Raw genomic sequence first — 43,931 nt, forward strand, 5'->3', positions numbered from 1 at the left:
GCGTCCAGGTCCGCGCCGGCCGACGCGGTGACCACGGCGGCCACCGCGCCCTCCACGAACGGCGCGTCCACCAGGCGGGAGCCCTCGGGTAGTTCGTCGCCCTCCGCGAGCAGGGCCTTGACCGTCAGGACGGCGCTGCCCAGGTCCACCAGTACCGCCACGCCCGCGCCGCGGTCGACCGTACGGGCCGCCTTGGTGATCAGCTCGGCGCTGGTCCCGAGGCCGCCGTCGGGCGTGCCGCCCGCCGCCACGACCGGTGCCTTCGCGCCGCCGCCCGCCAGGCCCACGGCCAGCTCGGCGACCGACTCGGCCACGGGCCCGCTGTGCGAGACCAGCACGATGCCGACCAGCGCGTCCGGCCCGTCGCAGGCCGCCGCCTCCGCGCTCACGCCGTCACCTCCGCGAGTGCCGCGAACAACAACGCCGAGGACGTCGCCCCCGGGTCCTGGTGGCCGATGCTGCGCTCGCCCAGGTAGCTGGCCCGGCCCTTGCGCGCCTGCAGCGGCGTGGTGTCCACCGCGCCCTTCTCGGCGGCCTCGGCAGCGGCGGCGAACGACGTGCCCAGCGCCTCGACCGCCGGGTCCAGCGCGTCCAGCATCGTCTTGTCGCCCACTGCCGAGCCGCCCAGCTGGGCCACCGCGTCGACGCCGCCGCGCAGCGCGGCGCGCAGTTCCTCGGCGGTCACGCCGGGCGCGTCGCCCAGCGCCTTGCCCGTACGGCGCAGCAGCGTTCCGTACAGCGGCCCCGAGGCGCCGCCCACGGTCGAGATCAACTGCCGCGCCGCAGTGGTCAGTACGGCACCGGGCGTCACCGGCGGCTCCGCTTCCAGGGCCTTGGCGACGGCGGTGAAGCCGCGCTGCAGATTGCTGCCGTGGTCGGCGTCGCCGATGGGGGAGTCCAGCTCGGTGAGGCGCTCGGCCTCCCGGTCCACCAGGGCGGCGGCAGCCTGCATCCAGCGGACGAAGAGCGCGGCATCAAGGGCCGTTTCGGTCACGTGCTGCTCCTGAGATCGCGGTACGAGTACGAGTGAGAGTACGAGTACGGGTGCGGGGATACGGGAAGTCGGCCGTCCGGGAAGTCGTCGGACGTTCCGGGCGTCATCGATACGGGCAGGTCAGCGCCCCCACCGTAGCCCGGGCGTCTGCACCGGCGCGTCCCACAGGCGCAGCGTCTCTTCGTTCGCCTGGCACAGCGTCACCGAGGCGCCCGCCATGTCCAGCGAGGTGACGTAGTTGCCGACGAGCGTACGGGCCACCGGCACGCCGCGCTCGTCGAGCACGCGCTGCACCTCCGCGTTGAACCCGTACAGCTCCAGCAGCGGCGTCGCGCCCATCCCGTTGACCAGCGCCAGCACCGGGCCCGCCGGCCGCCAGTCGTCCAGGATCGCGCCGACAGCCGCGTCCGCGATCTCGCCCGAGGTCATCATCGGCCGCCGCTCGCGCCCCGGCTCGCCGTGGATCCCGATCCCCAACTCAAGCTCACCGGCGGGCAGATCGAAGGTCGGGCTGCCCTTCGACGGCGTCGTACAGGCGCTCAGTGCGACCCCGAAACTCCGCGAGGACTCCACGACCTGACGGGCGATCGCCTCGACCCGCTCCAGCGGCTGTCCCTCCTCGGCCGCCGCACCGGCCACCTTCTCCACGAACAGCGTCGCCCCCGTCCCGCGCCGCCCCGCCGTGAACGTCGAGTCCGTCACCGCCACATCGTCATTGACGAGCACGCTGGCGACCTGTACTCCCTCGTCCTCCGCCAGCTCTGCCGCCATCTGGAAGTTCAGTACGTCACCGGTGTAGTTCTTCACGATGAACAGCACGCCCTGGCCACTGTCCACGGCCGCCGCGGCGCGCGCCATCTGATCCGGTACGGGGGAGGTGAACACCTCGCCCGGACATGCCGCGTCCAGCATCCCGGGTCCGACGAACCCCCCGTGCAGCGGCTCGTGCCCGCTCCCACCGCCGGACACCAGCGCGACCTTCCCCGCCACCGGCGCGTCCCGCCGTACGACCACCCGCCCCTCGACATCCACCACCAGCTCCGGATGCGCAGCCCCCATCCCCCGCAAAGCGTCCGCAACCACACTCTCCGGCACGTTCATCAGCATCTTCACGGGTACCTCCTGGTGAGACTAAAAGGCCTCTGAGTAGTGTTTCCGCAGGTCGCGGTAGGTATGCCCAGCTCTCGATCTTGGCGGTCCAGGTCGCTCCGAAGCGGCTTCTGGCGGGGCTGGTGCCGACCCGATGCTGACTTTCCTGACGTGGCGTCAGTCACCATCGAAGCCCTGCGCCGCCCCCTTCCGGAGCCGTTCAGCCTCAGTATCGACCCCACAGCGATCGAGGTCACGGATCATGTGGGAAAGCTTCAGGCGTGACGTAGTCGCCACCGGCGAGTACGGCGTCCAGGGCCGGGACGTTTTCTTCACCTACTTCGCCGGGGAGACGAGCGCGGCGCCGACGACGCCCGCTACATCCGTACGCGCACGTCGCGGACTGGCCGGAGCTGCCCGAAGGGCAGCAGGAAACCGAGGCGGACATCTTCGAGGCCATCGAGCGCTGCGCTCTTACCGTATGGACCACCGTGCACACCTGAACCAGTTCTTCACGCCGGGCCGGTGTTCAGGCTGGAGGTGCGGTTCCGGGCGGCGTGACATCGGGGTCGCGGTCGAGGTGCAGGCGTACGCGGGAGCCGCGGTGGTCGGTGCGGATGTCGACGCTGTCGCAGAGCTGGCGGATGATCCACATGCCGCGGCCGTTGAGCTGGCTGACGCTGGGCGGCAGGTAGCCCACAATCGCCGCGTTCAACGTGCCTTTCGGATCACTGATCTCACACAGTACTTCGGTGCGGGTGGTCCAGATCCAGCAGGTGCCGTGCCCGGCGCCGTGCCGGACCGTGTTGGCGGCCGCCTCATCCACGCAGATCAGCAGGTTGTCGATGCGGGTGGGAGGCAGGCCGGCGGCACGGGCCCGGCGGTTGGTGAAATCCCGCAGCCCGGCCAGGTCCTCGTTCCCGTGGAAGGCGCGGGCCTGGGCCCTGCGGGGGCGGGCGGGCAGCGGTGCGGTGTCGCAGGCAGCGCTGAACTGTTCGGGGTCGACGTAGGCCGGGTTGGACCAGTAGTCCGCTCCGGCTGCCAGACCCGGGTGGGTCAGCCGCGCGGCCCGCAACACCATCTCCGGCAGGACGCGGGTGTCGTAAGGGCACAGATGCTTGGCGCCGGTTGCCAACAGGGCCAGGTTCAGCAGCGCCTCGTAGCGGGTCCACTCGCGGGCCTGATCCTCGTTGCGCCCCGACCACACCGCCTCTCCCACCACCCGGGAGCCACCCGGCGCGGCGCAGGCCTTGTCGTGGTAGGCCAGCAAGGTCTTGGCAGGACTGTGATACCAGGTGCGGGCGTCGGCGAAGTCGACCTGCCCGGCGTCCTGCCCCAGGTGCCGGCGGAGCAGGCTGGCGTTGCCCGGGCCGGTCGCAATGAACACAGGTTCCCGGGCGGCCAGGCCGGCGCGGGCGAACGGGAGGGCGGCGGCCAGGAACTGGGCGTCGCTGTCGTAGAGCACGACATGGTGGGCGCCCGGCGGTTCGGGCAGCCCGGATACATCAGGCATCGGAGTCTTCTTCCATCACCGTCATGTGGAGGCCCGGCAGTTCGTCCCAGCCGCAGGCCGTCAGCATCCGGCCGACCATCGGAGCGCCGGTGCGCAGGACCAGCCGCCGCCCGGGCTCCAGGGCATGGGCGAAGGCGACCAGCACGTGCAGTGCGGGGAAGCTGATGAACCGCACCTCGTGCAGGTCGACTGTGAGGTCCGCGCCGGTTCCGTTGAGGCTGAGCAGGCAGCGTGCCAGCGCTGCCTGGTTGCTCGCGTCCACATCTCCCGACAGCGCCAGTCCGTACGGGGCGACGGTAGGACGGATTTCCAGCAGTTCGTCTGCATACAGCAGGTCCACGGCGGGCTTCTTCCGGCAGCGCACCTCCCGCAGCCCAGCCGCCCCCAGCCGACGGCGGGAACGACAGACATCCAGTGTGCTGGCGATCGAGTGGAGATCGCGCGGTCAAACGGGACCGCAGACAGGCCCGCTGGCGGCATACACGATCGCCTCCTCGGCGAGGCCGCCGGAAGCCGACACGTTCATCGCGAGAAAGGCTTCACGGTACGCCTTCAAGCTACCGCGCAACGCCCCCCGCTGCGTGGGCCCCGTCGCTCCCCATTCCGCCCCACTACCGACCGCACATCCGCACGGCACACAACATCCTCCGTAATCGCCTGCCGATATCTCAGCCCGGCGGAAGGCCCCGCCCACGGTGTCAGCCGATCAACGGTTATGGGATCTCAGTGACATCAGCCGGTGACGCCGCCTGGGTGGCGTCATTCTCCGGTCGGCTCTGCGTTGTTCGGCGGCCGTAGTAGCGACGGCCGGCCTCCGGCCAGGTGGATGGGCGTCACGTAGAGGTCGCCGTCGGGGATGTCGGTGGTGGGGAGGGTGGAGCTCCGGAACGAAGAGGCGGTGCTGCTCAGCGCTGCCGGCGCGGGGCGGCGGTGGGCTGGATGGAAGTGAGGGCCGCGGTGGTCCGCTGGGGAAGGCCGGGTGCTTGCCTGGTTGGGGTGCTACGGGCCAGGGCGCGGTCGTACGCCAGGCACGGGCCCGTCCTGCTGTCCGTGGATGTGGACGAGCGAGTGGTGGCGAGTCGGGATGGCTGCCCGGTGGCCCTCCGCGGGAGAACCCGCCGGAGGGCCACCGGGCGCCGGCCGGCTCAGAGCCGGTCGAGGATCTTCTTCAGCTGCTCGACCTCGGTGGACTGGCCCTTGACCACGGCGTCCGCGAGCTTCTTGGCCGTGGCGTTCTTGCCGTTCTTCTGCTCGTCCTTGGCCATCTCGATCGCACCGTCGTGGTGACCGATCATCATCTGCGCGAACTTCTTGTCGAACTCCGTGCCGCTGGCGGCCTTGAGCTCCTTCATGTCCTTACCGGTCATCATCCCGGCCATCTCATGCGTCCCGCCGGAGCCGTGCTCCATCCCGCCGGAACCGTGGTCCATGCCGGGCGTGCTGCTGGGGGACTCGGGCTTGTCCCAGGCCGTGAGCCAGGAGTGCATCTTCTTGATCTCCGGGCCCTGGGCCTTCGCGATCTCCGTGGCCAGTTCCTTGATCTCCGCGTCCTTGGCGCGCCCGTCGGCCAGCTCGGACATCTCCATTGCCTGCTGGTGGTGGGGGATCATCATCTGCGCGAACATCACGTCCGCGTCGTTGAACTGCCCGGGGGCGGGGTTCTCCTTGCCGGGGGTGGCCGTCGCCGAGGCCTTGCCGCCGTGGTGCTGCGAGTTGCCCGTGTCGTTGCTGCTGCCGCAGGCGGTGAGTACCAGCCCGGCAGTGACGGCGGTGGTCACCAGAGCGATACGGCGGATCTGGGCACGGCGGCGCACACTGCGCTTGATGGTGGTCATGCGAAAACCTCGTCTGTCTGTTCTGCGGAAAGGTCGAAAACGATGCGTGCGGGCAGCAAAAAGCGCGCCCGCGGCGGCGGTTCGGCCTATATCCGCAGGATCGACAGCTGAGTGAGGTCCGGCCGGGGCGGCGGGGCGTTCGGGCGCAGGGCGGCCATGAGGCCGGCGCGCAGTCGCACCAGCCAGTCGGCCCGGCTGCCGAGCGTGGCCCGGAGGAGCCCGATGAGTACGCCAGCGCCGAGGATCGCCACGCACAGGGAGGTCATGTCCATCCCCATGCCGGGCTTGTGCGACGACGTCTTCGTACCGTCGTGAGAGGAGGGCTCGTGAGAGGAGGGCTCGTGGGAGGAGGGCGACGCATGGACCGCCTGTACCGATGCCGATACCGATACCGGGGCCATCTCGTCGTGCCCATGCGAGGACCCCTCGGGATGCCCCAGCGTGTGCATGACGAAGATGCCGAGCGCTAGCACCACGACGAGCAGCAGGTGCGCCCAGGCGCCTGCTGCCCGGGCCCGTCGCCGCGCAGTCACAGTGAAAACCTCCGCGGTCGACCTTACCGAAGCCGGTCCGCTGCCCGGCATCCGCATGGCCACCTGGGCCCGGCGGGCCCGCGGGCCCAGGTGTCATCCGTTCTTGACCGGCCGGACGCCGTCCTTACGCGGTCTTCGCGCCGACGGTCCCGGTCTTCACGAGATGCTGCCGGATGGCGATGGCATGCAGTGCCGTGGCCACTTCCGAGCGCTTCGGCAGCGTCGTGGTCACTTCCGAGCGCCTCCGGGCGCCGCCGCGCCGGATGGTGAGAGGGAGCCGCGGGGCCGCGGCAAGTGCGCTCGGTGTCGCGGTGGAGGCCGCGAGCGCGGGGTTCAGCAGGAGACGTGTGATGCCCAGCGGGGTGGTCAGGGCCCGCAGGGCCGGCTCCGAGAGCTTGATCCACGCCTGGCCGGGGCCGAGCGTGCTGACCAGTTGGTGCAGGGTGGTGAAGCCGACGGCGGTACGTTCGCCGAGCGGCGTACGGAACAGACGGGCCGCGTATCCGGCGGGCCCGGGCCGGACGGGTACGTACAGTGCTCCCGCCCGGCCCTGGCCACGAGCTTCCGGCTCTTCGGCCGATGAGACGTCCGACATGGCATTTCCTCCTTGAGGATCTGGGGTCCTCTGGGGCGCGCCAGAAACCATGTGCCCGCTGGAGCGGAAAAACGTACGCATCCTGATGCATTGCTGACGGAATTCCGGTGTTCGGTGACGGATTGCAGAGGAACCGCAGCGGTGCGTGAATCCATGGGGATGGCTTGCGGTCTCTTCTGACTCTTCTGAGCGGCCTCGGGCACGTTCGCGTACGGTGGGAGAGCGGCCCTCCGTCCCCGGTCCGGCACTGTCAACCCCCGGTGGTCGGCCAGAATTCGGGCGGAATGAGCCCTGCCGTTATTGCCCCGTTCATGACAACACGCGTGCGTGATCTCCTCGCGGCATGAGACCAGCCGGAAGCATCAGGATCACCGTCGCTGCCATGGCCGCCTCAGCCTTACTGGGTGCCCTCGGCAGCACCGCGCAGGCCGCCGGGCCCGGTACGGGAGAGGGCACCCGCCTCCCCGGAGTACAGGTCGACCGCGACACCGCGAAGCCCAGTACCGTACGCGCCTACTGGACCCCCGAGCGCAGAGCCGAGGCCATGGCCCACCCGGCCGACGGGGGAGCCGCCCACGCGCCCTCCGCACAGCATCAGAGAACCGCGACCGACGGCGCCGACCTGCCCGATGTGTCGATGTCCGCCGGCCCGACGCTCCCGAAGGGCGCCACCAGGAGCGCCGACCAGAACGCGCGGGCGGCCGCCGACCCCGAGCTGTCCCGGTCGCTGCGTACCCCGTTCCCGAAGCGGTGGCCGTGGCGGCAGACCGGACTCCTCCTGTTCCAGCAGGCCAACGGCAAGCCCGCACAGTGCACGGCGTCCGTCATCACGCACGAGAACCGCTCCACGCTGTGGACCGCCGCGCACTGCCTCTACGACAAGAAGAGCGGCGGCTGGACCAAGAACAGCCTCTTCCTGCCCGGTTCGAAGGGCGGTGACGCCTCGTACGGCGGGTGGGTGAAGGACTACTCCGTCGTGCCCCAGCAGTGGATCGACGAGCCGGACTTCCGCTACGCGGACATGGGCGCCATGGTCGTCAAGAAGGACGCGCAGCGCGGCTACGTGCAGGACGAGGTCGGCGCCTACGGGTACGAGTTCCGCTCCAACTCCCCGGAGAACGACCTCGTCTTCTCCCTCGGCTACCCCGGCAGCGGCTACAACCGGCCGAACAGCGACTTCAGCGGCGAGGACCAGATGTACTGCGCCGGTGACACCGTGGACGCCTCCGAGTGGAACCCGCTGGACGACCGCCTGCAGATGGACTGCGACATGGGCGGCGGCGCGTCCGGCGGCCCGATGGTCAAGAACCTGGTCAGCGCGCCGCAGATCGTCGGCGCCAACAGTCACCGTTACGAGGACTCGAACGGCAACTACACGGACAACCGCCTGTTCTCCTCCGAACACGGCGCACAGGCCGTCGCCGTGTACCAGGCCGTCGAGTAACCGCCCGCGCCCTACTTGAACTCCCTGGGCCCGTCGCTGCGCAGAACCTCCCGCAGCTCCTGCTCCGACATCCACGACTCCCGTTCGGCCCGCGTCGGCCGCTTCACGACGGCCCCGTCACCGTCTCCGGAAGAACGGTGAAAACCGGCGAGGACGGCGACCCCGGCGGACGCGGCCAAGGCCCCTGCGAGGAGCCGCCGCGTGCCCGGTTTCCAGTGGCGCATCGCATCTCCTGCGGGTCGAGTGCCGACCGGGGTCATGACACAGGCTCTCGGCTCGGCGGTGTGATGACGAGGTCGCTCAGGCGCGGCGGCTGGACCTCCGGATCGTCGCCCTCCGCCAGTACTTCCATACCTGCGTTTGCCTGCCGGTCTTCCTCAACTCACCGCCCTGGAGCACCACATTGGGTCGGGCCGCGGCGGCGCGTCAGCGGTCCTCGCGCCGCTCCCTGTCGCGGTCCTCGTCCTCGCCCTCCGCCTGCGAGGGCGTGGGCGTCTGGTCCTGCGGCTCTCTGTCCCGCATGTACGGCCTCCCGGTCGGTCCCGATGTGCTTCGGTTCAGGAGCGGACGGCGAGTACCCGGGCGGGAATGCGTGCAAATCGCAGCAAATCTACCGGCGCGAGTCAGCCCTCCGCGAGTGCCTTGATGCCCTTCAGGGTCGCCTCCATACCGGTACGCAGCTCGGTGAGGCGGGCCTCGATCAGCTGCTCCTCCCGGTCGGGCATACGGGCGATGACGACGCTGAGCCCGGAGGCGCCGGGGCCGATGCGTACCGAGTGCCGTACGAGGACGTGGCCGGGGGCGGGCTCCAGGACGAAGCGCCAGGTCGCGAGGGGCTGCGCGGGGTCCGCCACCGGCGCGCCGAACCGGCCGCCGGTGTCCAGGACGGCCCAGCCGAACTCGCGCTCGGCGGCGACCATCACGATCTCCGAGACGGTCCGCCACTCGCCGATCTTCGGGTGGCGGTTGTGTCCAGTGAAGCGTGCGCCCGGCGCGGGCGCCGTGGCGCCGCCGAGCCATTCCACGCGGTGCAGTTCGGGGCTCAGCCGGGCGGGCAGCCCGATGTCGCTGACCAGCTCCCAGACCCGCGGCGCGGCCGCCGCGATCCGTATCGCGCACTCGGCCGCCGGGCCGTCGGTATACCGCATCGTGTCCTCGTCTCCCTCGGTCGAGGAGAAGGTACTGGCCGCTGGATCCGGGGGCAGCGGCGGGGCGGCCTCCGGGGAACCGCCGCAATCAGGGCACAGCGGGCGCGTCGCGAGCGTTGCGGGACGCCTCCGGGCGCGTGATGATGGCTGCCTGGGAGCGGCTGCGCCGGGCGCGGCGCGCCGGCCACAAGGGAGCGAGCCATGGCCGAACCGGGTGACCTGCGGCAGACGTACGCATTCAGCTGCACCGGATGCGGACACGCCTGGAAGCAGACCTACGAGATCATGATCGTCACCGACGCCGCGGGCCAGCGCTCCCAGGCGTACCGCATCGAAGGGCGCCGGGTGCGTTCCCCGCTGACCTCACCGGTCTGCCCGCACTGCGAGAGCCGGCGGGTGCACGCGGTGCCGGTCGGGCTGGCGGAGCGGGCCCTCCAGGCGGAGACCGCGCCGCAGTCCCGCCCCGAGCGCCATGAGCACACCCCGCACATGCCGCACGGCCCCCATTTCCACCTGCGGCGCCACTCCGGCCGGACGCGCACGGAGGACCCCGCGCAGAGCCGTACGCAGGACCGCGCGGACATGAAGGACGAGCCGCCCGCTCCGTGAGGCGCGGCGGACGCGCTGCTCCGTAAGGCGCGGGCGGGCGCCAGGCCCGTCCCGGCCCGCCCGCCCGAGAGCGGCTAGGGGCTGACCGCCAACACCAGATACGCCGCCAGCAGGGCCAGGTGGACGCCGCCCTGGAGGGGTGTCGCGCGTCCCGGGATGACCGTCAGGGTGCCGACGACCACGGTGAGGGCGAGCAGCACCATGTGGGACGCGCCGAGCCCGAGGACGAGCGGGCCGCTCAGCCAGATGGAGGCCAGGGCGACCGCGGGAATGGTCAGACCGATGCTCGCCATGGCCGAGCCGAGCCCGAGGTTCAGGCTCGTCTGCACGCGGTCGCGGGTGGCCGCCCGTACCGCCGCGATCGTCTCCGGCAGCAGGACGAGCAGCGCGATCACCACGCCGACCACGGAGGACGGCAGACCCGCCGCGGCCACCCCGGCCTCGATCGTCGGCGACACCGCTTTGGCCAGCCCGACCACGCCGACCAGCGCCAGGGCCAGCAGGCCCAGGCTGGTCAGGGCCGTCCGCCGGGTGGGCGGATCGGCGTGGTCGTCCTCGTCGATCACCGTGCCGGCGGAGGTCACCGGGAGGAAGTAGTCCCGGTGTCGCACGGTCTGGGTGGCGACGAAGAGCCCGTAGAGCACCACGGCCGCGAGCGCGGCGAAGATCAACTGTGCGGGTGAGAACTGCGGACCGGGCTTGCTCGTGGTGAACGTCGGCAGGACCAGGCTGAGCCCGGCCAGCGTGGCCACGGTCCCGAACGCCGCGCCCGTGCCCTCCGGATTGAACACCGCGACCCGCCGCCGCAGAGCCCCCACCAGCAGGCACAGCCCGACGATGCCGTTACAGGTGATCATCACGGCGGCGAAGACGGTGTCCCGGGCGAGCGAGGCGGACTTGTCGCCGCCGTCGGTCATGAGGGTGAGGATGAGCGCGACCTCGATGATGGTCACCGCGACGGCGAGCACGAGAGACCCGAACGGCTCGCCCACCCGGTGCGCCACCACCTCGGCGTGGTGCACCGCCGCCAGCACCGCGCCGGCCAGGAAGCACGCCACGAGGGCCACGGCCGGGCCGGGCAGCGAACGGCCCCAGGAGAGCGCGAGCAGGACGACGGCGAGTACGGGAAGGGCGGCGGTCCAGTGGCCGGCGACCGCCCGGACGGTACGCAGCATGGATCGACCCTCTCAGATCGCCCGGCGGGCTGCGCGCGGAAGACGTGCGCGCCTGCCCCTTCCGAATTACTGGAACACGTTCTACCGTGCGGGCGACCCTACGGGCCGTCAGACCACGGCAGCGACGGGCCGTCAGACCGGGACAGGAGGGGCCGTGCACCTCGAATACACGCCCGAACAGCAGCGGCTGCGCGCCGAGCTGCGGACCTACTTCGCCCAACTGGTGCCGGACAACGCGTACGCCCGGTACGCGGCGCCCGCCGAACGGAAACGCTTCTACCGCGAGACGGTCCGCCGTCTCGGCGCCGACAGCTGGCTCGGCGTCGGCTGGCCCAGAGAGTACGGCGGCCGCGGCCTCACGCCGATGGAGCAGTTCGTCTTCTTCGACGAGGCGGCCCAGGCAGGCGTGCCGCTGCCCCTGATGGCACTGAACACCGTCGGCCCGACGATCATGAAGTACGGCACCGAGGAGCAGAAGGCGTACTTCCTGCCGAAGATCCTCTCCGGCGAGATCGACTTCGCGATCGGATACAGCGAACCCGACGCGGGCACCGACCTGGCAGCGCTGAAGACCCGCGCGGTGCGGGACGGGGACTCCTACCTCGTCAACGGGCAGAAGATCTGGACCACGAACGGGGACACCGCCGACTGGGTGTGGCTGGCCGTCCGTACGGAGCCCGAAGCGCCGCCCCACAAGGGGATCAGCATGCTCCTCGTCCCCACGAGCGATCCCGGCTACTCCTGCACCCTCATCAACACCCTCGCCGGCCACGACACCACCGCGAGCCACTACGAGAACATCCGCGTCCCCGTGAGCCGCCGGGTCGGCGCGGAGAACGAGGGCTGGCGCATCATCACCAACCAGCTCAACCACGAACGCGTCACCCTTGCCGCGCACGGCACGATGGCCATCCGCGCGCTCCACGATGTGCAGCGCTGGGCCATGGAGACCAAGCTCGCCGACGGCCGGCGCGTCATCGACCTCGGTTGGGTTCGCGCCCGGCTGGCCCGCACGCACACCAGGCTGGACGCCCTGAAGCTGCTCAACTGGCGCATGGTCGACGCCCTCCAACGGGCCGCCCTCACCCCGCAGGACGCCTCCGCGGTCAAGGTGTACGGCTCCGAGGCGCGCCGCGACGCCTACGCCTGGCTGCTGGAGGTGGTCGGCGCTGCCGGGCCGTTGAAGGAGGGCTCGGCGGGCGCGGTGCTCCACGGCGAGCTCGAGCGCGGTTACCGCTCGGCCGTCATCTTCACCTTCGGCGGCGGGAACAATGAGATCCAGCGGGAGATCATCTCCTGGATCGGCCTGGGGATGCCCCGCGTACGAAGGTGATCCCCTACGGGCTGAAGGGGTGGGTACCGCGGTGACGGACAAGGACCCCGGCCTCTATGGGCCGGACTCCGTGACCTGGCAGCTGCACGGCGATCCCATGATGTGGATCGCCGGTGTCCGGGCGCTGTATCTGCAAGCGCTGCACCCGAGGGCGGTGCGCGGCGTCATGCAGAACAGCGACTTCCGGCGCGACGCCTGGGGGCGGCTGATGCGTACCGCCGGGTTCGTCGGCACCACCACCTTCGGGACCGCCGAGGCCGCCGAGCGGGCCGGTGCCGCGGTCCGCCGCATCCATAGGAGGCTGACCGCCACCGACCCCGCCACGGGGGAGCGTTACCCCGTGGACGAGCCGGCGCTGCTCCTGTGGGTGCACTGCGCCGAGATCGACTCCTACCTGGAGGTCGTGCGCCGTTCCGGTCATCCCGCGGCCGCCGCGCTTCAGGGGGCCGTGGGCGACGCGTACATACGGGAGAACCGCACGGCCGCCCGTCTGGTGGGGCTCGACCCCGCCACCGTGCCCGCCGACCGGGACGGGCTCGCCGCGTACTTCGAGGAGGTGCGGCCCGAGCTGGCCGCCACCCCGGAGGCGGCGGCCGTCGACGACTTCCTGAGGCGGCCACCCGCGCCCCTCCCGCTGGTCCCCGTACGCGCGCTGCTGTGGCGGCGGGTGGCCACGCTGGCGTACGAGGCGCTCCCTCCGTACGCGCACGAGCTGTACGGCAGGCCGGCGCCGTCCCCTGCGGCCGTCGACCGGCGGCTGCGCGCCGCGGGACGCGTACTGCGGGCGGTCCCGCCGACCGTGCGCTGGCAGCTGCCGCCGAAACACATCCTGCGTGCGGTGGCCAGACTCGGACCCGGCACCCGCCCATCGGCCTACAAGCTGTGCCGCCCGGCCGCCATACTGAGGGCTCACGGTGCTCAGGGGGAGCCACAGGAGTGACGACGGCGACGGGGGGCGGCAGCAGGCGATGGGGGAGAGCAGGCTGATCCACGGCCGCTACCGGCTGATCGATCTGATCGGGCGCGGGGGCATGGGCGAGGTGTGGCGGGCCCGGGACGAGTCCCTGGGCCGCCAGGTCGCGGTGAAGTGCCTCAAGCCGCTGGGGCAGCAGCAGGACCCGTCGTTCATGCGGGTGCTGCGCGAGCGGTTCCGGCGCGAGGCGCGGGTGGCCGCGGGGCTGCAGCACCGCGGCATCACCGTCGTGCACGACTTCGGCGAGGACGACGGCATTCTGTACATCGTCATGGAGCTGCTGGACGGGCGCAATCTCAGCCAGCTTCTGGAGGACAACCGCCAGGACCCGCTGCCCGTACCGGACTTCGTCGACATCGCCGACCAGGTGTCGGCGGCGCTCGCGTATACGCACGAGCAAGCGGTCGTGCACCGGGACCTGAAGCCGGCAAACATCGTCCGGATAGCGGACGGCACGGTGAAGATCTGCGACTTCGGCATCGCCCGGCTCGGCCACGACATCGGCTTCACCGCCCGCCTCACCGGCACCGGCATCGCCATGGGCACCCCGCACTACATGTCACCCGAGCAGATCGCGGGCGGCACCATCGACCACCGCAGCGACCTGTACTCGCTGGGCTGCGTGCTGTACGAACTGGCCACGGGCGTCCCGCCGTTCGAATTCGACGACGCCTGGGCCGTGCTCGTCGGCCACCGAGACACCGCGCCCGAACCGCTCCGCAAGCGCCGCCCCGACCTCCCCGAGCCGTACGAGCGCATCGTCCTCGACCTGCTCGCCAAGGACCCCGACGACCGCCCGCGCGACGCCGCCGAGCTGGGCAAGCGCATCGCCACAGCGCGCGCCCCGCAGTCGGCCGGCGCCGGGCTGCCCACGTGGGCAGCCGGTATGCGGGTCGGCGCCGGCGCGCGGCCGGTCCGCACGCCCGGCACGCCGTCCCGAGGCGCCGTCGGCGAGCTCACCGGCACCTGGACCGCGGGCTTCGAGCCGCACCGCCCCGAGAGCACTCCGCCCGCCCAGGAACGCCCCACGCCCTCGCCCGCGACGCTCGCCGCGCTCGCCGGGCGGCACAACGCCGGGCTGAGCCTGGGTCGGCTCGGGCGCTGGGAGGAGGCGGGCGAGGTGCATCGCGCGGTCGCCGCCGAACGGGAGCACGTGCTCGGGCCCGACCACCGCGACACCCTCGCCAGCCGCTTCGAGGTGGCCTTCACGCTCTCGCGCTCGGGCCGCTTCGCCGACGCGCTGCGCGAGTACGAGGCGGTCGCCGCGGGCCGCGAGCGGACGCTCGGCGCCGAGCACGCCGACACGCTCGCGGCGCGCCAGGAGACCGCGTACGTGCTGGGCCGGCTGGGCCGCCACTTCGAGGCGCATCAGGTCTACACGGCGGTACTGGCGGCCCGTGACCGCACCATGGGCGCCGACCACCCCGACACCCTGCGCTGCCGCCACAACCTCGCCTTCAACCTCAGCCGCCTGGGCCGTCTGGAGGACTCCTACGAGATGGCGCGGGAGGTCGCGGCGGCGCGCGCCCGGGTGCTCGGCGAGCGCCACCCCGACACCCTCGTGACGCGCTGCGAGGTGGCCTACACGCTCGGCCGGCTGGGCCGCTGGCCCGAAGCGCTGCACACCTATCAGGACGTGGCCGCGGCGCGCACTGAGGCGCTCGGCCCGCAGCACCCCGATACGCTCGCCGCGACCTACGAGGTCGGGATAAGCCTCGGCCGGCTCGGCCGCAGTGCGGAGGCCCTGGCGCTCTACCGGGACCTGGTGGCGGCCCGTACGGAGGCGCAGGGCGCGGAGGACCCGGAGACGCTGCGCGCCCGGCACGGCCTCGGCGTGAACCTCGGGCGGCTCGGGCGCTGGGAGGAGGCGCTGGCCGAGGCCCGTGAGGTGTGCGCGCTGCGCGAGGAGGTGCTCGGCCCGGACCACCCGGACACGCTCGTCAGCCGCCGCGAGGTCGCGGTGGCGCTGGGCTGGCTGACCCGTTGGGCCGAGGCGCTGTCGGTGTACCGGGGGGTCGCCGAGGCCCGCGAGCGGGTCTTCGGGCCCGATCACCCCGACGCGCTGGCCAGTCGCACCGACGAGGCGCACTGCCTGGAACAGCTCGGCCGCTCCGCCGAGGCGGTCGGCCTGTACCGCCGGGTGGCGGCGCTGCGGCAGCAGCGGGGGACGCAGGGGCACTGAGGCGTACGGGTGGCGCCCGAGTTGCTGCTGGGGCTGATCGAACGGGCCCGGAAGTGAACGTTCCCGGTCGCCATCGACCGGAGGAGTGTCGACCTCTGGCCGGTACTGATCGCTCCGTGCTACCAAGAGACATGCCGGAACGGACGTCCTACGACGTGATCATTGTCGGCGGCGGGCACAACGGCCTCGTCGCCGCCGCCTATCTCGCCCGCGCCGGGCGCAGCGTGCTCGTACTCGAACGGCTCGGCCACACCGGTGGCGCCGCCGTCTCCACCAGGGCCTTCGCCGGAATCGACGCCAGGCTCTCCCGCTACTCCTACCTCGTCAGCCTGCTGCCCCCGAAGATCGTGCAGGACCTGGGGCTGCGCTTCGCCGTCCGTAAGCGCACCGTCTCCTCCTACACGCCCGCCGACCGCGACGGCCGCCCCGGCGGGCTCCTCGTGGGCGGCGGCCCGGCCCGCACCCGTGCCGCGTTCGAAGCACTGACCGGCTCCGACCGCGAGTACGAGGCGTGGGAACGCTTCTACGGGACCACCGCCCGGCTCGCCGAGCGCGTCTTCCCCACCCTCACCGAACCGCTCCCCACCCGCGCCGAGCTGCGCGCCCGGATCGACGACGAGGACGCCTGGCAGGCCCTGTTCGAGCGGCCCGTCGGCGAGACGATCGAGAAGACCTTCGCCGACGACCTCGTACGCGGCGTCGTCCTGACCGACGGCCTGATCGGCACGTTCGCCTCCGCACACGATCCGTCCCTGCGGCAGAACCGCTGCTTCCTGTACCACGTCATCGGCGGCGGCACCGGCGACTGGGACGTGCCGCTCGGTGGCATGGGCGCGCTCACCGACGCGCTGGCCCGCGCCGCCCGCCACGCGGGCGCCGAGATCGCCACCGGACACGAGGTGACCGGCCTGGCCACCGATGGCAGGACGGCCGAAGTGACGTGCCCGCAGGGCACGTTCGCCGCCCGCCACGTCCTGGTGAACGCCGCCCCGCAGGCGCTGGCCGCGCTCCTAGGAGAGCAGCCGCCCGAGCCCCCCGAAGGTGCCCAGCTCAAGGTCAACATGCTGCTGACGCGGCTGCCGCGCCTCCGGGACGAGAGCGTCGACCCCCGAGAGGCGTTCTCCGGCACCTTCCACATCGCCGAGGGTTACGAACAGCTGGAGACCGCCTACCAGGAGGCCGCGGCCGGCCAACTGCCCACCGCACCCCCCAGCGAGATCTACTGCCACTCCCTCACCGACCCCTCGATCCTCGCCCCCGAACTGGTGCGCCAGGGCTACCAGACCCTCACCCTGTTCGGCCTGCACACCCCGGCGCGGCTCTTCGCGGCCGACAACGAAGCGGCCCGGGAACGCCTCCTGCGGGCCACCGTCGAACAGCTCGACGCGCACCTCGCCGAGCCGCTGGCCGACTGCCTGGCCCACGACGCCGACGGCCGCCCCTGCATCGAGGCGAAGTCCCCACTGGACCTGGAGCGCGACCTGCGCCTCCCGGGCGGCAACATCTTCCACGGCGACCTGTCCTTCCCGTATGCGGAGGACGCCACGGACGACACCCCCGCCGCCCGTTGGGGCGTCGCCACCGCGCACCCGAATGTCCTGCTGTGCGGCGCGGGCGCCCTCAGGGGCGGCGGCGTCAGCGGCATCCCGGGGCACAACGCGGCGATGGCGGTACTGGAGAGCTGAGCACGCGGCCTCTACGGGTTGAACACTCGGCCTCTATGGGCTGGACGCGAGCGCCAGGTTCAGTACCGCGTCCAGCCCGCGCACCGCTCCGGGGGCTGCGCCGGCGGGCAGTACATAGCACCGCAGGCCGCTGCCCGCCGCGCCGCCGTCCTTGGCCGGGTGGTCACCCACCATCAGCGTCTCGGCGGGCGCGACGCCCAACTCCCGGCAGGCGTGCGCGAACAGCGCCGGGTCGGGCTTCTCCGTGTCGTGCTCGAAGGAGTGCACCCACGCGGAGAAGTACCGGTCGAGCCCGTGGTGCGCGAAGGTCGGCCGCAGGTCCCAGCCGACGTCGCTGACCACACCGAGCGCGATGCCGTGCCCCGTGAGGGCCTCCAGCGTCTCCGCCGCGTCCGCGTACGGGCGCCAGTGCTCCGGCGACCGCAGCTGCTCGTACAGCGCCTCCGCGACCGGCGCGAGACCCGGCACGGACGCGTACCACGTCGTGAACGCATGCCTGTGGGCCGCAGCGGAGACATCACGACCCCGCTGCGCCGCGACGACCGCGGGCTGCGCCAGACCGGCATACGTGCCGCCCTCGGCTCCCCCGTGTCGTCGGGGGTGCGCAGCGGGCCCTCGGGGCCGCTGACGGGGAGAGGTCTCATGGCGGGGATCTTCCTGGGCCGGCCATAAAACTGACGTGGTGTCAGAAAATCTCTTCCCTCGTGCGGCGGGCTGCGGCATCCTGCGCGCATGCAGACGGAGCTGAGCAGCACACTGGGTGTCGAGCACGCCGTCTTCGGGTTCACGCCGTTCCCCGCCGTGGCCGCGGCGATCTCCCGGGCCGGCGGGTTCGGCGTGCTCGGCGCGGTACGGTACGCCGCCGCCGACGACCTCGCGCGCGACCTGGACTGGATGCAGGAGCACACCGGCGGCCTGCCGTACGGCCTGGACGTCGTGATGCCCGCGAAGAAGGTCGAGGGCGTCACCGAGGCGGACATCGAGGCGATGATCCCGGAAGAGCATCGCGCCTTCGTGGAGCGGACGCTCGACAAACACGGGGTGCCGCCGCTCCCCGAAGGCGCGGCGCCCGGCTGGCGGATCACCGGATGGATGGAGCAGGTCGCCCGCTCCCAGCTGGACGTCGCCTTCGACTACCCGATCAAACTGCTGGCCAACGCACTGGGTTCGCCGCCCGGCGACATCGTTCAACGAGCCCACGAGCACGGCATCCTCGTCGCCGCGCTGGCCGGCAGCCCCCGGCACGCCCGGCACCACCAGGAAGCCGGCATCGACATCATCGTCGCCCAGGGGTACGAGGCGGGCGGGCACACCGGCGAGATCGCCACGATGGTGCTCACCCCCGAAGTCGTGCGCGCCGTCGACCCGCTCCCTGTACTGGCCGCAGGCGGCATCGGCACCGGCGAACAGATCGCCGCCGGCCTCGCCCTCGGGGCGCAGGGCGTCTGGCTCGGCTCGGTCTGGCTGACCACCGAGGAGGCCGAGCTGCACTCGCCGCGGCTGACCCGGAAACTGCTCGCGGCCGGCCCCGGTGACACCGTCCGCTCGCGCGCCCTCACGGGCAAGCCCGCGCGCCAGCTCCGTACGGAGTGGACCGACGCCTGGGACGACCCGGCGGGCCCCGGCCCGCTGCCCATGCCCCTGCAGGGCCTGCTGGTCGCCGACGCGCTCTCGCGCATCCAGAAGTACGAGACCGAGCCGCTGCTCGGCACCCCCGTCGGCCAGATCGTCGGACAGATGAACACCACCCGCAGCGTGCAGGCCGTCTTCGACGACCTCACCCGCGGCTTCGAACGCGCCATCGACCGCATCAACCGGATCGCGGGTCGCGCCTGATCCGCCCGAAGGGAGCTCGGCCATGTCGCAACCCCCCAACGGCTTCTGGGCCCAGGCCGCCGCGGACCCGGACCGTACGGTCCTGATCGCGACGGACGGCGAGGAGTGGACCGCGGGCCGGCTGCTCGCCGCGTGCAACCGGCTCGTCCACGGGCTGCGCGCCGCGGGCCTCGAACGCGGCGACGCGTTCGCCGCCGTACTGCCCAACGGTGTCGAGTTCTTCACCGCCTATCTGGCGGCCGCGCAGGCGGGTTTCTACCTCGTCCCCGTCAACCACCATCTCGTCGGCCCGGAGATCGCCTGGATCGTGGCCGACTCCGGGGCGAAGGTCCTGATCGCGCACGAGCGGTTCGCCGACGCGGCGCGCGCCGCCGCGGACGAGGCCGGAATGCCCGCTGAGCGCCGCTACGCGGTCGGTACGGCCGCCGGCTTCCGCCCGTACCAGGAACTCCTCGCCGGACAGCCGGAGACGGCTCCTGAGGGCCGCACGCTCGGCTGGGTCATGAACTACACCTCGGGCACCACCGGACGCCCGCGCGGCATCCGCCGCCCGCTGCCCGGCAAGCTCCCCGAGGAGACCCATCTCGGCGGCTTCCTCGGCATCTTCGGCATCAAACCGTTCGACGACAACGTGCACCTGGTGTGCTCGCCGCTGTACCACACCGCCGTCCTGCAGTTCTCCGCCGCCGCCCTGCACATCGGCCACCAAATCGTCCTGATGGACCGCTGGACACCCGAAGAGATGCTGCGCCTCATCGACACCTACAGGTGCACGCACACCCATATGGTCCCCACCCAGTTCCACCGGCTGCTCGCCCTCCCGGAGGAGACCAGGAACCGGTACGACGTCTCCTCGATGCGACACGCCATCCACGGCGCCGCGCCCTGCCCCGACCACGTCAAACGCGCCATGATCGACTGGTGGGGGAGGTGCGTGGAGGAGTACTACGCGGCCAGCGAGGGCGGCGGCGCATTCGCCACCGCCGAGGACTGGCTCAAGAAACCCGGCACGGTCGGCAGGCCCTGGCCCATCAGCGAGCTGGCCATCTTCGACGACGACGGCCGCCGGCTCCCGGACGGCGAACTGGGCACCGTCTACATGAAGATGGCCACCGGCGGCTTCCGCTACCACAAGGACGACGGCAAGACCGAGCAGAACCGCATCGGCGACTTTTTCACCGTCGGCGACCTCGGCTACCTCGACGAGGACGGCTACCTCTTCCTCCGCGACCGCAAGATCGACATGATCATCTCCGGTGGCGTGAACATCTACCCCGCCGAGATCGAGGCCGCGCTGCTCGCCCACCCCGCCGTCGCCGACGCCGCCGCCTTCGGCATCCCGCACGACGACTGGGGCGAGGAGGTCAAGGCCGTCGTCGAGCCGGCGGACGGCCGCGTACCGGACGAGGCGCTGGCCGCCGACATCCTGGCCCACTGCGCCACCCGGCTGGCCAGCTACAAGCGCCCCAAGAGCGTCGACTTCATCGCCACCATGCCGCGCGACCCGAACGGCAAGCTCTACAAGAGGCGGCTGCGCGACCCTTACTGGGAGGGCCGGGAACGCGCGCTCTGAGGCGCGGCGCGGTGGCCGTGGCCCCGGAGGCCACCGCGCCTCGGGCGCCGTCTCCCTTGACCCGGGCGGAGGCTGGGCACAGGATCGCGCCATGGCAGGAGTGCGGAGCAGTACGGTCGACGGAATGCTGCGGCGGAGCGCGCGGCGGGTGCCGGAGCGTACGGCGGTGCGGTACGCCGAACGGTCCTGGACCTACCGGCAACTGGACGAGGCGGTCACCGCCGCTGCCCGGCTGCTCCTCGGGGAGGGACTGCACCCCGGCGACCGGGTCGGCTCGTACGGGCACAACTCCGACGCGTACCTGATCGGCTTCCTCGCCTGCGCCCGCGCCGGCCTCGTCCACGTCCCCATCAACCACCACCTCACGGGCGACGACCTCCAGTACATCGTCGAACAATCCGGTAGCTCGCTGGTCCTCACCGACCCGGCCCTCGCCCACGAACTCCCGGACGGCGTACGGGCCCTGCCCTTGCGCGACGCCGAGGACGCGCTGCTCGCCCGGCTGGCACGGCTGCGCAGAGACCCCGCGGGTCTCGCCGCCCTCCCGCCGCTCACGGACGTCGACGCCGAAACCCTCGTCCAGCTGCTCTACACCTCCGGCACCACCGCGCTCCCCAAGGGCGCGATGATGACCCATCGCGCGCTCGTCCACGAGTACGTCAGCGCCATCACCGCACTCGACCTGGCCGAAACCGACCGGCCGCTGCACTCCCTCCCGCTCTACCACTCCGCCCAGATGCACGTCTTCCTGCTGCCCTACCTGGCCGTGGGCGCGGAGAACACCATCCTGGACGCGCCCGTGGCCGAGACCATCTTCGAACTGGTGGGCGCAGGGCGCGCGGACAGCCTCTTCGCGCCGCCCACGGTATGGATCGGCCTCTCCCATCACCCCGACTTCACCGCCCGCGACCTGACCGGGCTGCGCAAGGCGTACTACGGCGCGTCGATCATGCCGGTACCGGTACTGGAACGGCTCCGCGGCCGCCTCCCCGGCCTCGCCTTCTACAACTGCTTCGGGCAGAGCGAGATCGGCCCGCTGGCGACCGTGCTGGGACCGGGCGAGCACGCGGGGCGGATGGACTCCTGCGGACGGCCCGTGCTCTTCGTGGAGGCGCGGGTGGTCGACGAGGAGGGCCGGGACGTGCCCGACGGCACAGTGGGCGAGGTCGTCTACCGCTCGCCGCAGCTGTGCGAGGGGTACTGGGAGAAGCCCGAGGAGACCGCCGCCGCCTTCAGGGACGGCTGGTTCCGCTCCGGCGACCTCGCCGTACGCGACTCCGAGGGATACCTCACGGTCGTCGACCGGGTGAAGGACGTCATCAACTCCGGCGGCGTGCTGGTCGCTTCCCGGCAGGTCGAGGACGTGCTGTACGAGCACCCGAAGGTCGCCGAGGTCGCGGTGATCGGGCTGCCGGACGACCGGTGGATCGAGGCGGTGACGGCGGTGGTCGTACGGACGGAGGACGCGGGCGACCTCGGCGAGCAGGAGCTGATCGACGCCGCCCGCACCCGGCTGCCGGCCTTCAAGGCGCCCAAGCGGGTCGTCTTCGTCCCCGAGCTGCCGCGCAACGCCAGCGGCAAGATCCTCAAGCGCGAGCTGCGGGAGCGGTTCGGCCGACGACGGTGAGCGGCGAGCCGTCTGACCTGCGGTGACGTGTCGCTGCGGGGCGATTGTCAGTGGTGCCTGCCATGCTGAGAACCGCTCAGAAAAATGGGCGGTGCGGCCCGTACCCGGCCGGCGGGCGCACACCGTCACGACAGCAGTTCATACGCTTCGCCTCACACCGAAGGACCTGCTCATGCTTTCGACCAAGTACGAACCGGGCGCACCGAACTGGCTCGATCTCGGCGTCCCCGACGTGGACGCGGCCGTCGCCTTCTACAGCGAGGTGTTCGGCTGGACCTACGAGTCCGCCGGGCTGGACGCCGGCGGCTACGGCTTCTTCCGGCTGGACGGCAGGATCGTCGCCGCGATCGGCCCGCTGGTCGAGGAGGGCGCGAGCCCGTCCTGGACGCTGTACTTCCACACGCCGGACGCGGACGGCACGGCCAAGGCGGTGACGGCCGCCGGCGGTACGGTCCGCGCCGAGCCGATGGACGTCTTCACGGCGGGGCGGCTGGCCGCGTTCACCGACCCCGACGGCGCCCGGTTCGCGGTCTGGCAGCCCGGTGACACGAAGGGGCTGGAGACCGTGATGGAGTCCAACGCCCTGTGCTGGACCGAGCTGTACACCACGGACAGCGCCCGGTCCAAGGACTTCTACCACTCGGTCTTCTCCTGGCAGTACCAGGACCTGCCGATGGGCGAGGCGGGCGCGTACACGATCGTCGTGCCGGCGGGCGTCGCGGCCTCGCCCGCGTTCGGCCAGGGCGGCATCATGCAGCTGCCCCAGGAGAACCGCGACCGCGGCTCCACCTCGGAGTGGCACCCGTACTTCGGCGTGGACGACTGCGACGCGACGGCCGCGGCGGCGACCGAGCGCGGCGCGGTCGCCCTCATCGCACCGGTGGACGCGGAGGGAGTCGGCCGCCTGGCAATGTTCCGCGACCCGTTCGGCGCCACATTCGCCATCATCAAGGGGGAGCCGCCCACGAGCTGAGGGAGCGGGCCGTCAGGCAGGCCGGAGGTCGACGAGGCGCTTGATCTTGCCGACCGAGCGCTCCAGCGTCTCCGGGGCGACGATCTCGACCGCCACGGTGACCCCGATGCCGTCCTTCACGGCGCGGGCGATCCGGTCCACCGCGGCCGTGCGCTGCTCCGGGGTCGCGTCGGGGCGGGCCTCGGCACGTACGGTCAGCTCGTCCAGCCGGGCCTCACGGGTCAGCCGCAGCTGGAAGTGCGGCGCGATCCCCGGAGTACGCAGCACGATCTCCTCGATCTGGGCGGGGAAGAGGTTCACCCCGCGCAGGATGATCATGTCGTCGCAGCGCCCGGTGACCTTGGCCATCCGGCGGAAGGCGGGGCGCGCGGTGCCCGGCAGCAGCCGGGTGAGGTCGCGCGTCCGGTAGCGGACGACCGGCATGGCCTCCTTGGTGAGGGAGGTGAACACCAGCTCGCCCTCCTCCCCGTCCGGAAGCACCTCTCCGGTGACCGGGTCGACGACCTCGGGGAAGAAGTGGTCCTCCCAGATGTGCAGCCCGTCCTTGGTCTCCACGCACTCCTGCGCCACGCCCGGCCCCATCACCTCGGACAGGCCGTATATGTCGACCGCGTGGATGGCCGTCCGCTCCTCGATCTCGCGGCGCATCTCCTCGGTCCACGGCTCGGCACCGAAGACGCCCACCTGGAGGGAGGTCGTCCGCGGATCGATGCCCTGTCGCTCGAACTCGTCCAGAAGGGTGAGCATGTAGGACGGCGTCACCATGATGATCTCGGGCCGGAAGTCCTGGATGAGCTGCACCTGACGAGCCGTCATGCCGCCGGACGCCGGGATGACCGTGCAGCCCAGCCGCTCGGCACCGTAGTGCGCGCCGAGCCCGCCGGTGAACAGCCCGTATCCGTACGCCACGTGCACCTTGTGGCCGGGGCGGGCGCCGGCGGCGCGCAGTGACCGGGCCACCACATCGGCCCAGACGGACAGGTCGTGCTCGGTGTAGCCGACGACGGTCGGGCGGCCCGTGGTCCCGCTGGACGCGTGGATGCGCCGTACGGCGGACTCCGGCACCGCGAACATCCCGAAGGGGTAGCCGGCGCGCAGGTCGTCCTTGCAGGTGAAGGGGAAGCGCGCGAGGTCGGCGAGGGTACGGCAGTCCTCGGGGCGCACGCCTGCCTTGTCGAACGACGCGCGGTGGAACGGCACGTGGTCGTACGCGTGCCGCAGCGTGGCCCGCAGCCGCTCCAGCTGGAGCGGCTGCAGCTCGTCACGCGTCAGCCGCTCCGCGTCGTCGTACGCCTCCGGAGCCGTCGGCCTGTCCGGTGTTCCTGCCATCCGTATGCACCGCCCGCGTCCCGTACCGGTCATCCGGACGCCGACCGATCATTCGGTGGCCGGTGTCGGAAACAAGTAATCAGCGGGCGGCGAACACGTCAAGGGTCTTCAACCGTGCCGCCACGGGTACCTTCGGCCCATGGCGGACGTACAGAAGGTGCAGGTGGACGGGGTTGAGCTGGCGTACCGGGCGTGGGGCGAGGCGGATGCGCCCCCGGCCGTACTGCTGCACTGCCTCGGTGAGGACGGTGAGGACTGGCGCGGGGTGGTCGGCCAGCTGGCGACCACCCACCGGGTGTACGCGCTGGACCTGCGGGGGCACGGGCAGAGCGACTGGCCCGGCGAGTACGGCTTCGAGCGGTGGCGGGACGACGCGATCGGCTTCCTCCGCGAGCTGCGGCTCGACGAGGTCACGCTGATCGGCCACTCCCTGGGCGCGGTGGCCGCGCTGCTGCTGGCCGCCGAGCGGCCCGAACTGGTGGCGCGGCTGGTCCTGGAGGAGGCGGCGCCGCCGCTGCCCGCCGAGCCGCCGCAGGAGGTACCGGAGGAGCCGGCCGGCCCGGCGGCGTTCGACTGGGCGGCGAAGGCCGCGGTGGTGGCGGAGCGGAACGCGCCGGACCCGCGCTGGTGGGACGGGCTCCCGCGGATCACCGCGCCGACGCTGGTGATCGGCGGCGGTGCCGACAGCCACATCCCGCAGGAGCACCTGGCCCGTATGACGGAGCTGATCCCGCACGCCGAACTCGTCACGATCGACGGCGCCGGCCATCTCGTCCACGAGGAGCGGCCGCGCGAATTCCTCGAAGCGGTACGGGGGTTCCTGGCGCGGGAGGGGTGACGGCCGGTGGCCATGGCGGACTGACGGCCGGTGGTCATGGCGGCCGTTGATCGAGTACAACAAGGCGGTCGAGCGAGAAGAACGCAGAAGAACGCAATAGAGAAGGGCACTCCGTGCGCATCAGCACCTCCCTCCGCGGCGCGCTGACCATGGCCGCCGCCGCGGCCGTCCTGTTCACCGGAGCGCCCGGCGCGGTCGCGGCCTCAGCGACCCCGGCGGCCCAAGCCGCTCCGTCCGCCGCGCATCCCGGCGGCCCCTACGCCGTGCTGCGCCCGATTGTCGCGCTGTCCGCCGAGCGGCTGGCCACCGCCGACCTCGTCGCGGCGGCGAAGTGGGGCACCGGCAGCCCCATCGACGACCCGGCGCGGGAGCAGCAGGTGCTCGACGCGGTGGCGCAGCGGGCCCGCGAGCTGGGTGCCGATCCCGACCGTACGGTGGCCGTCTTCCGCGACCAGATCGAGGCGAACAAGATCGTGCAGCGCGGCCTGCACCGCCGCTGGGCCGCCGATCCCGCCCAGGCCCCCACCACGCGCCCCGATCTCAACGAGGTCCGCAAGGAGATCAATCGCATCAACGAGGGTCTCGTACGCGCCCTCGCCGACTCCGCGCCCGCGCGCCGTTCCCCCTCCTGCACCCCCGTCCTGGCCGTCGCCTCGGCACACGTCGTACGGGACGAGCACCTGGACCCGCTCCACACGATTGCCCTGGCACGCGCTGTGCGCTCCGTCTGCGGGTAGACGCCACTCAGGCGGGCCCAGGCGGGACTCTCGGCTCCCCGGCCGGGACACAGGCTCCCAGGCCGGGAGACGGGCTCTCAGTCCCCCGCCGCCACCCGCTTCGCCCAGCGGTAGTCCGCCTTGCCGCTGGGGGAGCGCTGGATGCGGTCGGTGATCACGACCGTGCGGGGGATCTTGTAACCGGCCAGCCGGGTGCGGCAGTGGGCCTGGACGGCGGCCAGGTCCACCGGGCCCGCGCCCGCCCGCAGCTGCACCACGGCCGCCACCCGGCTGCCCCAGCGGTCGTCCGGTACGCCCGCGACCAGCGCGTCGTACACGTCAGGGTGCGCCTTCAGCGCCTGCTCGACCTCCTCCGGGTACACCTTCTCGCCGCCGGAGTTGATGCACTGCGAGCCGCGTCCCAGGACCGTGACGACACCCTCCTCGTCGACGGTCGCCATGTCGCCCAGGAGTACCCAGCGCTCGCCGTCCGCCTCGAAGAACGTCTCGGCGGTCTTCTTCGGGTCGTTGTAGTAGCCGAGCGGTACGTGGCCCCTCTGGGCCAGTCGGCCGGGCTCGCCCGGCGGTACCGGTGCGTGCGTGACCGGGTCGACCACCGCCGTACGGCCGTTGACGTGCAGCCGGAAGCCGGTGTCCGGGCCCGCGTCCTCCGTCGCGGTGCCGTTGAAGCCGGACTCCGAGGAGCCGAAGTTGTTGAGCAGCATCGCCTGCGGGAGCAGGGCCGTGAACTGCGCTCGTACGGTGTCGGAGAGGATGGCGCCGGAGCTGGAGACGGCGAACAGCGAGGAGCAGTCGGTGCCCTTGAGGGGGCCGGCGAGGGCGTCCGTCAGGGGGCGCAGCATTGCGTCGCCTACGAGGGAGACGCTGGTGACCCGCTCGCGTTCGATCGTCCGCAGTACCTCTTCGGGCACGTACTTGCGGTGCACGACCACTTTCTGGCCGAAGTGGAAGCCGATGAATGCGGTGAGGGTGGACGTGCCGTGCATGAGCGGGGGAGTGGGGAAGAAGACCAGGCCGTCGCCGCTCGCGGCGGCCCGCTCGGCCAGCTCCTCGGGGCGGGAGACCGGTTCGCCGGTGGGGGCGCCGCCGCCCGTCCCGGAGAAGAACAGGTCCTGGTGGCGCCAGACCACGCCCTTGGGCATGCCGGTGGTGCCGCCGGTGTAGATGATGACGCGGTCGTCGGCGCTGCGCGGGTCGAAGTTGCGGTCGGGTGAGCCGGCGGCCTCCGCGTCCGCGAACGGCACCAGAGGGAGAGCCGGTTCGCGTGCCCCCGGAGGCGGCGTGCCGACCCGTACGAGGTGCCGCAGACGCGGCGCTTCGGGGGCGGCGGCCGCCACCCGCTCGGTGAACTCCGCATCGAAGACCAGCGCCACCAGGTCCGCGTCACGGTAGAGGTAGACCAGCTCGTCCGCCACGTACCGGTAGTTGACGTTGACGGGAACGGCGCGGATCTTGAGGCAGGCGTAGAGGGTCTGGAGGTACTCGACGCCGTTGTAGAGGTGCAGGCCGACGTGGTCGCCGGGGCGTACGCCGGAGTCCGCGAGGTGGTGGGCGAGGCGGTTGGCCGCCGCGTCCAACTGGGCGTAGGTGAGGCGGCGTTCGGCACCGGTGCCCGGGTGGTCGGCGTACACCAGCGCCTCGCGGTCCGGTACCGCGTCGACGATCGACTCGAAGAGGTCGGCAAGGTTGTACTCCACGTCTCCTCCTGATCGCGCGGCCGCTGGTCCGGCGCTCATTAGAGCGTCCGAGGGAGGAAGGGGGAAGAGTCACGGCCAAGAAAACTGACTGAGTGTCAGAAAACTCTTGAAGTCGTCGTGGCTCTACTGCAACCTGTTCTCGTTCCGGAGACGGGAGGACGTCCATGGGCGGCACCGAACACGTGCTCACCGAGCGCGTGGGGGCATCACTGGTACTCACGCTCAACCGGCCCGAGGCGAAGAACGCGTTCTCGCCCGCCATGCTCGTGGGCCTCTACGACGGCTGGCTGGCCGCCGATGACGACGACGAGATCCGGTCCGTCGTCCTGACCGGCGCGGGCGGCGTCTTCTGCGCCGGCATGGACCTCAAAGCGCTGGCCGGCGACGGCATGGCCGACGACAGCTACCGCGATCGGATGAAAGCCGACCCCGATCTGCACTGGAAGGCGCTGCTGCGGCACCACCGGCCGCGCAAGCCCGTCATCGCCGCCGTCGAGGGCCCCTGCGTCGCGGGCGGTACCGAGATCCTGCAGGGCACCGACATCCGGGTCGCGGGCGAGAGCGCCACCTTCGGCCTCTTCGAAGTGCGGCGCGGACTCTTCCCCCTGGGCGGCTCGACCGTACGGCTGCCGCGCCAGATCCCGCGCACGCACGCCCTGGAGATGCTGCTCACCGGGCGCCCGTACAGCGCGCAGGAAGCCGCGCGGATCGGGCTGATCGGGCACGTCGTGCCGGACGGCGGCGCCCGTGCCAGGGCCCTGGAGATCGCCGAGCAGATCAACGCCTGCGGGCCGCTCGCCGTCGAGGCGGTCAAGGCATCGGTGTACGAGAGCGCGGAGCTGACCGAAACGGACGGGTTGGCACACGAACTTGCCCACGGCTGGCCGCTCTTCAGTACCGATGACGCCAAGGAAGGCGCCAAAGCCTTCGCCGAGAAGCGCCCGCCCGTCTACCGGCGCGCCTGACCGCCCACCGGCGCACCTGATGAGGAGCAGCCCGTGACCACCGAGACCCTCTCCGCCCCGCTCGTCGTCGAATTCCCCTTCACCCGCTCCCTGGGCCCCGTACAGAGCGCCTTCCTCACCGGGCTGCGCGAACGCACCGTCCTCGGGGTGCGCGCCACCGACGGCACGGTGCTCGTGCCGCCCGTCGAGTATGACCCGGCCACCTCCGAAGAGCTGCGCGAGCTGGTCCAGGTGGCGGAGACGGGCACGGTCACCACCTGGGCCTGGAACCCGCACCCCACCGGCAAGCACCCCCTCGACCGGCCCTTCGCGTGGGTGCTCGTCCGGCTGGACGGCGCCGGCAGCTCCCTGCTGCACGTGCTGGACGCGGCCTCGGCGGAGGCCGTGACCACTGGGATGCGGGTCCGCGTCCGGTGGGCGGCGGAACGTACCGGGGCCATCACGGACATCGCCTGCTTCGAGCCGTACGAGGGCGACGACGGCGCCCCCGGGGACGCGCCCCGGGACCACAGCGGCGACTTCGCCGACGCCGTCTCCGTCGTCACCCTGCCCGCCCGCCTCGACTACACCTACAGCCCCGGCCGTGCCCAGACCGCCCACCTACAGGCGCTCGCCGAGCGGCGCATCGTGGGCGAGCGCTGCCCCGAGTGCCGCAAGGTGTACGTGCCGCCGCGCGGCGCCTGTCCCACCTGCGGCGTGCCCACCGGGGAACGCGTCGAGGTGGGCCCGAAGGGCACCGTCACCACCTACTGCGTCGTCAACATCAAGGCCAAGGGGCTGGACATCGAAGTGCCCTACGTCTACGCCCACATCGCCCTGGACGGCGCGGGCCTCGCCCTCCACGGCCGCCTCGCCGGCATCCCGTACGACCAGGTCCGGATGGGGATGCGGGTCGAGCCCGTGTGGAAGGAAGGGCAGCGCTGGCCCGACCACTACCGCCCCACCGGAGAGCCGGACGCCGACTACGACACGTACAAGGAGCTGGTCTGATGCGAGAGGTGGCGATCGTCGCCTTCGGACAGTCCGACCACGTGCCCGACAGCGCCGCGGTCTCCGAGGTGGAGATGCTGATGCCGGTGCTGAACGATGTGCTCGGCCGGGCCGCCCTGAAGGCCGGCGAGATCGACTTCGTGTGCTCCGGCTCCAGCGACTACCTCGCCGGGCGCGTCTTCTCCTTCACGATGGCGCTGGACGGCGTGGGAGCCTGGCCGCCGGTCGCCGAGTCGCACGTGGAGATGGACGGCGCCTGGGCGCTGTACGAGGCGTGGGTGAAGCTCCTCACCGGCGAGGCCGACACCGCGCTCGTGTACTCCTACGGCAAGTCCTCGCCCGGCGACCTCCGCGAGGTCCTCACCCGCCAGCTCGACCCGTACTACATGGCGCCGCTGTGGCCCGACTCCGTGGCGCTCGCCGCCCTCCAGGCGCAGGCCCTGTTCGACGCGGGCGCCGCCGACGAGCGCACCCTGGCGGGGGTCGCGGTGCGCAGCCGTACCGACGCCGCCGCCAACCCCCACGCCCAGCTGCGCGGCGAGCACCCCATGGGCGAGCACGTCGTGGCGCCCCTGAGGCGCGGCGACTGCCCGCCCATCGGGGACGGCGCGGCCGCCGTCATCCTTGCCGCCGGGGACACCGCCCGAGGGCTGTGCGACCGGCCCGCCTGGATACGCGGCATCGACCACCGCATCGAAGCGCACGCCCTCGGCGTCCGCGACCTCACCGACTCCCCGTCCACCCGGCTCGCCGCCGAACGTGCCGGGGCCTTCGAACGCCCCGTGGACACCGCGGAACTCCACGCGCCCTTCACCTCCCAGGAGATCGTGCTCCGCGGCGCCCTGAGGCTCGGCGACGAGGTGACGGTCAACCCCTCGGGCGGCGCGCTCGCCGCCAACCCGATGATGGCCGCCGGCCTCATCCGGCTCGGCGAGGCGGCCGCCCGTATCCAGCGCGGCGAGTCCCGGCGGGCCCTCGCACACGCCACCTCAGGGCCGTGCCTGCAGCAGAACCTGGTCGCCGTCCTGGAAGGGGAGTGAGGCCCTCATGAGCGCCGCCATGAGCACTGTCACGAGCAAGGAGCCCGTGGCCGTCGTCGGCATCGGCCAGACCCGGCACGCAGCGGCCCGCAAGGACGTCTCGATCGCCGGACTCGTCCGCGAGGCCGCCCTGCGCGCCCTGGAGGACGCCCAGCTGACCTGGGCCGACATCGACGCCGTCGTCATCGGCAAGGCCCCGGACTTCTTCGAGGGCGTGATGATGCCGGAGCTGTACCTGGCCGACGCGCTCGGTGCCGTGGGCAAGCCCATGCTCCGGGTGCACACCGCCGGCTCCGTAGGCGGGTCCACCGCCCTTGTAGCGGCCAACCTCGTCGCCGCACGAGTGCACGGCACCGTCCTCACCCTCGCCTTCGAAAAGCAGTCCGAGTCCAACGCGATGTGGGGCCTGTCCCTGCCCGTCCCCTTCCAGCAGCCCCTGTTGGCCGGGGCCGGCGGCTTCTTCGCCCCGCACGTCCGCGCGTACATACGGCGCACCGGCGCGCCCGACACGATCGGCTCCCTCGTCGCCTACAAGGACCGCCGCAACGCGCTCAAGAACCCGTACGCGCATCTGCACGAGCACGACCTCACCCTGGAGAAGGTGCAGGCGTCCCCGATGCTGTGGGACCCCGTCCGGTACTCCGAGACCTGCCCCTCCTCGGACGGCGCGTGCGCGATGGTCCTCACCGGGCGCGCCGGGGCTGCCCGCGCGCCCCACCCGCCGGCGTGGGTGCACGGCGGCGCGATGCGCAGCGAACCGACGCTCTTCGCCGGCAAGGACGCCGTCTCGCCGCGCGCGGGACAGGACTGCGCGGCGGACGTCTACCGGCAGGCCGGCATCACCGACCCGCGCCGCCAGATCGACGCGGTCGAGATGTATGTGCCGTTCAGCTGGTACGAACCGATGTGGCTGGAGAACCTGGGCTTCGCGGAGGAGGGCGGGGGCTGGAAGCTCACCGAGTCCGGCGTGACGGAACTGGACGGTGACCTCCCGGTGAATCCTTCGGGCGGCGTGCTCTCCACCAATCCGATCGGTGCCTCGGGCATGCTCCGCTTCGCGGAGGCGGCACTCCAGGTGCGCGGGCAGGCCGGTGAGCACCAAGTGCCGGGCGCACGGCGGGCGTTGGGTCACGCTTACGGAGGCGGCTCGCAGTTCTTCTCGATGTGGCTGGTCGGCGCGGAGCCGCCCGCGACCTGACCGGTCCTGCACGGGCCGCGGTACGGGGCGCCGTCGCGGCCTGTCCGTCGCCGGGCGCGGTGGCTAGGCTGACACGGACCGACGGAGCCGACCGGGTGAGGAGCGGGAAACGTGGCCGAAAGCACCACCACCGAGCAGCGGATCACCGGCGAGAAGCAGCCCGAACTGGATCTCACGCACGCCCAGTGGCAGCCCAGCGCGCAGGGGATGGGCGACGTACAGATCGCCTTCGTCGACGGCTTCATCGCCATGCGGGACCGACGCACCCCCAACGGCCCGGCCGTCGTCTTCGGCCCCGGCGAATGGCGCGGCTTCGTCCGCCGCGCCCGGGACGGCGAGTTCGACCTGACGTAAACCGTGAACGCGGTCAGCTGAGCACCACGCACCCTCGTTCCCGCAGTGCGCGCAGCGGCGGCGCGTCGTCGTCGACGGCGTTCCAGCGCAGGTCCAGCTTCTCCAGTGACGGCCATTCCGGCAGCCAGTGGGGGAGCGTGCGCAGCCGGTTGCCGCGCAGGTCCAGTCGGCGCAGCAACGGCAGCCCGCGCAGCGCTGCGGGGACCTCGGGGAGCCCGTTCTCGCGCAGCTCCAGTTCGCGCAGCTCCCGGAGGCCGGCGAAGGTGCCGGGGAGCGCGGTGAGGTGGTTGCCGCGCAGCCACAGCTCCCGCAGCCGGGTGAGCCGGCCGAGGGCGGGCGGGAGGGCGGTCAGCGCGCAGCGCTGGGCCCGCAGCTCGTGCAGGCCCGCCAGGTCGCCCAGCGCGTCCGGGAGGCGGCCGAGCGGGTTGTCGCCGACGTTGAGGTAGCCGAGGCGGGTCAGCCTGCCGAGCGCTGCGGGCAGTTCGGTGAGCCGGTTGTCGTGGAGGTACAGGCAGCGGGTCAGGCCGGCGAGCTCGCCGAGGGCTGCGGGCAGCCGGGTGAGTGCGTTGTGCCCGAGATCGAGGGTGTGCAGCGTGGTGAGCTCGCCGATGCGGTCGGGCAGGTCCGTGAGGGCGTTGTCGGCGAGGATCAGCACCCGCGGCCCGGGCGACGCCTCCCAGACCTCCGCCGGCACGGAACCCAGCCCGGCCTTCCAGTAGTTGTACTCGTCGGACACAGGGGGTGGCCTTAACGTTCGTGCTGCCGAGGCACCCGTACTTCCGGACCGGCCGCCGGTACTCCCGGATCCGCCGCCGCGAAGAGGTCCGCCCACGGGCGGCTGCGGACCGCGGCGGTGCCGTTGTCGTCGTAGCGCGGGGTCTCTCTCGACCAGACGAGATTGCCGCTGATCAGGTGGCGCATGCTCGCGACGTAGTGGGTCACGTGGTCGTGCACGTCGGAGGGCATGCCCAGTTCTCTGAGCGTCGCGGGCAGGGTCGCGGCGAGGTCCTGGAACTGTTCCACGCGCGTGCTCGCCGTGCGGGCGATCCGGCGCACCGCCTGGTCCAGCGTGCAGCCGGTCGAACGGTGCAGGATGATCACGCTGTTGTTGACGTCGCCGGCCGCCAGCTCCTTGTCCACGGACACGATGTCGTTCACGAAGATGACCGCTTCGGCGGTGAGCCGGCGCAGCTCGGCGAGGGGTGGTCTGCCGTGCAGCTCGCGTGGCAGGACGTAACCGCCGCAGCGCTCCGCGAAGTCCAGGCACGGCTGCACCCCTATGGAGTCGCGCCGCCCCTTGAGGTACTGCTCCAGCGGCAGTACACCCTTACGGGTACGGTTCTGGGCCTCCCAGTGGTACGCGGAGAGGTACCGCTCCCAGTGGCCCTTGAAGCGCAGCTGCCAGGCGCGCGGCGCGCCCGCGGTGATCCGTTGCCAGATGTCGCGGTAACCGGCCACCAGGGGACTGTCGGGCTCTTCGGGCAGCAGGTCCGGTGCGTCGTCCATGGTGCGCACCACCCGGTCCACGAGGTGCGCCACCGCCTCCGGGCACTGGCCCAGCTCGCCGTCGAACTGGTCGTCGAAGAGGAAGAACCAGGCGTTGAAATCCGTGGCCAGCGCCAACTCGGCGGCGTCGGCGTCGGGGTAGAAGTACGCCATGAGCCGATCCAGCCGCAGCGCGTCGTACTCGGCCGTCGCCGCCTCCCCGCAGAGCATGCCGTACCCGTGCAGCCAGCCGAGCGTGTGCCGGCGGGCCGCCTCCACACCGGGGTTGAGCCGGGCACCGAAAGGGATGCTGAGGGGCGCCGTACGCCGGGGAACGGGTGGCAGCGGGGCTGCCTCCGCGGTGATCGGGTCGTTCATGGTCCGCCTCCTTCGTGCTGCGCCCCCTGACGCAGCCAGGGGAGCCTGGGGCTCCTGCAGTAACGAGTCAAGAAGGGAGCAGGTTTATCGGTCAATGAGTTTGTGCACGACGCCCGCTCGCGCCACCCGCGCAGGCATAGGGCCGCGCGCCGCGTGCCGTCACGGACGGCGCGGGACCGTGCCGCGCGCTCCAGTGGTCCATGGTCGAAAGTCGCTGAGGACGGTTCCGGCAGCTCCCGTCGGCGATAGGCTCATCGCTGTATGCAGGAGGGGAAGGTCATGGCGGAGATGATCGGGCGATCGGGCCGGGTGCGCAGGCCGATGCTCGAGCGCGAAACGGAACTGAGCGCGCTGGACGGCATGTTGACCGACCTGTGCGGATCAGGCGACGGCGCCGAGGGCGTGCGTACGGGCGGCCTGCTCGCGTTCGCCGGGCCGCCGGGCATGGGCAAGACCGCGCTGATCACCGAGGCCCGCCGGCGCGCCGTCGCGCGCGGCTGCACGGTGCTGCTCGCCCGCGGCGGCGAGCAGGAGCAGGAGGTGGCCTTCCACGTCGTACGCCAGCTGGTGCAGCCGGTGTTCGCCGCCGAGTCCCCCGAGGAGCACCGCCGCATCCTCGGCAGTTGGTACGACATCGTCGCGCCCGCCGTCGGGCTGGTCGCGGCCGACGGTGACGCCTCGCCCGACCCGCAGGGCGTGCGGGACGGCCTGGACTGGGTCGTCACCCGCTTCGCCGTGCACTTCTCGCCCGTCGTCCTCATCCTCGACGACGCGCACTGGGCCGACCCCGAATCCCTCGCCTGGCTCACCGCGTTCGCCGCCCGCGCCGAAGAGCTGCCCATACTGATCGTCGTCGGGTACCGCCCCGACGAGCTGCCGGCCGGCGCAGGACCGCTGCGCCGGATCGCCGAGCGCAGCGGCTCCCGCCCCTTCGAGCTGACCCCGCTCACCCCCACCGCCGTCCGGCGCGTGGTCAACCACATGGTCGGAGAGGGCGCCGACGAGTCGTTCTGCCGCGAATGCTGGGCCGTCACGGGCGGCAATCCGTACGAGGTCGTCGAGCTGAGCGCCAAGATCCGCGAGCGCGGCATCAAGCCCCAGCAGGCCAACGTCTCCCAGCTGCGCGAGCTGATCACCGCCATCAAGGACAGCGGCCTCGTCGAGCGCCTGGAGCGGCTCGGGACCGCCGCCGTCCGCTTCGCCTGGGCCGCCGCCGTGCTCGGTACGGAGGTCTCGCCGACGCTCGCCGCCAATGTCGCGGGCCTCGGCGCCGTCCAGGCCGCCGACGTCCTCGACCAGCTGCGCGGAGCGCGCATCCTCGCCCCCGCCCGCAAGTCCGACAATGGCAACCTCCGCTTCTTCCACCCCCTCGTCGCCAGCGCCGTCTACCAGGCCATCCCCGGCGCGCTGCGGGTCGCCCTGCACGGCCAGGCGGCCGCAGCCGTCGTCGACGCGGGCCAGGGCGCCACCGCCGCGGCCCGCCATCTGCTGGAGATGCACCCCGAGCACGACGACTGGGTCGTGCAGCGCCTGCGGGAGGCCGCGGCCGAGTACTTCCGGGCCGGGGCGCCGGACGCAGCGCGCCGCTGCCTGGCCCGCGCGCTGCGCGAACCGCCGTCGCTCCAGGACCGCGCCCGCGTCCTGTTCGAGCTGGGCTGCTCCTCGCTGCTCAGCGAGCCGGCCACCACCGTGAACCACCTCCGCGCGGCCCTGGAGGAGCACGAGCTGGAGCCCGCTCTGCGGGAGACGATCACGTACAAGCTGGCGCAGGCGCTGGCCCACAGCGACCGCCTGGGGGAGGCCGCCCAGGTCGTCGCCGACGAGGGCCGGCGCGCCACGAACGCGCGCACGCGGCTCCGTATGCAGGCCGAGCAGTTCATGTACAACGCGTTCCGCGCCGACGAGCAGGACTCGCCCGCCCGCTCCCGGCTGCTCGCCAAGCTCGCCGACCACGTGACCGGGCGTGACATGGCCGAGCGGTACATCCTCGGGCTGCGCGCCTGGGACGCCATGGTGCGCGGCGAAAGCGCGCAGACGGCGCTGCGCTACGCCGAGGAGGCCCTCGGCGACGGGCTGCCGTGGTGCGACGAGGAGTGGGGGTTCGAGGTCCCCGTCATCGTCGCGCTCACCTTCATGTACTGCGACCAGCCCGGCCGCGCCGAGGAGCTGTTCCACCAGGGCATCGCCGAGTGCGAGCGCAAGGGCTGGCGCGGCGCCCACCTCTCCTTCGGGTACACCCTCCTCGGCTACATCCGGTACCGCCGCGGCCGGCTCGCCGAGGCCGAGGACCTGGTCCACGGCGGCCTGCGGATCGCGCACCGGGTGGGGCAGCGGGTGCCCGCCCAGTGGTTCGCCATCGGCATCCTCATCGAGATCCTGCTCGCGCGCGGCCGGGTGGACGAGGCCCAGGAGCTGGCCGACACGTACAGCTACGGCGACGTCGTCCCGAATGCCGTCGTCTACCCCGACTCGCAGACCGTCCACAGCGAGCTGCTGCTCGCCCGCGGCCTGCACCGCGACGCGGAGCACCAGCTCACGGCCGTCGGCAGGCGCCTGGAGCCGCGCGGCATGCGCAACCCCGCCTGGTGCCCCTGGCAGCTCCACCTCGCCCGTGCGATCGCCCTCACCGACCGGTCCAGGGCGATCGCCCTCGCCGATGAAGCGCTGCAGCGCGCCCGGGACTTCGGTACCGAGTCCGCCATCGGGCAGGCGCTGTTCTGCAGGGCCGAGGTGGCCGGCGGCGCGGAGGGCATGAAGCTGCTCGCCGAGGCGGTCCGCCACTTCGAGCGCTCCCCGTCCGCCTACGAGCTGGCCCAGGCGCTCGTCGAGCACGGAGCCGCGCTGCGCCGCGCCGGCCTGCCGCAGGACGCCGCCGACCGGCTCTACCGCGGCCTGGACAGCGCCCTGCACTGCGGTGCCGAGTCGCTGGTGGCGCGCGCCCGCGACGAGCTGTCCGCCGCCGGGCTGCGCCCCCTCCAGCTGCGCAGCTCCGGCACGGACACGCTCACCACCCAGGAGCGGGCGGTGGCCGAGTGGGTCGTACAGGGCTGGACCAAGGACCGCATCGCCGTGGAGCTGGGCACACAGCCGCCGGATGTCAGCCGGCTGCTGTCAGGGGTGTACCGCAAGATGGGCACGGACCGTAACGGCCTGGCCAGGCTGCTGGGGAGCGAGGGCGTGGCCGCCGTCCTGCCGCCGCCGGTCGCGCCGGAGGGGTGACGGGCCGGCCCGACGACTTCCGGCCGCACTGCTTCCGGTTCCACGGCTTCCGGTCCCATGGCGGTGGCCCGGGGTTTGCGGCCCGTCGGCGGCGCGGTACCGCAGGAAGGAGACCGGGCGGGCCACGTACGATGGCTGTATGTCGTTCCTCCGCCGCCGTAGCGCCGCGCCCGCAGGGCCCGATTTCGATGTGCTCGCCATGGATCCCGGTGACTGGCCGGGCAATCTCGGCGCCGGTCTGCTGCCCGCCCCCGACGGCAGCTGCCAGGGCGTCTTCCTGCGCTACGACCTCTTCGGCGGCCGCGGCCCCGCGATGATCATCGGTAACCTCCCGGAGGGCTCCCCGGCGCGCGAGCTCGGCGAGGGCGAGGTGCCCTTCGAGGTCGCGCAGCTGCTGGACGCGCTGGACCACGACGAGGAGGTCACGGTCGTGGAGACCGAGGACGTCCCGGTCATGCACGACGACAACCTGCTGATCGTCAAGCGCATCAAGTGCTCCGAGGGCCGCGTCTCCTGCGTGCAGTTCGACCGGAGCGACGGCGTGCTGGTCACGATCGCGAGCTGGGACCGCCCGATCACCGACGACCTCTACGCGCTGCTGAAGCCGCTGCCCGCGGAGATGTTCCAGCAGGGCTGAGTCCGTTACCCGGCCGCTCAGCCCTGCTGGAGCGGCCGCTACCCGGCCGGCTGTGCCCGTACCCGGCCGGCCCGGGACTCCAGGTAGCGCTGTTCGGCGAGGCTGGCGGTGGCCTTCGCGGCGCGTCGGTAGTGCGCGTACGCCCCTGCCGTGTCGCCGGTCTTCTCCAGGAGATGCGCCCGTACGGACAGCAGCCGGTGATGCCCGGCCATCCGCGCGTCACCGTCCAAGGTGGCCAGCAGGGCGAGCCCGGCCGCCGGGCCCTCGGTCTCGGCGAGTGCGATCGCCCGGTTGAGGGTGACCATCGGATTGGGCGCGATGCGTTCCAGGATCAGGTAAAGCGCGTGCACCTGCGGCCAGTTGGTCTCCTCGGCCGTGGCCGCGTCGGCGTGCGTGGCGGCGATGGCGGCCTGCAGCTGGTACGGGCCGAGGGCCGGACCGGCCAGCGATGCCTTGACCAGGTCGAGGCCCTCGCCGATCAGCTCGCGGTCCCACCTCGTACGGTCCTGCTCGTCCAGCGGTACCAGGTCGCCGGCCGCCGTCGTACGAGCCTCCCGGCGGGCGTGCGTCAGCAGCATCAGCGCGAGCAGCCCGGTCACCTCGCCGTCCTCGGGCAACTGCGCGTGCACGGCCCTGACCAGCCGGATTGCTTCGTGCGCGAGATCGGCGCGGTGCAGTGTGCGGCCCGAGGAGGCGGTGTAGCCCTCGTTGAAGATCAGGTAGAGCACGTGCAGGACGACCCGCAGCCGCTCCTCGCGCTCCGCGCCCTCCGGCAGTCCGAACGCGCTGCCGGCGGCCTTGATGCGCTGCTTGGCCCGGCTGATCCGGGCCGCCATCGTGGCCTCCGGCACCAGGAACGCGCGGGCGATCTCGGCCGTGGTCAGGCCGCCGACCGCGCGCAGCGTCAGCGCGGTCTGGGAGGCCGCGGTCAGCGTCGGATGACAGCACAGGAACAGCAGGACGAGCGTGTCGTCGGTGTCCGGTACGTCCTCGGGCACCACCTCGGCGGCGGCCGCCGACTCCCGCTCGCGGCGTGCGTGGTCGCTGCGCAGCTGGTCGATGAGCCGCCGGGACGCGACCGTCATCAGCCAGCCGCGCGGATTGTCCGGCACGCCCTCGGCCGGCCACTGCACGGTGGCGGCGAGGACGGCCTCCTGTACGGCGTCCTCGCACCCTTCGAACTGGCCGTGCCGGCGTACCAACGCGCCGAGGACCTGCGGCGTGAGCGCACGCAGCAGGTCCTCGAAGTCCGGTGCTGTCATGCCTCCAATTGTCCGTCACAGAACATCACTTGACGCACCTCGACGCCCAGGCCCTCGATCGCGGTGTCCGGAATCCGTGCCGCCAGCTCGATCGCCCGCTCCTTGTTCTCGCAGTCGATCAGGTAGAAGCCGCCCAGATACTCCTTGGCCTCCAGGAAAGGGCCGTCGGTGACCACCGGCTGACCGTTGCGTACGGACACCACGGCGGCCTGTGACGGATCGACCAGCGCCTGCGTGCTGACCAGCTCGCCGGACTCCTTCAGCGCCTCGATGAACTTGCCGTGGCCGTCGCCGATCGCCGCCTTCTCCTCGTCGGTCAGCGCGTCCAGTACTGCCGGGTTGATATGCAGGCTGATCAGGAACTGCATCGCGTACTCCTCGTGGTTCGCGGGCCCCGGGCGGGCCCTTCGCCGGTTGGTCGGAGCCGCCGTCGTCGTCTTGACATCCCCGCCAGAAAATTCGCATGAGTTTTCCGCTCGCTCCGGACAGGGCGCAGAACCAACGGCTCCTACGAAGAGTGGTCCGACCCGGCCGGCGGCGGGGCAGTCGTCGCGCGTGGCATCAGCCGGGTCGGCAGGACGATGTGCCGGGCCTGGTCCGCTTCCGGATCGTTGATCAGGTCGCGGGCCAGCTCGCCCGCCGCCCGCCCGATCTCCTCCGGTGACTGGGCGATCGTGGTCAGGTCCGACCACTCCGCCATCTGGTGGTCGTCGAAGCCCAGTACGGAGATCCGCTCGGGCACCTCGATACGGGCCCTGCGCAGCGTCCAGAGCACCGAGACGGCGACCTCGTCCTGCTCGGCGAAGACCGCGGTGGGCGGCTCGCGCAGGCTCAGCAGCCGCCCGACCGCCTCGGCGGTACGGCGCTTGTGCCCGGCCGGCGTGGCCACCACCAGCTCGTCGTCCCACGGCACGCCCGCCTCGGCCAGCGCCTGCCGGTAGCCGAGCAGCCGCTCGTGCGAGCTGAACGTGAAGCCGCTGGCCCCGGTGGTCTGGACGAAGGCGATCCGGCGGTGTCCGAGGCCGAGCAGGTGCCGGGTGCCGCCGCGGGCCCCGGCCACGTCGTCCACGTACACACTGGGCCGGCCCGCGGCGTGCTGGCTGATGTAGACGACCGGCACTTCGAGGTCGTCCAGCCGCGCGCTCTCCTCCTCGGAGAGGTCGAAGGAGAACACCAGTAGCGCGTCGGCGTTGCGCCGGGCCGGCAGCCGTTCGAAGAAGGCGGCCCGCTCCGTCAGGTCGGGGATGACGTAGACGAGCAGATCCAGGCCGGCGGCGCGCAGTACGGGGCCGAGGGTGGAGAGCGCCGAGCCGATGAACCACGAGTTGAGCGTGGGCGCGAGCACGGCGACCACGCCCGTGCGGCCGGTGACCAGGCTGGACGCCTGCCGGGAGACCACGAAGTGCAGCTCGCGCGCGGCCTGTTCGACGCGGGCGCGGACCTCGGGCGAGACGGTCGACAGGCCGCGCATGGTGCGGGAGACGGTGGAGGCGGACACCCCGGCCCGCTGGGCGACGTCGGCCAGCGTGGGGTGGTGTCGCTGGGCTGGTGGCATGAGCGGACGGTAGCACCCGGCGGGCCGGTCGGAAATCGTTCCAAGACAGCGCTGTCACGGACGAGGGCTCCTCCACTTACCGCTACGTAACGCGTTGACTTCCCCCACGCGCACTCATAGCGTGCAAGCGTTGTTACAGAATGACCGCCGTCGCCCGCCGCTCGCACACCTCTCCTCCCTCTCAACGTCCGCGATATGGGCATCTCTTGTCCTGTCTGCTCGGAATGCGGCTGACAGCGCAGTCACATGGTCGATCACCCCGTACAAGGAGACGCAGCCCATGACCAGCACCGCACCCTGGTGGCGCGACGCCGTCATTTACCAGGTCTATATCCGCAGCTTCGCCGACGCGAACGGCGACGGCATCGGCGACATCGCCGGTATCCGCTCCCGTCTGCCGTACCTGAAGTCGCTCGGCGTGGACGCGATCTGGATCAACCCCTGGTACAAGTCGCCGCAGGCCGACCACGGTTATGACGTGGCGGACTTCCGGGAGATCGACCCGCGGTTCGGCACCGTCGAGGAGGCCGAGGCGCTCATCGAGGAGGCCCACGCGGCCGGGATCCGCGTCATCCCCGACATCGTGCCCAATCACGTCTCCGACCAGCACGTATGGTTCCGGGCCGCGCTGGCCGCCGGGCCGGGCAGCCCCGAGCGGGACCGTTTCGTCTTCCGGTCGGGGCGTGGCGCGGACGGCGCCGAGCCGCCCAACAACTGGCAGTCCTGCTTCGGCGGCCCGGCCTGGACCCGGCTGCCCGACGGCCAGTGGTACCTGCATCTGTTCGCACCCGAACAGCCGGACCTCAACTGGGAACACCCCGAGGTGCGCGCGGAGTTCGAGGACATCCTGCGGTTCTGGTTCCGCCGCGGCGTGGACGGCTTCCGTATCGATGTGGCGCACGGCCTGATCAAGCACCCCGAGCTGCCCGACCTGCCGCCCCGCGAGGACCCCGAGGCGCTCGCCCCGCACGGCGGGCTCGACCACCCCCACTGGGACCGCGACGAGGTGCACGAGATCTTCCGCGCCTGGCGCCGCGTGGCCGACGAATTCCCCGGCGACCGGAAGTTCGTCGCCGAAGCCTGGACGCAGGCCCCCGACCGGCTCGCCAACTACGTACGCCCGGACGGCCTGCACACGGCGTTCAACTTCGACTATCTGATGACCCCCTGGGACGCCAAGGAACTGCGCGAGGTCATCGACACCTCGCTCGGCACGCTCGGCTCGGTCGGCGCCCCGGCCACCTGGGTGCTCTCCAACCACGATGTGGTCCGCCACCCCAGCCGCTTCGGCCGCAAGGTGGTCAAGAAGTGGGTCGCCAACGAGGCCTACCGGCCCGAAGGCCCGCTCGACATCGAACTCGGCACCCGTAGGGCACGCGCCGCCGCCCTCCTGATGCTCTCCCTCCCCGGCGGCGCCTACGTCTACCAGGGCGAGGAACTGGGCCTGCCCGAGGTCGAGGACCTGCCGGAGGAGGTGCTCCAGGACCCGTGCTGGGAGCGCTCCGGGCACACCGACCGGGGCCGGGACGGCTGCCGCGTGCCGATCCCGTGGGCGGGCGAGCGCGCACCGTACGGCTTCAGCCCGGACGGCGCGACCGGCGAGCCCTGGCTGCCGCAGCCCCCGGAGTGGCGCGAGCTGAGCGTCGCCGCGCAAGAGGGCGACGAGGGCTCCATGCTGACGCTGTACCGCCGCGCCCTGAGGGTGCGCCGCGGCCACCCGGCGCTCGGCGACGGGACGTTGACCTGGCTCGACGCCCCGGAGGGCGTGCTCGCCCTGCGCCGTGAGCCGGGCTTCGTGTGCGTCGTCAACCTCTCGCCCGAGCCGTATACCCTCCCGGAGCACGACGCCGTACTCCTGGCCAGCGGCCCGCTCACGGACGGCCTGCTGCCGCCGGACCACGCCGCCTGGCTCGCCCTGTGAGCCCCGACCGCACCCAAGGAGCACCGGAGATGGAATACCGCACCCTCGGACCCAGCGGCTGTGCCGTATCGGCGCTGGCGCTCGGCACCATGACGTTCGGCCACGAGACCGACGAGGCGGGCGCGCACGCCCAGTTGGACCGGTTCCTCGAAGCCGGCGGCACCCTCGTGGACACCGCCGATGTCTACACCGCGGGCGCGTCCGAAGAGATCGTCGGGCGCTGGCTGGCCGCTCGCCCCGCCGAGGTCACCGACCGCGTCGTGCTCGCCACCAAGGGCCGCTTCCCCATGGGCGAGGACCCGAACGGCGCCGGGCTCTCCCGCCGCCACCTGCACCGCGCGCTGGACGCCTCGCTGCGCCGACTCGGCGTCGAGACCATCGACCTGTACCAGGTGCACGCCTGGGACCCGCTCACGCCCATAGAGGAGACGCTCCGCTTCCTGGACGACGCGGTACGCCAGGGGAAGATCCATTACATCGGGCTGTCCAACTTCACCGGCTGGCAGCTCCAGAAGGCCGTCGACGTCGCCGACTTCCGGGGACTGGCCCGGCCGGTCACCCTCCAGCCGCAGTACAGCCTGCTCTCCCGCGAGATCGAATGGGAGATCACGCCGGCCTGCGCCTCCGAAGGGCTCGGGCTGCTCCCATGGAGCCCGCTCGGCGGCGGCTGGCTGACCGGCAAGTACCGGCAGGACGCCCGGCCCGCCGGCGCCACCCGGCTCGGTGAGAACCCGGAGCGCGGCGTCGAGGCGTACGACCGGCGCGGCGGCGTCGCGCGCACCTGGGCCGTCGTCGACGAGGTGCGCGCCGTGGCCGAGGAGCGCGGCGTCTCCATGGCGCAGGTCGCGCTCGCCTGGGTACGCGACCGTCCGAGCGTCTCTTCAGTGATCCTCGGCGCGCGGACCGTTGAACAATTGGACGACAACCTCGCGGCGGCCGGCCTGCGCCTGTCGGACGAGGAACGGGACCGGCTGGACAAGGTGAGCGACCCGGGCGCCGCCGACTACCCGTACGGCGGCCCGGGTCAGGAACAGCGCAGCCGGAAGGTGGCCGGCGGGCGCTGAGGAGCGCCATACGGAAGCGGGGGGGGGCGGGGGGCCCGCGGCCCCCCGCCCGCCCGCCCCCCCACCCAGGCGCCCCCGCGCCCCCCGCGTGGGGTCCCCCCCCCCCCCGACCCCGCCCCCGCACCGCCCGGTGTTAACGCCGGCG

At 72.1% G+C, this 43,931-nt stretch carries 39 protein-coding genes (1 of these 39 only partly in view); 21 read left to right on the top strand and 18 right to left on the bottom strand.

Annotated elements, in window-relative coordinates; translation table 11 throughout:
* The 8 genes from AB0I82_RS22045 to AB0I82_RS22080 all read right to left on the bottom strand — a co-directional run.
* Window positions 1-389 carry the 5' portion of a PTS fructose transporter subunit IIA gene (locus AB0I82_RS22045; protein ID WP_363259018.1) on the bottom strand. It extends 46 nt beyond the left edge of the window, so the window shows 389 of its 435 coding nt (coding positions 1-389); its start codon is at window positions 387-389; its stop codon lies beyond the left edge, outside the window.
* A complete protein-coding gene (gene dhaL, locus AB0I82_RS22050) occupies window positions 386-952 on the bottom strand; it encodes a dihydroxyacetone kinase subunit DhaL (RefSeq protein ID WP_363259095.1) in 567 nt (188 codons plus the stop codon). Before dhaL ends, AB0I82_RS22045 begins: the two co-directional genes overlap by 4 nt.
* Window positions 953-1,114: 162 nt before the next feature.
* The gene (dhaK, locus tag AB0I82_RS22055) at window positions 1,115-2,107 is read right to left on the bottom strand and encodes a dihydroxyacetone kinase subunit DhaK (protein ID WP_363259019.1); all 993 of its coding nucleotides are present in this window, start codon (window positions 2,105-2,107) and stop codon (window positions 1,115-1,117) included.
* Between the two features lie 505 nt (window positions 2,108-2,612).
* Window positions 2,613-3,596 (bottom strand): sensor histidine kinase, encoded by a 984-nt coding sequence (locus tag AB0I82_RS22060; protein ID WP_363259020.1) that lies wholly within the window; start codon window positions 3,594-3,596, stop codon window positions 2,613-2,615.
* Window positions 3,589-3,936: an STAS domain-containing protein gene (locus AB0I82_RS22065; protein WP_363259021.1), complete on the bottom strand. Its 348-nt coding sequence runs from the start codon at window positions 3,934-3,936 to the stop codon at window positions 3,589-3,591. The genes AB0I82_RS22060 and AB0I82_RS22065 overlap by 8 nt, the downstream gene beginning before the upstream one ends.
* Window positions 3,937-4,741: 805 nt before the next feature.
* Window positions 4,742-5,431, bottom strand: a complete 690-nt coding sequence (locus AB0I82_RS22070) for a DUF305 domain-containing protein (RefSeq protein WP_363259022.1) — start codon at window positions 5,429-5,431, stop codon at window positions 4,742-4,744.
* Between the two features lie 86 nt (window positions 5,432-5,517).
* Window positions 5,518-5,964 carry a DUF6153 family protein gene (locus AB0I82_RS22075; protein WP_363259023.1) on the bottom strand — a complete coding sequence of 149 codons (447 nt, stop codon included), beginning with the start codon at window positions 5,962-5,964 and terminating at the stop codon, window positions 5,518-5,520.
* A gap of 124 nt (window positions 5,965-6,088) precedes the next feature.
* Window positions 6,089-6,559 carry an SAV_915 family protein gene (locus tag AB0I82_RS22080; RefSeq protein WP_363259024.1) on the bottom strand — a complete coding sequence of 157 codons (471 nt, stop codon included), beginning with the start codon at window positions 6,557-6,559 and terminating at the stop codon, window positions 6,089-6,091.
* A gap of 382 nt (window positions 6,560-6,941) precedes the next feature.
* On the opposite strand from AB0I82_RS22080, the gene AB0I82_RS22085 reads away from it, so the two are divergent.
* Window positions 6,942-8,003 carry a hypothetical protein gene (locus AB0I82_RS22085; RefSeq protein WP_363259025.1) on the top strand — a complete coding sequence of 354 codons (1,062 nt, stop codon included), beginning with the start codon at window positions 6,942-6,944 and terminating at the stop codon, window positions 8,001-8,003.
* A 623-nt stretch (window positions 8,004-8,626) separates the two neighbouring features.
* Here the strand turns inward: AB0I82_RS22085 and AB0I82_RS22090 are convergent.
* Entirely contained in the window at window positions 8,627-9,151 is a 525-nt protein-coding gene (locus AB0I82_RS22090) for an SRPBCC family protein (RefSeq protein WP_363259026.1), read from the bottom strand.
* A gap of 201 nt (window positions 9,152-9,352) precedes the next feature.
* Between AB0I82_RS22090 and AB0I82_RS22095 the strand changes: the two genes are divergently transcribed.
* On the top strand, window positions 9,353-9,760 hold the full coding sequence (locus AB0I82_RS22095) for a hypothetical protein (RefSeq protein ID WP_363259027.1): 408 nt from the start codon (window positions 9,353-9,355) through the stop codon (window positions 9,758-9,760).
* Window positions 9,761-9,834: 74 nt separating this feature from the next.
* Here AB0I82_RS22095 and AB0I82_RS22100 read toward each other — a convergent pair whose 3' ends face one another.
* Complete coding sequence (locus AB0I82_RS22100; protein ID WP_363259028.1) at window positions 9,835-10,935, bottom strand: ionic transporter y4hA; 1,101 nt, start codon at window positions 10,933-10,935, stop codon at window positions 9,835-9,837.
* Between the two features lie 154 nt (window positions 10,936-11,089).
* Between AB0I82_RS22100 and AB0I82_RS22105 the strand changes: the two genes are divergently transcribed.
* The 4 genes from AB0I82_RS22105 to AB0I82_RS22120 all read left to right on the top strand — a co-directional run bounded on the left by AB0I82_RS22105 (window position 11,090) and on the right by AB0I82_RS22120 (window position 17,108).
* The gene (locus tag AB0I82_RS22105) at window positions 11,090-12,268 is read left to right on the top strand and encodes an acyl-CoA dehydrogenase family protein (protein WP_363259030.1); all 1,179 of its coding nucleotides are present in this window, start codon (window positions 11,090-11,092) and stop codon (window positions 12,266-12,268) included.
* A 31-nt stretch (window positions 12,269-12,299) separates the two neighbouring features.
* The gene (locus tag AB0I82_RS22110; RefSeq protein WP_363259031.1) at window positions 12,300-13,208 is read left to right on the top strand and encodes an oxygenase MpaB family protein; all 909 of its coding nucleotides are present in this window, start codon (window positions 12,300-12,302) and stop codon (window positions 13,206-13,208) included.
* Window positions 13,209-13,236: 28 nt separating this feature from the next.
* Window positions 13,237-15,423 (top strand): serine/threonine-protein kinase, encoded by a 2,187-nt coding sequence (locus tag AB0I82_RS22115; RefSeq protein ID WP_363259032.1) that lies wholly within the window; start codon window positions 13,237-13,239, stop codon window positions 15,421-15,423.
* Between the two features lie 131 nt (window positions 15,424-15,554).
* Window positions 15,555-17,108 carry an NAD(P)/FAD-dependent oxidoreductase gene (locus tag AB0I82_RS22120; protein WP_363259033.1) on the top strand — a complete coding sequence of 518 codons (1,554 nt, stop codon included), beginning with the start codon at window positions 15,555-15,557 and terminating at the stop codon, window positions 17,106-17,108.
* A gap of 33 nt (window positions 17,109-17,141) precedes the next feature.
* Here the strand turns inward: AB0I82_RS22120 and AB0I82_RS22125 are convergent, their stop codons facing one another.
* Complete coding sequence (locus tag AB0I82_RS22125) at window positions 17,142-17,831, bottom strand: HAD-IA family hydrolase (protein WP_363259034.1); 690 nt, start codon at window positions 17,829-17,831, stop codon at window positions 17,142-17,144.
* Window positions 17,832-17,840: 9 nt separating this feature from the next.
* On the opposite strand from AB0I82_RS22125, the gene AB0I82_RS22130 reads away from it, so the two are divergent.
* From AB0I82_RS22130 to AB0I82_RS22145, 4 genes are all read left to right on the top strand, one after another.
* The gene (locus AB0I82_RS22130; protein WP_363259035.1) at window positions 17,841-18,944 is read left to right on the top strand and encodes a nitronate monooxygenase family protein; all 1,104 of its coding nucleotides are present in this window, start codon (window positions 17,841-17,843) and stop codon (window positions 18,942-18,944) included.
* A 22-nt stretch (window positions 18,945-18,966) separates the two neighbouring features.
* Window positions 18,967-20,517, top strand: a complete 1,551-nt coding sequence (locus AB0I82_RS22135) for an acyl-CoA synthetase (RefSeq protein ID WP_363259036.1) — start codon at window positions 18,967-18,969, stop codon at window positions 20,515-20,517.
* Between the two features lie 91 nt (window positions 20,518-20,608).
* A complete protein-coding gene (locus tag AB0I82_RS22140; RefSeq protein WP_363259037.1) occupies window positions 20,609-22,144 on the top strand; it encodes an acyl-CoA synthetase in 1,536 nt (511 codons plus the stop codon).
* Between the two features lie 172 nt (window positions 22,145-22,316).
* On the top strand, window positions 22,317-23,117 hold the full coding sequence (locus AB0I82_RS22145) for a VOC family protein (RefSeq protein WP_363259038.1): 801 nt from the start codon (window positions 22,317-22,319) through the stop codon (window positions 23,115-23,117).
* 12 nt (window positions 23,118-23,129) lie between these two features.
* Here AB0I82_RS22145 and paaK read toward each other — a convergent pair whose 3' ends face one another.
* Window positions 23,130-24,446: a phenylacetate--CoA ligase PaaK gene (gene paaK / locus AB0I82_RS22150; RefSeq protein ID WP_363259039.1), complete on the bottom strand. Its 1,317-nt coding sequence runs from the start codon at window positions 24,444-24,446 to the stop codon at window positions 23,130-23,132.
* Window positions 24,447-24,585: 139 nt separating this feature from the next.
* On the opposite strand from paaK, the gene AB0I82_RS22155 reads away from it, so the two are divergent.
* Together AB0I82_RS22155 and AB0I82_RS22160 are read left to right on the top strand one after the other, a co-directional pair.
* Window positions 24,586-25,284, top strand: a complete 699-nt coding sequence (locus tag AB0I82_RS22155) for an alpha/beta hydrolase (protein WP_363259040.1) — start codon at window positions 24,586-24,588, stop codon at window positions 25,282-25,284.
* A 113-nt stretch (window positions 25,285-25,397) separates the two neighbouring features.
* Window positions 25,398-26,021: a chorismate mutase gene (locus AB0I82_RS22160; protein WP_363259041.1), complete on the top strand. Its 624-nt coding sequence runs from the start codon at window positions 25,398-25,400 to the stop codon at window positions 26,019-26,021.
* A 77-nt stretch (window positions 26,022-26,098) separates the two neighbouring features.
* Here the strand turns inward: AB0I82_RS22160 and AB0I82_RS22165 are convergent, their stop codons facing one another.
* Window positions 26,099-27,718, bottom strand: coding sequence for an acyl-CoA synthetase (locus tag AB0I82_RS22165; RefSeq protein WP_363259042.1), 1,620 nt, complete (start codon window positions 27,716-27,718; stop codon window positions 26,099-26,101).
* Between the two features lie 164 nt (window positions 27,719-27,882).
* Here AB0I82_RS22165 and AB0I82_RS22170 point away from each other — a divergent pair, with 164 nt between their 5' ends.
* The 5 genes from AB0I82_RS22170 (at window position 27,883) to AB0I82_RS22190 (ending at window position 32,265) form a co-directional block, all read left to right on the top strand.
* Window positions 27,883-28,683: a crotonase/enoyl-CoA hydratase family protein gene (locus AB0I82_RS22170; RefSeq protein WP_363259043.1), complete on the top strand. Its 801-nt coding sequence runs from the start codon at window positions 27,883-27,885 to the stop codon at window positions 28,681-28,683.
* Window positions 28,684-28,716: 33 nt separating this feature from the next.
* A complete protein-coding gene (locus tag AB0I82_RS22175) occupies window positions 28,717-29,673 on the top strand; it encodes an OB-fold domain-containing protein (protein WP_363259044.1) in 957 nt (318 codons plus the stop codon).
* Window positions 29,673-30,713 carry a thiolase domain-containing protein gene (locus AB0I82_RS22180; protein WP_363259045.1) on the top strand — a complete coding sequence of 347 codons (1,041 nt, stop codon included), beginning with the start codon at window positions 29,673-29,675 and terminating at the stop codon, window positions 30,711-30,713. Before AB0I82_RS22175 ends, AB0I82_RS22180 begins: the two co-directional genes overlap by 1 nt.
* A gap of 19 nt (window positions 30,714-30,732) precedes the next feature.
* The gene (locus tag AB0I82_RS22185) at window positions 30,733-31,911 is read left to right on the top strand and encodes a thiolase domain-containing protein (RefSeq protein WP_363259046.1); all 1,179 of its coding nucleotides are present in this window, start codon (window positions 30,733-30,735) and stop codon (window positions 31,909-31,911) included.
* A gap of 111 nt (window positions 31,912-32,022) precedes the next feature.
* Window positions 32,023-32,265, top strand: coding sequence for a DUF397 domain-containing protein (locus AB0I82_RS22190; RefSeq protein ID WP_363259047.1), 243 nt, complete (start codon window positions 32,023-32,025; stop codon window positions 32,263-32,265).
* Between the two features lie 13 nt (window positions 32,266-32,278).
* Here the strand turns inward: AB0I82_RS22190 and AB0I82_RS22195 are convergent, their stop codons facing one another.
* Entirely contained in the window at window positions 32,279-33,001 is a 723-nt protein-coding gene (locus AB0I82_RS22195; RefSeq protein WP_363259048.1) for a leucine-rich repeat domain-containing protein, read from the bottom strand.
* A gap of 11 nt (window positions 33,002-33,012) precedes the next feature.
* Window positions 33,013-34,128 carry an isoafricanol synthase gene (locus AB0I82_RS22200; RefSeq protein ID WP_363259049.1) on the bottom strand — a complete coding sequence of 372 codons (1,116 nt, stop codon included), beginning with the start codon at window positions 34,126-34,128 and terminating at the stop codon, window positions 33,013-33,015.
* Between the two features lie 279 nt (window positions 34,129-34,407).
* Here AB0I82_RS22200 and AB0I82_RS22205 point away from each other — a divergent pair, with 279 nt between their 5' ends.
* Complete coding sequence (locus AB0I82_RS22205; RefSeq protein WP_363259050.1) at window positions 34,408-37,347, top strand: AAA family ATPase; 2,940 nt, start codon at window positions 34,408-34,410, stop codon at window positions 37,345-37,347.
* Window positions 37,348-37,486: 139 nt separating this feature from the next.
* Complete coding sequence (locus tag AB0I82_RS22210; RefSeq protein WP_363259051.1) at window positions 37,487-37,984, top strand: hypothetical protein; 498 nt, start codon at window positions 37,487-37,489, stop codon at window positions 37,982-37,984.
* A 38-nt stretch (window positions 37,985-38,022) separates the two neighbouring features.
* Here the strand turns inward: AB0I82_RS22210 and AB0I82_RS22215 are convergent, their stop codons facing one another.
* The 3 genes from AB0I82_RS22215 to AB0I82_RS22225 form a co-directional block, all read right to left on the bottom strand.
* A complete protein-coding gene (locus AB0I82_RS22215; RefSeq protein ID WP_363259052.1) occupies window positions 38,023-39,246 on the bottom strand; it encodes a DUF6596 domain-containing protein in 1,224 nt (407 codons plus the stop codon).
* Window positions 39,243-39,614 (bottom strand): YciI family protein, encoded by a 372-nt coding sequence (locus tag AB0I82_RS22220; protein WP_363259053.1) that lies wholly within the window; start codon window positions 39,612-39,614, stop codon window positions 39,243-39,245. Before AB0I82_RS22220 ends, AB0I82_RS22215 begins: the two co-directional genes overlap by 4 nt.
* A gap of 140 nt (window positions 39,615-39,754) precedes the next feature.
* Entirely contained in the window at window positions 39,755-40,801 is a 1,047-nt protein-coding gene (locus AB0I82_RS22225; protein ID WP_363259054.1) for a LacI family DNA-binding transcriptional regulator, read from the bottom strand.
* Between the two features lie 280 nt (window positions 40,802-41,081).
* Here AB0I82_RS22225 and AB0I82_RS22230 point away from each other — a divergent pair, with 280 nt between their 5' ends.
* Both AB0I82_RS22230 and AB0I82_RS22235 read left to right on the top strand, forming a co-directional pair.
* Window positions 41,082-42,722 (top strand): glycoside hydrolase family 13 protein, encoded by a 1,641-nt coding sequence (locus AB0I82_RS22230; protein WP_363259055.1) that lies wholly within the window; start codon window positions 41,082-41,084, stop codon window positions 42,720-42,722.
* A 29-nt stretch (window positions 42,723-42,751) separates the two neighbouring features.
* Complete coding sequence (locus tag AB0I82_RS22235) at window positions 42,752-43,786, top strand: aldo/keto reductase (RefSeq protein ID WP_363259056.1); 1,035 nt, start codon at window positions 42,752-42,754, stop codon at window positions 43,784-43,786.
* Window positions 43,787-43,931: the final 145 nt, after the last annotated feature.

Origin of the sequence: Streptomyces sp. NPDC050315, assembly GCF_040655775.1 — a bacterium.
Taxonomy (GTDB): Bacteria; Actinomycetota; Actinomycetes; order Streptomycetales; family Streptomycetaceae; genus Streptomyces.

Excerpts from the sequence above, each read along its gene's own strand:
- dhaL (WP_363259095.1), bottom strand. The coding sequence starts at position 952 with ATGCAGGCTGCCGCCGCCCTGGTGGACCGGGAGGCCGAGCGCCTCACC.
- AB0I82_RS22060 (WP_363259020.1), bottom strand. The coding sequence starts at position 3,596 with ATGCCTGATGTATCCGGGCTGCCCGAACCGCCGGGCGCCCACCATGTC.
- AB0I82_RS22070 (WP_363259022.1), bottom strand. The coding sequence starts at position 5,431 with ATGACCACCATCAAGCGCAGTGTGCGCCGCCGTGCCCAGATCCGCCGT.
- AB0I82_RS22080 (WP_363259024.1), bottom strand. The coding sequence starts at position 6,559 with ATGTCGGACGTCTCATCGGCCGAAGAGCCGGAAGCTCGTGGCCAGGGC.
- AB0I82_RS22085 (WP_363259025.1), top strand. The coding sequence starts at position 6,942 with ATGGCCGCCTCAGCCTTACTGGGTGCCCTCGGCAGCACCGCGCAGGCC.
- AB0I82_RS22090 (WP_363259026.1), bottom strand. The coding sequence starts at position 9,151 with ATGCGGTATACCGACGGCCCGGCGGCCGAGTGCGCGATACGGATCGCG.
- AB0I82_RS22095 (WP_363259027.1), top strand. The coding sequence starts at position 9,353 with ATGGCCGAACCGGGTGACCTGCGGCAGACGTACGCATTCAGCTGCACC.
- AB0I82_RS22100 (WP_363259028.1), bottom strand. The coding sequence starts at position 10,935 with ATGCTGCGTACCGTCCGGGCGGTCGCCGGCCACTGGACCGCCGCCCTT.
- AB0I82_RS22115 (WP_363259032.1), top strand. The coding sequence starts at position 13,237 with ATGGGGGAGAGCAGGCTGATCCACGGCCGCTACCGGCTGATCGATCTG.
- AB0I82_RS22120 (WP_363259033.1), top strand. The coding sequence starts at position 15,555 with ATGCCGGAACGGACGTCCTACGACGTGATCATTGTCGGCGGCGGGCAC.
- AB0I82_RS22125 (WP_363259034.1), bottom strand. The coding sequence starts at position 17,831 with ATGCCGCAGCCCGCCGCACGAGGGAAGAGATTTTCTGACACCACGTCA.
- AB0I82_RS22130 (WP_363259035.1), top strand. The coding sequence starts at position 17,841 with ATGCAGACGGAGCTGAGCAGCACACTGGGTGTCGAGCACGCCGTCTTC.
- AB0I82_RS22135 (WP_363259036.1), top strand. The coding sequence starts at position 18,967 with ATGTCGCAACCCCCCAACGGCTTCTGGGCCCAGGCCGCCGCGGACCCG.
- AB0I82_RS22140 (WP_363259037.1), top strand. The coding sequence starts at position 20,609 with ATGGCAGGAGTGCGGAGCAGTACGGTCGACGGAATGCTGCGGCGGAGC.
- AB0I82_RS22145 (WP_363259038.1), top strand. The coding sequence starts at position 22,317 with ATGCTTTCGACCAAGTACGAACCGGGCGCACCGAACTGGCTCGATCTC.
- paaK (WP_363259039.1), bottom strand. The coding sequence starts at position 24,446 with ATGGCAGGAACACCGGACAGGCCGACGGCTCCGGAGGCGTACGACGAC.
- AB0I82_RS22155 (WP_363259040.1), top strand. The coding sequence starts at position 24,586 with ATGGCGGACGTACAGAAGGTGCAGGTGGACGGGGTTGAGCTGGCGTAC.
- AB0I82_RS22170 (WP_363259043.1), top strand. The coding sequence starts at position 27,883 with ATGGGCGGCACCGAACACGTGCTCACCGAGCGCGTGGGGGCATCACTG.
- AB0I82_RS22180 (WP_363259045.1), top strand. The coding sequence starts at position 29,673 with ATGCGAGAGGTGGCGATCGTCGCCTTCGGACAGTCCGACCACGTGCCC.
- AB0I82_RS22185 (WP_363259046.1), top strand. The coding sequence starts at position 30,733 with ATGAGCACTGTCACGAGCAAGGAGCCCGTGGCCGTCGTCGGCATCGGC.
- AB0I82_RS22200 (WP_363259049.1), bottom strand. The coding sequence starts at position 34,128 with ATGAACGACCCGATCACCGCGGAGGCAGCCCCGCTGCCACCCGTTCCC.
- AB0I82_RS22205 (WP_363259050.1), top strand. The coding sequence starts at position 34,408 with ATGGCGGAGATGATCGGGCGATCGGGCCGGGTGCGCAGGCCGATGCTC.
- AB0I82_RS22210 (WP_363259051.1), top strand. The coding sequence starts at position 37,487 with ATGTCGTTCCTCCGCCGCCGTAGCGCCGCGCCCGCAGGGCCCGATTTC.
- AB0I82_RS22215 (WP_363259052.1), bottom strand. The coding sequence starts at position 39,246 with ATGACAGCACCGGACTTCGAGGACCTGCTGCGTGCGCTCACGCCGCAG.
- AB0I82_RS22220 (WP_363259053.1), bottom strand. The coding sequence starts at position 39,614 with ATGCAGTTCCTGATCAGCCTGCATATCAACCCGGCAGTACTGGACGCG.
- AB0I82_RS22225 (WP_363259054.1), bottom strand. The coding sequence starts at position 40,801 with ATGCCACCAGCCCAGCGACACCACCCCACGCTGGCCGACGTCGCCCAG.
- AB0I82_RS22230 (WP_363259055.1), top strand. The coding sequence starts at position 41,082 with ATGACCAGCACCGCACCCTGGTGGCGCGACGCCGTCATTTACCAGGTC.
- AB0I82_RS22235 (WP_363259056.1), top strand. The coding sequence starts at position 42,752 with ATGGAATACCGCACCCTCGGACCCAGCGGCTGTGCCGTATCGGCGCTG.